The 45,976-nt window shown below is 62.1% G+C and carries 46 protein-coding genes and 1 pseudogene (1 of these 47 cut by a window edge); 19 read left to right on the top strand and 28 right to left on the bottom strand.

Annotated features, from left to right (window positions below):
• Positions 1–159 precede the first annotated feature (159 nt).
• The 7 genes from AC0L14_RS18630 (at position 160) to olsB (ending at position 7,646) form a co-directional block, all read left to right on the top strand.
• Positions 160–645 (top strand): DUF1772 domain-containing protein, encoded by a 486-nt coding sequence (locus AC0L14_RS18630; protein WP_473527323.1) that lies wholly within the window; start codon positions 160–162, stop codon positions 643–645.
• A gap of 89 nt (positions 646–734) precedes the next feature.
• Positions 735–1,781 (top strand): RsmD family RNA methyltransferase, encoded by a 1,047-nt coding sequence (locus tag AC0L14_RS18625; protein WP_473488046.1) that lies wholly within the window; start codon positions 735–737, stop codon positions 1,779–1,781.
• Positions 1,782–2,639 carry a TrmH family RNA methyltransferase gene (locus AC0L14_RS18620; protein ID WP_123151729.1) on the top strand — a complete coding sequence of 286 codons (858 nt, stop codon included), beginning with the start codon at positions 1,782–1,784 and terminating at the stop codon, positions 2,637–2,639.
• Positions 2,640–2,647: 8 nt separating this feature from the next.
• Positions 2,648–3,148, top strand: a complete 501-nt coding sequence (gene lspA / locus AC0L14_RS18615; RefSeq protein ID WP_095496863.1) for a signal peptidase II — start codon at positions 2,648–2,650, stop codon at positions 3,146–3,148.
• A 55-nt stretch (positions 3,149–3,203) separates the two neighbouring features.
• Positions 3,204–4,193 carry an acrylyl-CoA reductase (NADPH) gene (gene acuI / locus AC0L14_RS18610; RefSeq protein ID WP_473488047.1) on the top strand — a complete coding sequence of 330 codons (990 nt, stop codon included), beginning with the start codon at positions 3,204–3,206 and terminating at the stop codon, positions 4,191–4,193.
• A gap of 112 nt (positions 4,194–4,305) precedes the next feature.
• A complete protein-coding gene (locus AC0L14_RS18605) occupies positions 4,306–6,594 on the top strand; it encodes a hybrid sensor histidine kinase/response regulator (RefSeq protein WP_473750308.1) in 2,289 nt (762 codons plus the stop codon).
• A 176-nt stretch (positions 6,595–6,770) separates the two neighbouring features.
• Entirely contained in the window at positions 6,771–7,646 is an 876-nt protein-coding gene (gene olsB, locus AC0L14_RS18600; protein WP_165848842.1) for a l-ornithine N(alpha)-acyltransferase, read from the top strand.
• Between the two features lie 225 nt (positions 7,647–7,871).
• On the opposite strand, the gene grpE is transcribed toward olsB, so the two are convergent.
• Positions 7,872–8,507, bottom strand: a complete 636-nt coding sequence (grpE, locus tag AC0L14_RS18595) for a nucleotide exchange factor GrpE (RefSeq protein WP_473750306.1) — start codon at positions 8,505–8,507, stop codon at positions 7,872–7,874.
• Between the two features lie 238 nt (positions 8,508–8,745).
• On the opposite strand from grpE, the gene AC0L14_RS18590 reads away from it, so the two are divergent.
• Together AC0L14_RS18590 and AC0L14_RS18585 are read left to right on the top strand one after the other, a co-directional pair.
• On the top strand, positions 8,746–8,982 hold the full coding sequence (locus tag AC0L14_RS18590) for a hypothetical protein (protein ID WP_244603111.1): 237 nt from the start codon (positions 8,746–8,748) through the stop codon (positions 8,980–8,982).
• Positions 8,983–9,131: 149 nt separating this feature from the next.
• On the top strand, positions 9,132–10,154 hold the full coding sequence (locus AC0L14_RS18585; RefSeq protein ID WP_123151723.1) for a fatty acid desaturase: 1,023 nt from the start codon (positions 9,132–9,134) through the stop codon (positions 10,152–10,154).
• 44 nt (positions 10,155–10,198) lie between these two features.
• Here the strand turns inward: AC0L14_RS18585 and AC0L14_RS18580 are convergent, their stop codons facing one another.
• The 8 genes from AC0L14_RS18580 to AC0L14_RS18545 all read right to left on the bottom strand — a co-directional run bounded on the left by AC0L14_RS18580 (position 10,199) and on the right by AC0L14_RS18545 (position 16,646).
• Positions 10,199–10,819: a DJ-1/PfpI family protein gene (locus tag AC0L14_RS18580; RefSeq protein ID WP_123151722.1), complete on the bottom strand. Its 621-nt coding sequence runs from the start codon at positions 10,817–10,819 to the stop codon at positions 10,199–10,201.
• Between the two features lie 137 nt (positions 10,820–10,956).
• Positions 10,957–11,493 carry a DUF934 domain-containing protein gene (locus AC0L14_RS18575; protein ID WP_473487879.1) on the bottom strand — a complete coding sequence of 179 codons (537 nt, stop codon included), beginning with the start codon at positions 11,491–11,493 and terminating at the stop codon, positions 10,957–10,959.
• Positions 11,494–11,521: 28 nt separating this feature from the next.
• On the bottom strand, positions 11,522–12,286 hold the full coding sequence (locus AC0L14_RS18570) for a phosphoadenylyl-sulfate reductase (RefSeq protein ID WP_095496871.1): 765 nt from the start codon (positions 12,284–12,286) through the stop codon (positions 11,522–11,524).
• Positions 12,261–13,931 (bottom strand): nitrite/sulfite reductase, encoded by a 1,671-nt coding sequence (locus AC0L14_RS18565; RefSeq protein WP_473750304.1) that lies wholly within the window; start codon positions 13,929–13,931, stop codon positions 12,261–12,263. Before AC0L14_RS18565 ends, AC0L14_RS18570 begins: the two co-directional genes overlap by 26 nt.
• Before the next feature lie 46 nt (positions 13,932–13,977).
• Positions 13,978–14,283, bottom strand: coding sequence for a DUF2849 domain-containing protein (locus AC0L14_RS18560; RefSeq protein ID WP_473527327.1), 306 nt, complete (start codon positions 14,281–14,283; stop codon positions 13,978–13,980).
• Entirely contained in the window at positions 14,280–15,731 is a 1,452-nt protein-coding gene (gene cysG / locus AC0L14_RS18555) for a siroheme synthase CysG (RefSeq protein WP_473750303.1), read from the bottom strand. The genes AC0L14_RS18560 and cysG overlap by 4 nt, the downstream gene beginning before the upstream one ends.
• A gap of 278 nt (positions 15,732–16,009) precedes the next feature.
• Positions 16,010–16,483, bottom strand: a complete 474-nt coding sequence (locus AC0L14_RS18550; protein WP_123151718.1) for a cupredoxin domain-containing protein — start codon at positions 16,481–16,483, stop codon at positions 16,010–16,012.
• The gene (locus tag AC0L14_RS18545) at positions 16,476–16,646 is read right to left on the bottom strand and encodes a hypothetical protein (RefSeq protein ID WP_156768434.1); all 171 of its coding nucleotides are present in this window, start codon (positions 16,644–16,646) and stop codon (positions 16,476–16,478) included. The genes AC0L14_RS18550 and AC0L14_RS18545 overlap by 8 nt, the downstream gene beginning before the upstream one ends.
• A 317-nt stretch (positions 16,647–16,963) precedes the next feature.
• Here AC0L14_RS18545 and AC0L14_RS18540 point away from each other — a divergent pair, with 317 nt between their 5' ends.
• Together AC0L14_RS18540 and AC0L14_RS18535 are read left to right on the top strand one after the other, a co-directional pair.
• Entirely contained in the window at positions 16,964–17,413 is a 450-nt protein-coding gene (locus tag AC0L14_RS18540; protein WP_095488474.1) for a baeRF12 domain-containing protein, read from the top strand.
• A gap of 87 nt (positions 17,414–17,500) precedes the next feature.
• Positions 17,501–17,722: pseudogene (locus AC0L14_RS18535) on the top strand (NAD-binding protein); the annotation flags it as partial.
• Positions 17,723–17,743: 21 nt separating this feature from the next.
• Here AC0L14_RS18535 and AC0L14_RS18530 read toward each other — a convergent pair.
• The 8 genes from AC0L14_RS18530 to AC0L14_RS18495 form a co-directional block, all read right to left on the bottom strand.
• Positions 17,744–18,496: an SDR family NAD(P)-dependent oxidoreductase gene (locus AC0L14_RS18530; RefSeq protein WP_027153080.1), complete on the bottom strand. Its 753-nt coding sequence runs from the start codon at positions 18,494–18,496 to the stop codon at positions 17,744–17,746.
• 209 nt (positions 18,497–18,705) lie between these two features.
• Complete coding sequence (locus AC0L14_RS18525; RefSeq protein WP_473750302.1) at positions 18,706–20,961, bottom strand: transglycosylase domain-containing protein; 2,256 nt, start codon at positions 20,959–20,961, stop codon at positions 18,706–18,708.
• Between the two features lie 450 nt (positions 20,962–21,411).
• Positions 21,412–21,801, bottom strand: coding sequence for a hypothetical protein (locus AC0L14_RS18520; RefSeq protein ID WP_095496886.1), 390 nt, complete (start codon positions 21,799–21,801; stop codon positions 21,412–21,414).
• Between the two features lie 205 nt (positions 21,802–22,006).
• Complete coding sequence (locus AC0L14_RS18515) at positions 22,007–22,153, bottom strand: hypothetical protein (RefSeq protein WP_473487872.1); 147 nt, start codon at positions 22,151–22,153, stop codon at positions 22,007–22,009.
• A 26-nt stretch (positions 22,154–22,179) separates the two neighbouring features.
• A complete protein-coding gene (locus tag AC0L14_RS18510) occupies positions 22,180–22,434 on the bottom strand; it encodes a GlsB/YeaQ/YmgE family stress response membrane protein (RefSeq protein ID WP_123151714.1) in 255 nt (84 codons plus the stop codon).
• Positions 22,435–22,539: 105 nt separating this feature from the next.
• Positions 22,540–22,788: a hypothetical protein gene (locus tag AC0L14_RS18505; protein WP_473527330.1), complete on the bottom strand. Its 249-nt coding sequence runs from the start codon at positions 22,786–22,788 to the stop codon at positions 22,540–22,542.
• 51 nt (positions 22,789–22,839) lie between these two features.
• Positions 22,840–23,460: a ribonuclease D gene (locus AC0L14_RS18500; protein ID WP_095496889.1), complete on the bottom strand. Its 621-nt coding sequence runs from the start codon at positions 23,458–23,460 to the stop codon at positions 22,840–22,842.
• Between the two features lie 197 nt (positions 23,461–23,657).
• Positions 23,658–25,043, bottom strand: coding sequence for a M20/M25/M40 family metallo-hydrolase (locus AC0L14_RS18495; RefSeq protein ID WP_473527331.1), 1,386 nt, complete (start codon positions 25,041–25,043; stop codon positions 23,658–23,660).
• Positions 25,044–25,447: 404 nt separating this feature from the next.
• Between AC0L14_RS18495 and polA the strand changes: the two genes are divergently transcribed.
• The 3 genes from polA to AC0L14_RS18480 all read left to right on the top strand — a co-directional run bounded on the left by polA (position 25,448) and on the right by AC0L14_RS18480 (position 29,037).
• On the top strand, positions 25,448–28,414 hold the full coding sequence (polA, locus tag AC0L14_RS18490; protein ID WP_473750301.1) for a DNA polymerase I: 2,967 nt from the start codon (positions 25,448–25,450) through the stop codon (positions 28,412–28,414).
• A 99-nt stretch (positions 28,415–28,513) separates the two neighbouring features.
• Positions 28,514–28,762 (top strand): hypothetical protein, encoded by a 249-nt coding sequence (locus AC0L14_RS18485; protein ID WP_473750300.1) that lies wholly within the window; start codon positions 28,514–28,516, stop codon positions 28,760–28,762.
• Positions 28,759–29,037, top strand: coding sequence for a type II toxin-antitoxin system RelE/ParE family toxin (locus AC0L14_RS18480; RefSeq protein WP_292483446.1), 279 nt, complete (start codon positions 28,759–28,761; stop codon positions 29,035–29,037). The genes AC0L14_RS18485 and AC0L14_RS18480 overlap by 4 nt, the downstream gene beginning before the upstream one ends.
• 290 nt (positions 29,038–29,327) lie before the next feature.
• On the opposite strand, the gene AC0L14_RS18475 is transcribed toward AC0L14_RS18480, so the two are convergent.
• The 8 genes from AC0L14_RS18475 to AC0L14_RS18440 form a co-directional block, all read right to left on the bottom strand.
• Positions 29,328–29,732 (bottom strand): Fur family transcriptional regulator, encoded by a 405-nt coding sequence (locus tag AC0L14_RS18475; RefSeq protein WP_023797411.1) that lies wholly within the window; start codon positions 29,730–29,732, stop codon positions 29,328–29,330.
• 217 nt (positions 29,733–29,949) lie between these two features.
• Positions 29,950–30,996, bottom strand: coding sequence for an L-glyceraldehyde 3-phosphate reductase (gene mgrA / locus AC0L14_RS18470; protein WP_473750298.1), 1,047 nt, complete (start codon positions 30,994–30,996; stop codon positions 29,950–29,952).
• A 133-nt stretch (positions 30,997–31,129) separates the two neighbouring features.
• Entirely contained in the window at positions 31,130–32,293 is a 1,164-nt protein-coding gene (locus AC0L14_RS18465) for a Gfo/Idh/MocA family protein (protein ID WP_473750296.1), read from the bottom strand.
• A 12-nt stretch (positions 32,294–32,305) separates the two neighbouring features.
• Positions 32,306–33,052, bottom strand: a complete 747-nt coding sequence (locus AC0L14_RS18460) for a sugar phosphate isomerase/epimerase family protein (RefSeq protein WP_473750295.1) — start codon at positions 33,050–33,052, stop codon at positions 32,306–32,308.
• A gap of 51 nt (positions 33,053–33,103) precedes the next feature.
• Positions 33,104–34,201, bottom strand: coding sequence for an ABC transporter ATP-binding protein (locus tag AC0L14_RS18455; RefSeq protein ID WP_473750316.1), 1,098 nt, complete (start codon positions 34,199–34,201; stop codon positions 33,104–33,106).
• A 2-nt stretch (positions 34,202–34,203) separates the two neighbouring features.
• A complete protein-coding gene (locus tag AC0L14_RS18450; protein WP_287329336.1) occupies positions 34,204–35,139 on the bottom strand; it encodes a carbohydrate ABC transporter permease in 936 nt (311 codons plus the stop codon).
• Positions 35,132–36,025 carry a carbohydrate ABC transporter permease gene (locus AC0L14_RS18445; protein WP_023797405.1) on the bottom strand — a complete coding sequence of 298 codons (894 nt, stop codon included), beginning with the start codon at positions 36,023–36,025 and terminating at the stop codon, positions 35,132–35,134. The genes AC0L14_RS18450 and AC0L14_RS18445 overlap by 8 nt, the downstream gene beginning before the upstream one ends.
• 113 nt (positions 36,026–36,138) lie before the next feature.
• The gene (locus AC0L14_RS18440) at positions 36,139–37,371 is read right to left on the bottom strand and encodes an ABC transporter substrate-binding protein (RefSeq protein WP_473750294.1); all 1,233 of its coding nucleotides are present in this window, start codon (positions 37,369–37,371) and stop codon (positions 36,139–36,141) included.
• A 401-nt stretch (positions 37,372–37,772) separates the two neighbouring features.
• On the opposite strand from AC0L14_RS18440, the gene AC0L14_RS18435 reads away from it, so the two are divergent.
• Entirely contained in the window at positions 37,773–38,822 is a 1,050-nt protein-coding gene (locus tag AC0L14_RS18435) for a LacI family transcriptional regulator (protein ID WP_473750292.1), read from the top strand.
• A gap of 345 nt (positions 38,823–39,167) precedes the next feature.
• On the top strand, positions 39,168–42,290 hold the full coding sequence (locus tag AC0L14_RS18430; RefSeq protein WP_473750291.1) for an MFS transporter: 3,123 nt from the start codon (positions 39,168–39,170) through the stop codon (positions 42,288–42,290).
• A gap of 90 nt (positions 42,291–42,380) precedes the next feature.
• Here AC0L14_RS18430 and AC0L14_RS18425 read toward each other — a convergent pair whose 3' ends face one another.
• The 3 genes from AC0L14_RS18425 to AC0L14_RS18415 are packed head-to-tail and all read right to left on the bottom strand — an operon-like array spanning position 42,381 to position 43,554.
• A complete protein-coding gene (locus AC0L14_RS18425) occupies positions 42,381–42,788 on the bottom strand; it encodes a hypothetical protein (protein WP_287074210.1) in 408 nt (135 codons plus the stop codon).
• Positions 42,788–43,030, bottom strand: a complete 243-nt coding sequence (locus AC0L14_RS18420; RefSeq protein ID WP_473750290.1) for a hypothetical protein — start codon at positions 43,028–43,030, stop codon at positions 42,788–42,790. Before AC0L14_RS18420 ends, AC0L14_RS18425 begins: the two co-directional genes overlap by 1 nt.
• Positions 43,031–43,032: 2 nt before the next feature.
• On the bottom strand, positions 43,033–43,554 hold the full coding sequence (locus AC0L14_RS18415) for a recombinase family protein (protein WP_473750289.1): 522 nt from the start codon (positions 43,552–43,554) through the stop codon (positions 43,033–43,035).
• Positions 43,555–43,583: 29 nt separating this feature from the next.
• On the opposite strand from AC0L14_RS18415, the gene AC0L14_RS18410 reads away from it, so the two are divergent.
• The 3 genes from AC0L14_RS18410 to AC0L14_RS18400 all read left to right on the top strand — a co-directional run.
• Positions 43,584–43,943, top strand: a complete 360-nt coding sequence (locus AC0L14_RS18410; protein WP_473750288.1) for a cyclic nucleotide-binding domain-containing protein — start codon at positions 43,584–43,586, stop codon at positions 43,941–43,943.
• 136 nt (positions 43,944–44,079) lie between these two features.
• A complete protein-coding gene (locus AC0L14_RS18405; RefSeq protein WP_287057300.1) occupies positions 44,080–44,544 on the top strand; it encodes an SET domain-containing protein-lysine N-methyltransferase in 465 nt (154 codons plus the stop codon).
• 509 nt (positions 44,545–45,053) lie between these two features.
• On the top strand, positions 45,054–45,976 hold the 5' portion of the coding sequence (locus AC0L14_RS18400; RefSeq protein ID WP_473750287.1) for an adenylate/guanylate cyclase domain-containing protein. Its footprint extends 802 nt past the window's final position; the window shows 923 of its 1,725 coding nt (coding positions 1–923); the start codon lies at positions 45,054–45,056; the stop codon falls past the right edge of the window.

Raw genomic sequence — 45,976 nt, 5'->3', positions numbered from 1 at the left:
GAGTAGGGGAGTAGGGGAGTAGGGGAGCCGTACCAATCGTGCGGCTTCGTGCTAGTCATATTTCCCCTATTCACTTACTCACTTACTCCCTTACTCCCCTGCTTCTCTGTTCCCGTTCGGACGGGAACGTCTCCGGCGTCACGCCGTTGTTCGGGCGTTATGGAGATACGCGGGTTCCTGTTGTTCTGGTCCATCTTGGCCGCAGTCGTCGCGGCGCTCAGCCTTGGACCGTCCTTCGCCCATGTCCTGGAATCGGCTCCTCGGCTGACGAAGTGGTCGCCTTCGCTCTGGCGCGAGACGACTGTCTTCAACGCCCAGTTCCAGCTGTTTGCCGTCATTGGCGCGCCACTCGACGTGGCCGCGATCGGCTGCCCGGGACTTCTCGCATGGATGCTGCGCAATGAACGTCCGGCGTTCTGGTACGCGTTGGCCGCTGCCGTGCTCTATGCGGTGTCTCTTGCGATGTGGTTTGCTCTCGTCAAGCCGGCGAACGATATTCTGGCCACCTGGGTGCCTGGACCGATTCCGGAAAATTTCGAAGCGATCCGACGGCGCTGGGAAACCGGCCATATGATCGTCGCCGCCTTCAAGGCAGTCGGTTTCGTATCGCTGGTTGCCGCCCTGCTTTGGATCAGGCGCGGCTGACCGTTTCGGAAATGTCCAGCGACCGCGTTTGTTGCACCGGTGAATGTGCTGTGGCAGAAGCGGGCCAAGTCGCCCCGGAGATGCTCTTCTTGAAACCTTTTCGCGACAAACGCCGCGACAGCCGCTCGCATCAGCTCGCAAAGGGCGGGGCGGAACAGGCGCAGCGCGGGACCGGCACAGCATCGGGCAACCGCACCGAGCCGAAAGCCGCGCCGCGCGTCCTTTCCCGCCGCGACGGCGCCCTGCCCGCCGAACACCTGCCGCTGATCCTCGAAGTGGCGCCCAACGCCGACTATGCGCTGCTCGACAGCGGCGCCGGTCAAAAGCTCGAGCAGTACGGGCCCTATCGCATCGTCCGGCCCGAAGGCCAGGCGATCTGGCAAAAAGCGTTGCCGGCCAAAGACTGGGACCGCGCCGACGCCATTTTCACCGGCGACACCGACGAGGAAGGCATCGGCCGCTGGCGGTTCCCCAAGACGCCGCTAGGCGAGACCTGGCCGATGAAGCATGACGGAATCGACTATCTCGGCCGCTTCACCTCGTTTCGCCATGTCGGCGTCTTCCCAGAGCAGGCCTCGCACTGGGACCACATGGCCGGGCTGATCGCGGCGGCGAAGCGACCGGTCAAGGTGCTGAATCTGTTCGGCTATACCGGCCTTGCCTCACTGGTGGCGGCGCGCGCCGGCGCCGAGGTCACCCATGTCGATGCGTCCAAGAAGGCGATCGGCTGGGCCAGGGAGAACCAGGAGATGGCGGGCCTGTCGCAAAAGCCGATCCGCTGGATCATCGACGACGCCATGAAATTCGCCGAGCGCGAGGAGCGCCGCGGCAGCCGCTACGACATCATCCTGTTCGATCCGCCCGCCTATGGCCGTGGCCCCAAGGGCGAGGTCTGGCAATTGTTCGAGGACCTGCCTGATCTGACCGACCTCTGCCGCTCGATCCTGACGCCGAAGCCGCTTGCTGTCGTGCTGACCGCCTATTCGATCCGCGCCTCCTTCTTCGCCATCCATGCCTTGATGCGCGACACATTTGCCGGCATGGGCGGCACGGTCGAATCCGGCGAACTGATCATCCGCGAAAAATCCGCCGGCCGGGCGCTGTCTACGTCGCTGTTCTCACGCTGGGTGGCCTGAATGAGCGAGCGGCACGCCGGTGCGCCAGGGCAGGTGAAGGAAGTGACCAGCCTCGCCAATCCGTTGATCAAGGACATCAAGGCGCTCTCCCTGAAGAAATTCCGCGACCAGCAAAACGCCTTCATGGCCGAGGGGCTGAAGCTGGTCATCGACGCGCTCGACCTCGGCTGGTCGATCCGGACGCTGGTCTTCGCCAAGGCCGGACGCGGCAACGCTGCAGTCGAAAAGGTCGCGGCGCGCACGGTTGCCGCCGGCGGCACCGTGCTCGAAGTTTCGGAAAAAGTGCTCGTCGCCATCACCCGGCGCGATAACCCGCAAATGGTGGTCGGCGTCTTTTCGCAGAAATTCCTGCCGCTGAAGGACATCCGCGCTCGAGACGGCGACGTCTGGGTGGCGCTCGACCGCGTGCGCGACCCCGGCAATCTCGGCACTGTCATCCGCACCGTCGATGCCGTTGGTGCCAAGGGCATCATCCTGGTCGGCGAGACCACCGATCCTTTTTCCGTCGAGACCGTGCGCGCCACGATGGGCTCGATCTTCGCGGTGCCGGTCGCCAAGGCGACGCCGGAAACCTTCCTTGCGTGGCGAAAAGGCTTTCCTGGCCTCGTTGCCGGCACACATCTGAAGGGTGCGGTCGATTACCGCTCGGTCGACTTTTCCAAAGGCCCGGTGCTGCTGATGATGGGCAACGAGCAGCAGGGCCTGCCCGAAAGCATGGCCGAAAGCTGTGACAGATTGCTGCGGATTCCGCAGGCCGGCCGCGCCGATTCGCTCAATCTCGCGGTGGCCACCGGCATCATGCTGTTCGAGATCCGGCGCGGCGCGCTGAAACTTGCCCCGGAGGACGCCAAACCGTGACATCCCAAATGGTCAAATCCCCAACGGCAAAATCATGGTTCCCCTACGCCCTGCTGGTCGCCGCCGCGATAGCGCTCGACCAGTGGGTGAAATACCTGGTCGAGACCGGCCTCGCCTTCCAGGAAAAGGTCGATCTTGTGCCGTTCCTGGCGCTGTATCGCACCTACAACACCGGCATCGCCTTCTCGATGTTTTCGTCCTTCGGCGACACCGGCCTGGTGGTCATCGCCGCTTTCGTCGTCGCTTTCGTGCTCTATCTCGCGGCCCGCACCCCGCCCGGCCACGTGCTTACCCGCATCGGCTTTGCGCTTATCGTCGGCGGCGCGCTCGGCAATCTGTTCGACCGCGTTACCTATGGTCACGTGATCGACTACATCCTGTTCCACACCCCGGTATGGTCCTTTGCTATCTTCAACCTCGCCGACGCCTTCATCGCGGTCGGCGCGGTGGTGGTCGTCTTCGACGAACTCATCGGTTGGCGGCGCGAGGCCAAGCCCTCAAGCGATTGACCTGGCCTTCTGCCGCCATACAGTGGCCATTCGAGAAGCCCGAGGAGAAGAAGACATGTCCGAAACCTTCAAAGCCATCCTCGTTTCGCGCGACGCCGAGAAGAAACAGTCGGTCGCGGTGACTGACCTCACCGAGGCCGACCTGATGGAAGGCGATGTCACCGTCGCCGTCGAGGCGACGACGGTGAACTACAAGGACGGCCTCGCCATATCAGGCATGGCGCCGGTGATCCGCCGCTGGCCGCTGGTGCCGGGCATTGACTTCGCCGGCACCGTCGTCTCGTCTTCCCATGCCGACTGGCGCAAGGGGGACAAGGTCATATTGAACGGCTGGGGCGTCGGCGAGACGCATTTTGGCGCCTATGCCGAGCGTGCCCGTGTCAACGGCGACTGGCTGGTGCAGCTGCCTCAGGGCATGAGCCCGCATGATGCCATGGCGATCGGCACCGCCGGCTACACCGCCATGCTTTGCGTCATCGCGCTGGAACGGCACGGCATCGTGCCCGATCGCGGCCCGGTGGTGGTGACGGGCGCGGCCGGCGGCGTCGGCTCGGTCGCGGTCTCGATCCTGTCCAGCCTCGGCTATCATGTCATCGCCTCGACCGGCCGCAGCGCTGAAAGCCCCTATCTGATCGACCTGGGTGCTGCGGAAGTGATTTCGCGCGACGAGCTTGCCCAGCCTGCAAAGCCGCTCGCCAAGGAACGCTGGGCCGGCGGCGTCGATGCGGTCGGCAGTCACACGCTGGCCAACGTCCTTTCGATGACCTCCTATGGCGGCGCCGTCGCCGCCTGCGGCCTGGCAGGCGGCATGGATCTGCCGGCGAGCGTCGCCCCGTTCATCCTGCGCGGCGTTTGTCTGCTCGGCATCGATTCGGTGATGGCGCCAAAAGCGGTCCGCCTGGAGGCGTGGCGCCGCATCGGCACGGACCTCGATCTCCAGAAGCTCGCCAGCCTATCCACGACCATCGGCTTTGACGGCATCATCGACGCCGCGCACGACATCGTCGAGGGCAAGATCCGTGGCCGCGTGGTGGTGGATATGTGAGTTCTGTCGTCTGCCGTTTTGCGCGAAAGGAAGGCAAAAAAACCGCGCGACCGATAAAATTCGAACGATCGGCCGCAATTTTCCATAATCTCTGTCTGGCAAGGGTTTCCGCATGGTCACTGAATCCGGCATCAGAGAAACGGAGAGCGCCGAAAGCGTCGACGAGATCGGCCCGGAGGCGCCAAGACGGCAGCATATCGCAGCGCCGCCACTGGCGCCCGAGCTGCCCGCCGCCAATCGCGAAGGCCTGCCGTTCCTGACGCTCGTCGCCATAGTCGTGCTGGCAGGTCTGTCGCATCTGACCGGAGCGCCGGTCTTCATCACTTTCGGCCTTTTGGCGACTGGCATGGCCGGTCTCGCCGTGCATCTGCGTGCCAGGCGCAAGGAGCGTCGTACGGTTGCCCTCCTTGGCGAGACCGCAGCTCGCAGCCGCGCCGAGGTCGAGACCCTGGCCGACCGCATGTGGGAGATGCAGGAGAGCGAGGAACGCTTTCGCGGGCTGATCGACGCGCTTGGCGATCTCGTCGTCCACCGCGACCGTGACGGCCACATCGTCTATGCCAACAAGGTTTTCGCCGATCTTGTCGGAGCCGATCAGCGCGAACTTGCCGGCAGGACCCTTGCCGAACTCGGCATCGACGTCGGCATCGTTCCCGATGCCGCTTTTTCCGACCACGAATGCCTGAGTTCCACCGACGTCGCCATTCGCACGCCGGCTGGCCCGCGCTGGTTCTCATGGATCGAACTGTCCGTGCGCGACAAGGAGAACGGCGGCGCCTCGCATCGCGCCATCGCCCGCGACATCACCGCCCGTAAGCACGCCGAATCGTCGCTGATCACCGCCCGTGAGCGAGCCGAATATGCAAGCCAGGCCAAATCGCGCTTCCTCGCCACCGTCAGCCACGAGATCCGCACGCCGATGAACGGCATCATCGGCATGGCCAGGCTGCTGGCGGACACCAATCTCTCGCCCGAACAACGGACCTATGTCGGCGCCGTCTCGACCTCGGCCAGCGCACTGCTGGCGCTGATCGAGGATCTGCTCGACTATTCGAAGATCGAGGCCGGCCGCTTCGATCCCGAACCGCAGCCAATGTCGGTGCGCGAGATCGCCGACAACGTCGTCGAACTCTTGGCTGCGCGGGCCTTCGCCAAGAATATCGGCCTTGGCTGCCATGTCGAACCCGACGTGCCGCAGATGATATCAGCCGATCCGGGAAGGGTCCGGCAGGTGCTGCTCAACCTGATCGGCAACGCGATCAAGTTCACCGACAGCGGCGGCGTTTTGGTGAGCATCGCTCGTACCCGCACCGAAACCACCGACCGCATATGCTTCACCGTCGCCGACACCGGTCCCGGCCTGCACGAGGACGACATGGAGCGCATCTTCGAGGAATTCGAACAGGCTGATGGCACGTCGACCCGCGCGCATGGCGGCGCCGGGCTCGGTCTTGCCATCTCCAGGCGCCTCGTGATCGCCATGGGCGGCACGATTTCGGTATCGAGCCGGCTCAGCCAAGGCTCCGAGTTCGTCTTCGAAATCCCTGCAATATCGGCCACCGAGCCGCCGCAGACCCGCCTGAATGCGCTGTCAGGACGGCGCGCGGTGATCCTGTCGAAGAACGCCATCGAGGCCGACGCCATCGCCCGCACCATCCGTGCCAATGGCGGCATGGTCGATCTGGCCGCGACCGCCTCCCAGGCAGCGTCCTTCGCAGAAGGCTGCGACGTGCTTCTGGTCGATGCGGTCATGGAGGAGGGCGACGGCAGGTTGCTCAAACGCCTTCGCCAGAGCGGCTTTGCCGATTGCGAGGCGATCACGCTGATCGCGCCTACCGACCGCGGCATGCTGGGCGAGTTCCGCGCCAGCGGCTACGCCACCTTCCTGGCAAGGCCGGTGCGCGGCGAGACGTTGCTGCGCGTGCTTTTGACCAGCAGCGTGCCCGCCCTCACCCAGCCACAGCTGGAAAAGCCCGGCGCACCATCCGTCCGTGCCATTGGCGGCCGCAGGCAGGGGCTGTCCGTGCTGATCGCCGAGGATAACGACATCAACGCCATGCTTGCTCGTGCCACTCTGCTGAAGGCCGGGCATCGCGTGAAAGTGGTCGGCAACGGCAAGGCCGCCGTCGAGGCCGTCACTGGGACCGGTCACAAGCACCGCTTCGACGTGGTGCTGATGGACCTGCACATGCCTGTCATGGACGGGCTGGACGCCATCGCCGCCATCCGCCGGCACGAGGAGGAAACCGCCGTGCCGCCGGTTCCAATCATGGTGCTTTCGGCGGACAGCCAGGAAACGACGCGCCACGCGGTGCTTGCCCATGGCGCCAGCGGCTTCGTCACCAAGCCGCTCGACCCCGACGCGCTTGTCCATGCGATCGAGGGCCAGGTGGCCGCCTGATCCGCCGGCTGTCCTTCCTGGCTTCCCTGCGTAACATAGCCGGTTGAAGGATTACCCAGCCGACGAAGTATTGCCCGTAGCACCGTATCACGGTACTGTCACAATCCTGTTGCACCTACACCGTATCCCCGTGCCAAGAGGGATGGCTCGAAGGAGAATCACTCGTGCATACAGTTATGCCGGAACGTGACGCTCGGCCGAACGCCAGTGGTGCTTTGCTCACCGGGCGGAACGTCGATGCCGTCATAAAAGGCGAAGCGCTCGGCCGAATCGGCAATCTCGAAGTGCGGCTCGCCCGCAACGAGGCCGAGATCGCCGCCGCGCAGGAAGTGCGCTACCGGGTGTTCTATGACGAGCTTGGTGCCAGGAAGAACCTGTTCCAGGTGCAGGACCGCCGCGACGCCGACCATTTCGATCCGCTTTGTGATCATTTGCTCGTCTTCGACACCTCGCTGTCCGGTCCCGAGCATCGCCGCATTGTCGGTACCTACCGCCTGCTGCGGCAGGAAATCGCGGCAGCGGCCGGCGGCTTCTATTCCGAGGGCGAATTCGAACTGACCAATCTTATCGCCCGCCATCCCGGCCAGCGTTTCCTCGAGCTCGGCCGCTCCTGCGTCTTGCCGGAATACCGCTCGAAGCGCACCATTGAGGCGCTCTGGCAAGGTATTTGGGCCTATATCAACCATTACGGGATCGGCGTGATGACCGGTTGCGCTTCGTTCCACGGCACCGTGCCGGCGGCGCACGCCGAAGCGCTGACCTATCTCGCCCATCACTGCCGGACGAATTCGGCCTGGGACGTGCGTGCGGTCGCCGGGCGCTACTGTTCCATGGATTTGATGCCGATCGAGGCGGTCAATGCCAAGGCCGCGATCGCGGCGATGCCGCCGCTGGTCAAGGGCTATCTGCGCGTCGGCGCGCGCATCGGCGACGGCTGCGTCATTGACCGCGAATTCTCGACGGTCGACGTGTTCGTGGTGATGCCGGTCCAGGAGATCGGTGCCCGCTACGTCAATTATTATGGCGGGGAAGCCCAGCGTTTCGCCGCCTGAGTAGGGCAGTAGGGGAATAAGGCAGTAGGGGAGTAGGGGGAGCAGGCCAACGGCCGGAGTAGGCAATTGCTCTACTTTATCGTAGGTGGCGTTATTCCCTACTCCCGTACTGCCCTATTCCCCCTACTCCCCTAACTTACGCATCCTTCTCTTCCCTACTCCCCTAACTTACGCATCCTTCTCTTCCCTACTCCCGTACTGCCCTATTCCCCCTACTCCCCTAACTTACGCATCCTTCTCAGCTTGCTCATTCACCGGCCCTGGCTCGACCGGCGCTTCACCAGCCACATGCTTGGGACCGCCTTTGGCAACGCCGACCATGGCCGGCCGCAACACCCGCTCGCCGATCGAATAGCCTGGCTGCACGACCTGGACCACGGTGTTGGCCGGCACCTCCGGATTGGGCACCTCGAACATCGCCTGGTGGAAATTCGGGTCGAATTTCTCGCCTTCCGGCTCGAGCTTCTTCACCCCGTGCCGCTCCAGCGCCGATAGCATGGCGCGCTCGGTGATCTCGACGCCCTCGATCAGCGCCTTGAAGCCGGCATCGCCCGACGCCTTGGTTTCAGCCGGGATCGCATCCAGCGCGCGGCGCAGATTGTCCGATACCGACAGCATGTCACGGGCGAAATTGGCAACCGCATAGGCACGCGCGTCGTGCACGTCACGGGCGGTACGGCGGCGCAGATTCTCCATCTCGGCCGCGACACGGAGTGCGCGGTCCTTCAGCTCGTCGTTTTCCTTCAACAGCCGCACAAGCGCCTCATAGTCGCCGTCGACGCTGCCTTCCGAGCGCTCGGCGGCGGCCTCAGCCGCTTCGATATCCTCGGGCGCGCGTTCGTCTTTTGCCTGGTCGCTCATCGCCGTTTCCCGTCTTTTCGAATGATGTGGATTTTGTGCCCGATATCGAGGTTTGGCGGCCAAAAATCAAGGGGCAAGCGATACTGGAGCGGCCGCTCGCGCTTCGACGACGCACCATGAAGACCTTTCGATATTAATTCAAATTTTACTGTAAGCGCCGGCTTTGCTTGCCAAGATGCTGCGATGGGGGAACCATTCGTCTGCTGGAAGAGTTTCGAAGCCGACACAGGATTTTGAGATGATGACCCGCAACGATGGCGACTGTAACAAGAATGGCGCCCGCAACAATGACGAAAGACGTGAAAGGCTCGCGGCCGGCATCAGGCGCCAGTTCGGCACCGAGGCAACGATGCACTTTCTGCGCGCGTTGCCGGCGTTCCGGACGGAGAACGACATTCCCGATCGTTTCAAGGAATTGCTTGACCGCCTGGACGGCATCGAAAGCAGCGTAGCCGCCGGTGGCAGACGGCGATAGACCAACACATTCGCCTGTCGTTGCGTGCCGCCGGAGTCCAAGCATGCCCTTCGACATTGCAGCACCTAGAGCATCGCGCGACAATTACGCGCAGTAACTTCGCGTGATCCCTGCCTTGCGGCGACGGAATGGTCCGTCTATGCTTCCTGATGAACATGATTTCCCCCGAAGCTGTAGCGAACAGCAAACGCGCCTGGTTGAAAATCCTGGCGCGTTACAAGAAACCTGACAGGCGGCGCAGCGCCGTCGAACTTGCCATCACCCTCATCCCCTTTGCCACGCTGTGGGCACTGTCCTCGGCTGCCTATGCCCATGGTCATTGGTGGGGTCTGATCCTGATCCTTCCGGCCGCCGGCTTTCTGGTGCGGATCTTCATGATCCAGCACGATTGCGGCCACGGTTCTTTCTTCGCCAACCGCACCGCCGACGACTGGATCGGCCGCGGGCTGGGCATCCTGACCTTGACCCCTTACGATTGCTGGCGGCGTGCCCACGCTACCCATCACGCAAGCGCCGGCAACCTCGATGAACGCGGCACGGGCGACATCACGACGCTGACTGTCGCCGAATATCGGCAAATGTCCTGGCGGGGCCGCCTTGCCTATCGTCTCTATCGCCATCCGCTCGTCATGTTCGGCCTCGGCCCCATTTGGCTTTTCATCTTTGAGCAGAGACTGCCGGTCGGCATGATGCGAGGCGGCCTCACGCCCTGGGTGTCGTCAATGGCCACCAATGTGGCCATTGCGGTCGCCGCCGCTGCCCTCGTCTGGTTCGTCGGCCTCGAAGCGTTCCTGGTTGTCCATTTGCCCATCGTCGTTCTGGCCGGTTCCGCCGGCATCTGGCTGTTCTATGTCCAGCACCAGTTCGAAGAGACCGAGTGGGCAAAGGACTCCGAATGGGAGTTCCAGCATGCGGCCCTGCACGGCTCGTCCTATTATGACCTGCCGCCGGTACTGAACTGGTTCACCGGCAATATCGGCGTCCATCACGTGCACCACCTCTCCGCCAAGGTGCCGTGCTATCGTCTGCAGGAAGTCCTGAGGGACTATCCGGAACTGCGCGAAATCGGCCGCGTCACGCTTCTCGACAGCCTGCGCTGCGTCAAGCTGGCTCTGTGGGATGAGAGCCGCAGCAAGCTGGTGTCGTTTCGCGAAGCGCGGATGACTGCGTAAACGCACCGCCGCACCACAGGTGCGGCGGTTTTCCAAGATCTGGCTCAAGCCGCCTTGCGTTCGTCGCGCATCAGGATCTCGCCGTGGCGGATCTCGGTGCCGAGCACCTTCAGGCATTCGCGCATGAAGGCGGCGAGGCCCGGCCAACCCTTGGCCGATACCAGATTGCCGTCGACATGGGCGCCGGTCGGCGCGACATCGATGTAGGTGCCGCCGGCGAGCGTGACTTCCGGCTCGCAATACTGCAGCGCCGCGACTTCCCTGCCGCGCAGCACGCCGTCGACTGCCATCAGGATCTGCGCGCCATGGCAGATGGTGAAGATCGGCTTGCCGGTCTCATGGAAATGCCGCACCAGCGCCTGCACGCGCTTGTCGATACGGATATATTCCGGGCCGCGCCCGCCTGCCGCATAGACGGCGTCGTATTCGGCCGGATTCACCTCGGCAAAGCTCTTGTTGAGGATGTAGTCGTGGCCGAGCTTTTCCGTATAGGTCTGGTGACCCTCGAAGTCGTGAAGCGACGTCTTCAGGATATCGCCCGCCTTCTTGTCGGGACACACGACATGGACCGTGTGGCCGACCGCATGCATGGCCTGTTCAAAGACGAAAATCTCGTATTCCTCGCTGAACTCGCCAACGAGCATCAATATCTTCTTACCAGCCATTCCCGGTTCCTCCCTTGGTGGCGATATTTATTTCGGATCGCGAAATAATAGGCCCTATCTTAAGGTGCGGACGCCGAAAACAAAAGATTAAATGTGCAAAGTGGTCCGACCAGATGCGACCTGCTCCGTGGGGAAGATCAGCCGGCGCGCACCCGCCGCCAGGAATATTTGGGGCCTTTGGCCTCCGGCTTCACGGCCGGCTGGTAGGAGAGCGGCAGACCGCCGGTGCGGCCTTCCTCGAGCCGTTTCAGCAACACTGGATTTGATACTTCGAACTCGTCGAAGCCGAGGCGCAGCATATGCGGAAGCTGGTCGACCAGAACCTGTCCCGTGGCGCGGACCGCGCCCTCGAAACGGTAGCGGCTGCGCAGCAGTTCGCCCTTGGAGAAGGACCGGCCGTCACTGAAAGCCGGGAAGGCCAGCGCCACCAGCGATATCTGGTCGAGCAGGTCCGCGATCTTTTCGAGCTGATCGCCGGGCTGAAGCAGCACGCCGAGGCGCTCCTTCGCCGACCGGCGCACCGCCGGATCGAGGTCGAGAAATGCCTGCAGCGGCAGGATGAAGCGGCCATTGCCGGAGAGTGCGTCGGCACTCTCGGCATGGCTCCACTCGTCCTCGCTAAAACCAGTCGGGGTCCAGAGGCGGGTAACAGTCTCTGGCGTCAGTTCGGTCATCGAAAATTCCTAAAGCTCAAAAAAGATCCTAAAGCGATGCGTCGGTCAGCGACTTCTCCAGCCCCGACAAATGGATGCCGCACTCGGTCTTGGCGTGCCCTGCCCAGCGGCCGCTGCGCGCGTCATCGCCCGGCTGCACCGGCTGCGTGCACGGGAAGCAGCCTATCGACAGATAGCCATAGGCGACCAGCGGATTCTCACGCAGCGCATGCGCGCGCATATAGTTGGCCTGGTCGGCGGTCGTCCAATGCGCCAGCGGATTGATGCGGATGCGCGAGCCGACCGCCTCGAACACCGGAAGGGACGCCCGCGTCGTCGCCTGAAAACGCTTGCGGCCGGTGAACCAGGCGCGGAACGGCTCGACGCCGCGCGCCAATGGCTCAACCTTGCGAACACCGCAGCAGGCGTCGGTGTCGGTCTCGTTCAGATTGCCGGTCGGATCGATCCGTTCGAGTGCCGCTTCTTCGGGCGTGATCACCCGGATGTCGGTCAGCCCGAAATCGGCAACGAGCGCGTCGCGATAGCCGAGCGTCTCCTCGAAATGCTTGCCGGTGTCGAGGAAGATCACCGGCAGCGTCCGGTCGATCTTGGCGATCATGTGCAGCAGCACTGCCGAATCCGCGCCGAACGACGAAACCGCGGCGATTTCACCGTGAAAGAATTCCTGGGCCGACCGCTCGATGATCTCCAGCGGCTTCAGATGACCATAGAGCGCATCGAGCCCCGCCGCTTCGGCGGCGATACCGGCCTCGACGTCGACGATACGATCAAGCGGCCTTGGCTTCGCCAGCATAGAGCGCCTCCTTGAACGGCGCGGGACCGACACGGCGGTAGGCGTCGATGAATTTTTCGTTTCTGTCCAGTCGAAGCCCGAGATAGGTCTCGACGATCTGTTCGATGGCGTCGGTGATCTCTGCCGAGCTGAAGCCGCGGCCGATGATCTCACCGACCGAGGTGTTCTCGTCGGCCGAGCCGCCGAGCGTGACCTGATAGAGTTCGGCGCCCTTCTTTTCGACGCCGAGGATGCCGATATGGCCGACATGGTGATGGCCGCAGGCGTTGATGCAGCCGGAAATCTTCAGCTTCAATTCGCCGATCTCGCGCTGCCGCTCGAGCGAAGCGAAACGAAGCGAGATTTCCTGCGCCACCGGAATGGAACGCGCCGTGGCCAGCGCGCAATAATCGAGGCCAGGGCACGAGATGATGTCTGATATCAGGTTGGAGTTGGCCGTCGCCAGTCCGATGTCGACCAGTGCGTCATAGACCGCCTTGAGGTCGGCGCGCGCGACATGCGGCAGGATCAGGTTCTGCTCATGGCTGACGCGCAACTCGTCGAAGGCATATTTTTCGGCAAGGTCGGCGACCGCTTCCATCTGGCTGTCGGAGGCGTCGCCCGGCGCTTCGCCGATGCCCTTGAGCGAAATCGTCACGGCGGCATAATCGGGATGACGGTGGGTCACCACGTTCTGGTCGAGCCATTCCGAAAAGCTCTTCGAATCGAGGCGGGCAAGCTTGACCGCCTCGTCGCCTTCCGGCCGGTCGGTCAAAGCCGGCGGCGCGAAATAAGCATCGATGGCGCGGATATCGGCTTCCGGCAGCTTTAGATCCGCATCCTTCAGCTCCTGCCATTCGGCCTCGACCTGGCGGGTGATCTCCTCTACGCCGGTCTCGTGGACGAGGATCTTGATGCGCGCCTTGTATTTGTTGTCGCGGCGGCCGTAGAGGTTGTAAACGCGCAGGATCGCCGTGCAGTAGGACAGAAGGTCGGCCTCGGGCAGGAAGTCGCGGATCTTCTTGGCGATCATCGGCGTACGGCCCTGACCGCCGCCGACATAGACGGCGAAACCGAGTTCGCCGGCCGCGTTCTTCTTCAAATGCAGGCCGATGTCATGCGTCTGGATGGCGGCGCGGTCGCGCTCGGCGCCGGTCACCGCGATCTTGAATTTTCTCGGCAGGAACGAGAACTCCGGATGCACGGACGACCATTGGCGCAGGATTTCCGCATAGGGACGCGGATCGGCCACCTCGTCGGCGGCGGCACCGGCAAAGTGGTCGGCGGTGACGTTGCGGATGCAGTTGCCGCTGGTCTGGATGGCGTGCATCTCGACGCTCGCCAGATCGGCCAGGATCGCCGGAATGTCCGACAGCGCCGGCCAGTTGAACTGGATGTTCTGGCGGGTCGTGAAGTGGCCGTAGCCCTTGTCGTATTTGCGGGCGATGTGGCCGAGCATGCGCAGCTGCTTGCTGTTCAGCGTGCCGTAAGGCACCGCGATGCGCAGCATGTAGGCGTGCAACTGCAGGTAGACGCCGTTCATCAGCCGCAGCGGCCGGAACTGATCCTCGGTGATCTCGCCGGCAAGCCGCCGCGTGACCTGATCGCTGAACTCGGCAACGCGGGCCTGGACGAAATCGTAATCGAACTCATCGTAACGGTACATGTCTGGTCTTTCCGGGCGCGTCCGCCCGTTTCATCAAATTTGTCGTTTACGCCGCCCGGGCGGCTACCGGGCGGGCCTGCTTGCCCAGGTCGTTGCGGTTGGTCGGGCCGGCGGCGCGGATCTTTTCACGCAGCCGCACCGGCTCGACCACACCATTGGCGACGGCCACGTCGATCAGATTGACGTCGACCACTTCGTTGTTGGCGTAGGCCATGGCGCCGATTGCCTCTAGCCGGTCTTCAGCCACCTTGTCATGGGCGACGTCGGCATGGTCGATGGTCTCGGCCCAGCCGCCATTGGCGTACCAGACGGCTTCGCCGTTGGTCAGGCGGTTTGCGGTCAGAACTTTCATCGTTCAGCTCCTTCGGCGGCTGTTTGGGCCGCGCCTTCATGCCTGTGTGCCGCGAGCGGCTCGGAACGTTCAAAGTTGGCGCCGGCAACCGCATCGCCGATGATCGTCATGACCGGGCCGGTAAGGTCGGCGCGGACCTCCAGCGACGGCAGGTCGGCGAGCGTGCCGTGGAACCGGCGGCGGTTGGCAAGGCTGGCATTCTCGACCACGGCGACCGCCGTATCCGGTGATAGGCCGGCCTCGATCAGCCGGCCGGCAACTTCGGCCGCGACCGAGCGGCCCATATAGACGGCGACCGTGGCGCCGGAAATGGCGAGCTTGGCCCAGTCGGGCAGCGAATTTCCCTTGAGGTCGTGGCCGGTGGTGAACACCATCGACGACGACACGCCGCGCAGCGTCAGCGGCAGCTCGAAATCGGCGGCGGCGGCGAAGGCCGCGGTGACGCCCGGAACCACCTCATAGGCGACGCCGGCATCGCGCAGCGCTGCCATTTCCTCGCCCGCCCGCCCGAACACCAGCGGATCACCGGATTTCAGCCGCACGACGCGCTTGCCGTCATGGCCGAGCTCAATCAGCAGCGCGTTGATCTCGGCCTGGCTCTTGGTGTGGCAGCCCTTGCGTTTGCCCACCGGCAGACGCTCGGCGTCGCGACGGCCCATGGCGACGATCGCCTCCGGCACCAGCGCATCATGGACGATGACATCGGCTTCCATCAGCAGGCGGTGGGCGCGCAGCGTCAGCAGGTCTTCGGCGCCGGGACCCGCGCCAACCAGGGCAATGTGACCCGGTGCCGGCGCGTTCGAAAGCAACAGGTCGACGGCGGCGTCATGCGCCTGCGAAAGCTGGCCGGCGTCCATGGCACGGGCCGGTGCGCCGCCGAAAAAGTCGCTCCAGAAGCGCCGGCGGGCATTGCCTTTCGGCAGCAATCTCTCAGCGGTGCCGCGCAACGAGGCAGCAAGCGAAGCAAGCGGCCCGAGCGACGGCGACAGCATGCGGTCGATGCGGCTGCGCAGCATCTGGGCAAGCACCGGGCCCGCCCCTTCCGTGCCGATGGCGATGGCGACCGGCGCGCGGTTGACCAGCGCCGGAGTGAAGAAATCGCACAGCTCCGGCCGGTCGACGGCATTGACCGGAATGCCCAGCCGGCGCGCATCCTCGGCAACACGGCGGTCGAGCGCCTCATTGCCGCTGGCGGCAAACACCATCACCGCGCCTTCGAGATGCGCGGCATCATAGGGGGCAGCGATGTGGATGGCGCCGTTCGCGGCGATGAAGGCCAGCAACTCGGCCTCGGCGGCATCGGCTATGATGCGCAGCACGGCGCTCGACTGGCCGATCAGTCGCGCCTTGGCCAGAGCCTCCTCGCCGCCGCCGACGATGGCCACGGCTTCGCCCTCGACCCGCATGAAGACGGGAAAGGCGTTGAGCTTGGTTATGGCCTGCGGCATGGCGAGTGGAATCCTGAATACGCTGTCAGTTCTACGCGCGGGAGCGGAAAAGCAGAAGGAAAGCACTCGCGCATCGCTTCGTGCGAAGCAATCGCTTTTCCGCAAGCACCAAAGGCAGGAGAAAAAAATTCCACACCCACGAGTGGAGCGGATCCAAGCCGCTGTTGCGCGCCTTGATCTGCCGCCGTTCTAGCGGCAAGCGAGGTGTATCACAAAACACTTTCTTCTAAATTCTACCAATCTAGTAGATTAAAGTCACCAAGCGCCGAACACGCTTATCAACCGCCTGCCAGCACGATCAACTCGCCCACCATCGACGGCTGATGAGTCCCACACCGAAATTCAAACACACCCGTCTTATCGGCGGTGAAGGTTACGGTGGTGAGCTGGCCGCGCTTGACAGTGAAGCTGACATCGTAGCCGTCGATCACCCCCGGATGCTCCGCGCCATTGACACCCAGGATTTCGAGCGTGACTTCGTCGCCCTGGTTCACGATGATCTGATTGGGCTCCCAGCGGTAGGCCGATACCTCCCACCGACCCTCGGCGTTGGGCGCTTCGAGCTCGTAGCCCTTACCTTCTGGTAGGCCCGCGGTCGGGAACGGCTCCTTGTCGACGGTCGTCCCGCCCTTGGCCTCGACCGCGACCATGGTGATGGTGCGTTTCGCCGCCTGCGCGAGATCGGCCGACGCCGCCGCGCTCAGCGCCACACCTAACGAAAGCAGCGTCGCGGTTGTGCTAGACTTAAACATTTGGACCTCCCTTGATGTTGTTATCCACTGTGAAACGCGCGCTGCCACCGCCACCGGCCGAAAAGGCGGGAGCGATCACAAGGCGCGCATCGACAAGCAAGGACACCAGGCTGACGATCAATCGTGCTTGCATGGGGATCACCTCAAACGGGTGTATCGCCATATCAACGATTCCAAACGCCGGATTCTTCCAGCCTTAAGACGCAGCCCGTCAAGCAGGCTGCCCCTGTGGCGAGTGAGTGCTCCACTGCCACCGTCTCGGGCACGAAGACTGCTACATGATAGCCCGCTTCGATGTCGTGGCCGAACACCGTCATCCTTGGCTGGTTGGTTGGCTCGCTCGCTGTTCTTGTCGTCACCGGAACATTCCTGCCTCGGCGCGCGTTTGCCCCTGCGAATCCGAGCCTGGCTGCTCAGCTGCCGCAATGGCTCCAGAGACGGGCCTGAAAAACCATGAAAAACAGGAAAAAGGAGCGCTCCGTGAACAACCTCAAACTGAAACGCGGACTGTGGATCGTGGTGGCCGACGGCGAGAAGGCGCTGTTCCTCGAGAACCGTGGCGACACCCAATATCCCGACCTTCAGGTCGTGCAGGAGATGGAACAGGCAAATCCGGCGACGCGAGAGCAAGGTTCGGACCGCCCCGGCCGCTACAGCGACGGCCCTTCCGTCCACAGAAGCGCAGTCGAGGACACCGACTGGCACCGTCTCGGTAAGGAGCGTTTTGCCGACGAAATTGCCGAGCGGCTGTACAAGCTCGCGCATCGCGGCGCCTTCAAGGAGATGGTGCTGATCGCACCGCCGCAGGTGCTGGGCGACATGCGTCGAAAACTCCACAAGGAAGTCGCCGAGAAAATCACAGTGGAAATTCCGAAGACGTTGACCAACCACACCATCGTCGACATCGAAAACCTGCTGCAGGCGGCCTGATCGCGGGCATCAGGCGCACCAGCCGTTTCTCTTTTGCAGCAACCATTGCCAGCCCCGAGGCGGCTCGCCTTCTGTCATCCCTGTCGTCGGATCGTGCTGCGCGCCCGCGCCGCCAACCCGAAGATCAACGTCATTGCCCGCGCCCATTCCGATGCCGAGGTCGAGCATCTCAAGGGGCTCGGAGCCGACACCGTCATCATGGGTGAACGCGAGATCGCGCGGGGGATTGTGGAAGAGGTGATGGAAGGCAAGGCAGAGGGGGCAGAGGGGGCAGAGGGGGCCGAAGAGCCGAAAGCACCGATTACTTAGCCCTCGGTCGCCGGCGTTCGCTCACACGTGCTGGCCGCCATTGATGTGGATTTCCGAGCCCGTCACATAGGAGGCCTGCTGCGAGCACAGGAAGAAGATGATGTCGGCGACTTCGGCCGTGGTTCCCAGCCGCCGCAGCGGAATCGTCTCGACGATCTTTTCCGTGCCGGGCGACAGGATCGCCGTGTCGATCTCGCCGGGTGCGATGGCGTTGACGCGGATGCCGTGCGGGCCGAAATCATGCGCCATTTCGCGCGTCAGCGAGCCGAGCGCGGCTTTCGACGTCGCATAGGCGGTGCCGGCGAAGGGGTGCACCCGGGTGCCGGCGATCGAGGTGACGTTGACGATCGAGCCTTTGGCCGACGCCAACTCCCTAAACAATCCCCGCGCCAGCATGATCGGTGCGAAGAAATTGACCTGGAACACGTCGCGCCAGACATGCATCGGCGTGTCGATCGAATTCATGCGGCTGTTGCCGTCCTTGAGCTTCGGCGAGATGCCGGCATTGTTGACCAGCGCATGAAGCTGGCCGCCATGCGCTTCCAGCCGATGGCGGATTTCCGAGATCGCGATGCCGACATCCTCCTGGTCGGCCAGATCGACCTTGATGTGGTCTTCCGGACCGGCCGGCCACGGGCAGTCCTCGGCAAAGGCCTGGCGCGAGCAGGTGATAACGCGCCAGCCTTCGCGCGAAAAGCGCTTGACCGTGGCATGGCCGATGCCGCGGCTGGCGCCGGTCAGCACGATGGTCTTCCTGGTGTCGGTCTCGGCCATTCGCGATCTCTCTAATGCATGTCGCGCAAAAGTGTGCAGCGGTTTTGCGATAACGACATGCGTAAATCAACAACCTAAAGCGCGTCGCACGAGGCCGGTCAAACGCGACGCGATTTTAGGGCGACGTGCGTCCCTTTGGACGCACAAAGTACGCTTTAGCACTTTTAACCCGGAGATGTAGCGGAACACGGCAGCGATGACGAGGGGGGTCAGCCGCCGGTGAGGATGTCGAGGATCGAGGTCTGCCGCTTCTTGACCGGGCCGCCGACATCGCCGGGCGGCACCGGGCGCTTGACCGATGCGGTGGTGCCGCCACCGCCCGGCATGCCGAAGCCGCCAGCATCGACCGTTTCGGCTGGACGCACGGCGCGAGGCGATGACGCTTTTTGGGCGGACGGCGCGGATTGGCTGACCGAAGCGGACGGCACCGGCGCCGGTTGCGGCGTGTTGGACGGTATTTCGTCCTGCACGATCGTATCCGCAGGCGTCGACCTCCATGTTCCAGGCAGCGGCCGCACCGGCACGCCTTCATGCGCGGCGACCATGAATTCATGCCAGGCCTGCGCCGGCAGCGCGCCGCCGGTGACCTTCTTCATCGGACTGCCATCGTCATTGCCGAACCAGACGCCGGTGGTGAGATTGGCGGTATAGCCGATGAACCAGGCGTCGCGCGAATTCTGGCTGGTGCCGGTCTTGCCGGCGGCCGGCCAGGCAAAGGCCGCCTTCCTGGCAGTGCCGATTTCGACAGTGCCGGTCATCATCGAGTTCATCATACCGACGATCTCGGGCTTGACGACGCGCGGGGCGCCGCCGCCATTGTTGTCGTAGAGCACCTTGCCGCCGGCTGTCGTCACGCGGCGGATAAAATGGACGTCCGGCCGGTGGCCGCCATTGGCGAAGGGGACATAGGCCGACGTCAATTCAAGCGGCGTCACTTCAGAGGTGCCGAGCGCGATCGAGGTGTTGGCCGTGAGGTCGGACTGGATGCCCATGCGATGCGCCGCCTCGACGACGGCGTCAGGTCCGACTTCCATCGTCAGCTGGGCGGCCACCGAGTTCAGCGATTTAGCTAGCGCCGTCGCCAGCGTCACCTTGCCGAAATACTTGCCGCCGTAATTGGTTGGCGTCCATTTGCCTATTCTGATCGGCGCGTCATTGCGCACGCTGTCGGGCGTACGGCCGGCCTCCAGCGCCGCCATGTAAACGAACGGTTTAAACGCCGAGCCCGGCTGGCGGCGCGCCTCCGAGGCGCGGTCGAACTGGCTGGTCGAATAATCATAGCCGCCGACCATGGCACGTACCGCGCCGGAATTGTCTATCGACACCAGCACGCCCTGGCTGGCATTGAGCTTTTTGCCGCTCCCGTCGATCAGTCGGCGGATCGATTGTTCGGCGAGCTTCTGCAGCGTGAGGTCGACGGTGGTGTCGACGATGATGTCGCCGCGCACGTCGCCGATCAGGTCGGGCAGTTCTTCCACGATGGTGTCGGCGACATAGTTTTCCGAGCCCGTCCAGTAGGATGCCACCCGCGACGCCGGCGCGGTCATCGCCGTGGTCAGTTCCTTGGCGCTGATCTTGCCTTCGTCGCGCATGGCGGCGAGAACGAGCTGCGCGCGCTGCTCGGCCGCCTTCGGGTCACGCGCCGGAGACAGTCGCGACGGCGCCTTCAGCAGGCCAGCGAGGAGTGCGGCTTCGGGCAATGTGACATCACGCGCGCCCTTGCCGAAATAGCGGCGGGAGGCCGCTTCGACACCATAGGCGCCGGAGCCGAAATAGACCCGGTTGAGATACATTTCGAGGATCTGGTCCTTGGTGTGCTTGTGCTCGAGCCACAGCGCCAAAAGCACTTCCTGCACCTTGCGTTCCAGCGTGCGATCGGGTGTCAGGAACAGGTTTTTCGCCAATTGCTGGGTCAGCGTCGAGCCGCCCTGCGAAAAACGCCCGCCGAGAACGTTGGCCACCATGGCTCTGGACAGACCGATCGGGTCGATGCCCAAATGCGAATAGAAGCGGCGATCTTCGATGGCGATGACGGCCTCGGGAATATAGGCCGACATTTCATGCAGGCCGACGGCTTCGCCGCCGCTCATGCCGCGATTGGCAAGCAGCTTTCCGTCGACGGAGACGATCCTGATATTGGGTGCGCGGTCGGGAATGGCCCAGGTGGTGGCCGCCGGCATTTTCGCACCGTAATAGACAACGATGCCGGCGGTGGCGATGCCGCCCCAGATGGCCAGAACGAAGCACCAGTAGGCCAACCGGCCGAGCACGCCGAACAGGCCGCGCCGGCTTTTGCCGCGTCCTCGACGCGACGATTTTGTCTTGGCCGATTGGCGCTTTGCAGAGGTCTTGCGGTTGCTCGGCACGACGCGATCCTCCTCGCTCACCGAAAAACCGGCCGAGGATTTCGCCCGTGGCGGTCCCTCGAAGCTCGGTTCGATGCGGCTGTCTCTGCGGTTCGCCATGCGCTGTGCTGTCTGTCCCGATGCCTATCGCATCGGCCCGAAACTCGCAATTTTCGGGCCGATGCGAAGCTTCAAAGTCGTAGAGCGCACTCTGTGCGTCCGAACGGACGCACGTCGCTCCATGGCGTTCGGGGTGAAGAGTAGATGCGGCGATTTAAGGGCGGGTTAAATGGTTCAAAGTTAATTCAATGCGTTACGGCACGTCACCGCTCCGTTCCTTGCTCCTGGCGGTCGGCAACAATGGCGTCTATCGCGAGACGGCGGAGCGGTCTCGCATTTCGGCATCAACTGCCCAGCCGCAGTCGTTCGGCGCGGACCGCCCATGGCAAGGTAGCCGCAATCTATGCTCGTCATTAGAGCGCGATCGGTAAAGTGCGTTCGATCGCGCTCTAAACCATTGAATCTACGCATGACCTTGTCACCAAAGTTACGCGCCCTGGGGATCATGCGTTAGCCAATCGCAGCACGAACGGAAAGCGCTGCCCAGGATGATTGCATCGTCTCGCCCACATGGCAGTAGCAGACAATTTCGTGGAGCTCATTGTCGGTCAATTCGAAGAAACGCTTTGCTTCGCCATAAGTATCGTCTTTCAGCCCCTCATCGCGCAGGATCGAATCCTCGAAGGCAACCGATATTGGCGAGCCTTCGCCACGCATAATTTCGCGCTCGGGTGACGAACGATATTCGGTCCCGATAAGTGCGGTGAGGAGTCGGTTGGGCTGCCGTTCAAGAAGTTTTGACCAACGTTCGAGACGCTGGGTTCGGTCCATTGCAGGAGGTGTTGGGTCTCTGTGTACCTTTGCCACCGTATGCAGTTGGTCCAGTGTTTGGTGCCTCATGGCAACCTCCTAATAGTAGGTGGGTTGGCCCCAAACTCCCTGTACCAAGATCATACCGCGAATGTATCGATACGTCACTCTCATTCCATATCCAGCTTGGCTTCTCTCCGGGTGCATCGAAGGATGGAGCGGCCCCTGCCTTATCGTCGATTTTCGGCCTGATGGGATAGATCGTCGGCACCTTTGCCGCGCCAACCCGGCGCGCTCAGTTCTGCTGGATCGAAATGCCTTTTTCGTCGATCTTGAGTTCCACGCCCTTCGGCCTGGTTTGCTCGCGATAGACATAGACGCCGAGCGCGATGACCACCACGACGAGCGCGCCGATGATGAGATAGAGCATGTTCTGTTTCATGGCGCGCCCTTGATGTGCTTCGAGGATCAGGCCTGCTTCACCAGCTTGATCAGCACGAGCAGGATGACCGCGCCGATCGTGGCGTGGACGATGGAGGCAAATATGCCACCGCCTATGGCGAACCCCAGCGTTGGGAAGAGCCAGCCGGCGATGAAGGCACCGACAATGCCGACGGCGATATTGCCGACAAGGCCGAGGCCGAACCCCTTGACCATCAGGCCGGCGAGCCAACCGGCAATGGCGCCGATGATGATGAAGACAAGCAGGCTCTCAGTACCCATTGCATATCCCTCCTGAGCGAACGGCCGTGGAGCAGAAAGCTCCGAATCGACCTCCGATTGCAACAGGTCCAAACTATTGGAAAGGAGCCGGCGCCGCCAGCGGCGTCATTCGTCGTCGTCATCCCCGGATGCAGGCCGCCAGCTGATCGGTTCGATCTTCCTTTGCGTATGACCGTCGGTATAGGCCCACCAGCCGGTGTCGTTCTCGTCCCAGTCGCCGCCGGCCGCTTTCAGCCTCTCTAGCGACCGGTACTGCGCGATGGATTCGTTTATCACGCCGTCGCTGTCCTTCCAGTAGACGGTGACCTTGGAGCCATCCTTGGGCGCTGTGTCGATTGGTTTTCTGGCAGCCATTTCATCCACTCCATGACCGACAGAACATCGCGGTGAACACCTGGTTCCACCTTAGCTGTGGGCGAAGATGTCTGCCTCATCCCAGCCCATCAGGTCGAGTTTCGCACGCGTCGGCAGGAAGCGGAAGCAGGCCTCGGCCTCCTTGCTCCGGTTGTCGCGCGCCAGCCGCGCTGTCAGAACATCGCGCAGCTGGTGCAGATAGAGCACGTCTGAGGCGGCGTATTCGAGTTGTTCGGGCGACAGCGTTTCCGCCGCCCAGTCCGACGATTGCTGCGCCTTCGAAAGGCTGACGCCGAGAAGCTCAAAGCAGATGTCCTTCAGCCCGTGCCGGTCGGTGTAGGTTCGGGTAAGCCGCGAGGCGATCTTGGTGCAGAACACCGGCTCCGGCATGACGCCGAAGGCGTTGTAGAGCACGGCGAGATCGAAACGGCCGAAATGGAACAGCTTGGTTATGCTGCGGTTCTTGAGCAGGCTGACGAGGTTTGGCGCCTTCTTCTGGCCGGGCGCGATCTGGATGACGTCGGCGGAACCGTCGCCCGGCGAGATCTGCACCACGCAAAGCCGGTCGCGATGCGGATTGAGTCCCAGCGTCTCCGTGTCGATGGCGACCGCCCCGACGTCGTAGTGCAAGAGCCCCGGTAGGTCGTTCTTATGGAAGCGGATATCGCTCATCGTCTTCTCCGGTCGCGACTGGACGCACGTCGCTCTAATGCATGTCGCGCAAAAGTGTGCAGCGGTTTTGCGATAACGACATGCATAAAACAACAACCCTAAAGCGCGTCGCATCAGGCAGGTCAAACGCGACGCGCTTTAGCCCGTCCTTGCCGCGATCCGATGAAAAATCAACAGAAAGTTGAAATCTTGCCCTGTCAGCGTGTCAGCGCATCGAGAATGCGCGCCCAGGAGCGTTGTCCCTTGTGGAAGGAACTCATCTCGTATTTCTCGTTCGGCGAATGGATGCGGTCATCGTCGAGCCCGAAACCGACCAGCAACGATTCGATGCCGAGATAGGTCTGGAAATCGCCGACCACCGGAATCGAGCCGCCGCTTCCCGTCATCACCGCCGGTTTCGGCCATTCGTCGGACAGCGCGTCCTTGGCCTTGGCGAGAAACGGCGAGTCGTAGGAAAGCTGGATCGCCGGCGAGCCGCCATGCGGGTGGAAATCGACTGAGCAGTCGGCAGGGATGCGCTCCCTGACGAAGGCCTGGAAAGCGGCTCGGATCTTCTGGGGATTCTGCTTGTGGACGAGGCGGAAGGACACTTTTGCCGAGGCTTCCGCCGCGATCACCGTCTTGAACCCCTTGCCGGTATAGCCGCCGGTAATGCCGTTGAACTCGGCCGTCGGCCGCGCCCAGGTGAGTTCGAGCACTGAGCGGCCCTTTTCGCCGGATGGGATCGACAGGCCGACAGGTCCGAGGAACGTCTCGGCGGTTTCGCCGAGCGCCTCCCATGACTTCAGGATCTGCGAAGGCGTCTCCTCGACGCCGTCATAGAAACCGGGAATGGTGACGCGACCGTTCTGGTCGTGGATGTCGGCCAGTATCCCGGCCAGGATGCGGATTGGATTGGCGGCAGCACCGCCATAGAGACCGGAATGCAAGTCGCGGTCGGCGGCCTTCACCGTGATCTCCTCGCCGACCAGCCCGCGCAGCGCGACGCAGATGGACGGCGTATCGCGGTCCCACATGCCGGTGTCGCAGACAAGCGCAAAGTCGGCCTTGAGTTCGGCCGCATTTGCCTCGAGGAACGGCTTCAGCGATGGCGAGCCGGACTCCTCCTCGCCTTCGAACAGGATCGTGATGCGGCACGGCAGCCCGCCATGCACTTGCTTCCAGGCGCGGCAAGCCTCGACGAAGGTCATCAGTTGCCCCTTGTCGTCGGCCGAACCACGTCCCGTGATCACCTGATGGCTGGGCTCGATCTCCTTCACCGAAGGCGCGAACGGATCGCTTTCCCACAGCTCGATCGGGTCGACCGGCTGCACGTCGTAATGGCCATAGAACAGGACATGCGGTGCGCCCGCCGGCCCGTCATGGTGCGCCACCACCATCGGATGGCCTGGCGTGTCGCGCACGCTGGCGTCGAAGCCGATCAGTTTGAGCTCCGCCACCAGCCATTCCGCCGCCTTGCGGCAGTCTGCGGCATAGGTCGGGTCGGTCGAGATCGACTTGATCCTGAGCAGGCCGAACAGGCGCTCCAGGCTCTCGTCGAGGTTGTTGTCGAGGCGGTCGAGGACGGGAGAAATTCTGGACATTTTTATCAGGCCTTTCGATTCTGAGCGGCAACCCTAAAGCTGCGAGGCAGAAACGAAAAGCCGACGGTCGTTGGACCACGGGCTCCAAAGAGCAAAAAAATGCCGCCGTGGTGGAGGGGAAACCACGGCGGCCTTTACTCGAAACGATGCGGCAGCCCGGAGAGGGGGGATAGGCTGCCGCAAGTGTCCGGGATAGGCGGGGGACGGGCCTTGCTCCGGACCTCGGCGAAAAATGCCGATGGCGTTTATCTGTGTCTCCGAACGTGGCGATTCAAGGGCACGAAGATTACACTTTCGTAACATACCCGTGATCGGCTCGACTTGTCAGGGATGTTGCCGGAACCGGTGATTGAGACCGCCTTTGGCATGGACCACGACGCCCCGCCGCGCTATCCCTTCGTCCCATGAAAAAAGGCGATCATCTCTTCCTTGTCGACGGCTCCGGCTACATCTTCCGTGCCTATCACGCGCTACCGCCGCTAACCCGCAAATCCGACGGGCTGCCGACCAGTGCCGTGCTCGGCTTCTGCAACATGGTGTGGAAGCTGACGCAGGACGCCCGCAATACCGATGTCGGCATCGTGCCGACGCATTTCGCCGTCATCTTCGACTATTCGTCGAAAACCTTCCGCAACGATCTCTACCCCGAATACAAGGCCAACCGCTCGGCGCCGCCGGAAGATCTGATCCCGCAGTTCGGCCTGATCCGCCAGGCGACCAGGGCCTTCAACCTGCCCTGCCTCGAGACAGAAGGCTACGAGGCCGACGACCTGATCGCCACCTATTGCCGGCTTGCCTGCGAAGCCGGCGGCGACACCACCATCATTTCCTCCGACAAGGATCTGATGCAACTGGTCGGCCCTTCGGTCGCCATGTACGACCCGATGAAGGACCGCCAGATCGGCGTTCCCGAGGTGATCGAGAAATGGGGCGTGCCGCCGGAAAAAATGATCGACCTGCAGGCGCTGACCGGCGATTCGGTCGACAATGTGCCGGGCGTGCCCGGCATCGGGCCGAAGACCGCGGCGCAATTGCTGGAACAGTTCGGCGATCTCGATACGCTGCTCGCCCGCGCCGGCGAGATCAAGCAGGACAAACGGCGCGAATCGATCATTGCCAACGCCGACAAGGCGCGCATTTCGCGTGAACTGGTGACGCTGAAGAACGACGTGCCGGGGATCAGCGGACTCGACGATTTCGTATTGCATCCGCCCGACGGACCAAAGCTGATCGGCTTCCTCAAGACGATGGAATTCTCCTCGCTGACCCGCCGCGTGGCGGAAGCGACCGGAACGGAAGCGGCTGATGTCAAGGCCGTTCCCGTCATTATCGAGCGCGCCGACACCGCGCATGGTCCCGATGTCGGGTTTGGGGTGCCGGCAGCCGCCGAAAGAGCGGCAGGCACAGTGACAGACGAAGCCGGGGAAGCGGTGCCGGCCACCGTCAAGGTGGAACCCAAGGAAGGCGACACCCCTTCGCTGCTCTCGGCGCTTCGCTTCGAGGACGCCACCGCCAGCAAGATCGACACCAGCGCCTACGTCTGCATCCGCGACACAGCAGTGCTGAAGGCATGGGTGGCCGAGGCGATGGAGACCGGCATCGTCGCCTTCGACACCGAGACCACGTCAGCCGATCCGATGCGGGCCGAGCTGATCGGCCTGTCCATAGCCACCGCGCCCGGTCGCGCCGCCTATGTGCCGCTCGCTCATAAAAGCGGCAACGGCGACCTGCTCGGCGGCGGAATGGTCGAAAACCAGATCCCGATCCGTGAGGCGCTTGGCATCCTGAAGCCGTTGCTGGAGGACAAGTCGGTTCTCAAAATCGTGCAGGAGCTGAAATACGACCTCGTCGTCATGAGCCGCCACGGCATCGATGTCGCCCCCTTCGACGACACCATGCTGATTTCCTACGTGCTCGATGCAGGCACGTCCGGCGGCCACAGCATGGCGGCTCTGTCGGAAAAGTGGCTCGGCCACTCGACCATCACTCTCAAGGAGCTGGCCGGCTCTGGAAGAAGCTTCGTCGGCTTCGACCAGGTCGATATCGACAAGGCAACGGCTTATGCCGCGGAGCATGCCGATGTGACGCTCCGGCTCTGGCGGGTGCTGAAGCCACGGCTTGCCGCCAAGGGCCTGGTCTCGGTCTACGAGCGGCTGGAACGGCCGCTGGTGCCGGTTCTGGCAAGGATGGAGCAGCGCGGCATCTCCGTCGACCGGCAGATCCTGTCACGGCTCTCCGGCGAACTGGCACAGGGCGCCACGCGGCTGGAGGATGAAATCTATCAGCTTGTTGGCGAGCGCATCAATATCGGCTCGCCAAAACAGCTCGGCGACATCTTGTTCGGCAGGATGGGCCTGCCGGGGGGCTCCAAGACCAAGACCGGCCAATGGTCGACCTCGGCTCAGCTCCTCGAGGACCTCGCCGCCGAGGGCCACGAGCTGCCGCGCAAGATCGTCGACTGGCGCCAGCTGACCAAATTGAAATCGACTTATACCGATGCGCTGCCCGGTTTCGTCCATCCCGATACGAAGCGCGTCCACACCTCATACGCGCTTGCCGCGACGACTACGGGCCGGCTGTCGTCCTCCGATCCCAATTTGCAGAACATTCCGGTACGCACCGTCGAGGGGCGAAAGATCAGGACGGCTTTCATCGCCGACAAGGGCAACAAGCTGGTTTCCGCCGACTACAGCCAGATCGAGTTGCGCGTGCTCGCCCATGTCGCCGAGATCCCGCAGCTCAAGCAGGCGTTTGCCGACGGCGCCGACATCCACGCCATTACCGCGTCGGAGATGTTCAACGTGCCGGTCGAGGGCATGCCCGCGGAGATACGCCGCCGCGCCAAGGCGATCAATTTTGGCATCATTTACGGCATTTCCGCCTTTGGCCTGGCCAACCAGCTGTCGATCCCGCGCGAGGAGGCCGGCGCCTATATCAAGAAATATTTCGAGCGCTTCCCGGGCATCCGCGACTATATCGACGCGACCAAAGCCTATGCCCGCGAATACGGCTATGTCGAAACGATCTTCGGCCGCCGCATCCATTATCCGGAGATACGGTCGTCGAATCCTTCAGTCCGTGCCTTCAACGAGCGCGCCTCGATCAATGCCCGGCTGCAGGGCACCGCAGCCGACATAATCCGCCGCGCCATGATACGCATGGACGATGCGCTGGAAAAGGCGAAGCTCTCCGCCCGCATGCTGCTGCAAGTGCATGACGAACTGGTCTTCGAGACGGCCGAAGCGGAGGTCGAGGCGACGATCCCCGTCGTGCGCCATGTGATGGAGAACGCCGCGATGCCAGCGGTGTCGATGTCGGTGCCACTGCATGTCGACGCCCGCGCCGCCGACAATTGGGAAGAGGCGCATTAGTTCGGGGCCGCTATCGACTTCCCGTTTAGGAAGGCAGTATCTGGTGACTCCCTTCCCTCAGTGTGCCATTTTTCGGTTCAAGGTTCACGACAAGCAGCCGTGTGCTATATTGCCCCCATGATCACCAAGACACTTGAGAATCTGGTAAAGCACGCGGCAGCTTGGCCTCGCGAAGACCAGGAGGAGCTAGCCGACTATGCCCGCGTCATCGAGGCGCGCCGAACGGGTCTGTATGCCACGTCGGAAACAGAGCGCCGCGCCGTGACAGCAGGACTCGCAGAGGCCGATCACGGCACTTTCGTAGATGAGGATACGGTTCGAGCCGCCGACATTCGCCGCAGGCGATGAAGGTCCGATTCACGCGGCAAGCCTTTGCCGAACGCGAGGCGATTTTCAATTACCTCGAAGAGCGGTCACCTCAGGGCGCCTATTCAGTCATTTCCCGGATCCAGGCTGGGATTTCGCGACTTGCCGAATTTCCGGAAAGTGGCCACGCGACCGACATCCCTGACGTTCGCGTTCTCTTCATAGGTCACTATCCCTACAAGGTTTTCTACCGCGCCCGTGCCGATGCAATCGAGATCCTGCACATCCGGCATACCTCAAGAAGGCCCGTTTCCTAGGTGCCGTCATTGGCACCCCGAGGCTTCGAGGACCGATCCGCTACCTTGCCCTGTCTTAGAGCTTTGCCCTCAGGCTTTCCTGATCTAAGCCGCCTCGACGCCCGCGCACGCCGACAATTGGGAAGAGGCTCATTGATGCGCCCAAGCCAGGTGTGTTGAGATTCAGGTCAGGCCGAGTCGAAAATGGTGGGTTCCGAGAACCGGAGCGGAACGTACTTTTGGGTACGTAAGCACCGGAAGCGCAGGAAGCCACCATTTGCAGGCCGGCATCACCTGAATATCAATACACCTTAAGCCGCCTCGGCCAGGCATTTGGCACAGGTGCCGCGAAACTCGATCACCGCCTTCTTGGCGGCAAAGCCGGTCGAGCGCACCCATTCGTCGAGCCGGTGTCCGACATCATGGTCGGAAAATTCGGTCACCTGTCCGCATGTGTCGCAGATGGCAAAGGCGGTCATCGAATGACTGTGGTCGTGCGGCTCGGCGCAGGCGACAAAGGAATTGAGGCTTTCGAGCCTGTGCACGAAGCCGGACTTCACCAGCGTGTCGAGCGCGCGATAGACCTGCAGCGGTGCTCGAAAACCCCGATCGCGAAGCTGGTCGAGCAATGTATAGGCGCTGAGCGGCCCGCTGGCGGCCTCGAGTTTCTCAAGCACGCACAGCTGGTTTTTCGTCAGCACATCCCTTGCCGCCATGATCCTGTTTCCAACCCGTATTGCGCCGGTTGCACTGCAAGCGGCTCCAGTTCTCTCCAGATAGCTACGAACCGGCCTTTTTGCTACTGTTTCTGTGTCGGTATGGCCGAGAAGCCGGCCAACTCCGGGCAGGCCCAAATTTCGAAGTAGACATTGGCGGCCGAGTAAAAAACGGCGGGAGCAGTTCCGCCGTACCTGTTCGGCTACGCGCTGCCAATCACTTGCGAGGCGGACCCTCGCGCTCGGCGGAGGCGGCCCACAGATTGATGTCGGCTTCGCGCGCGTAGGTGTCGATCTCGGCGAGCTCGGCATCGCTGAAGTCGAGCGCCTTCAGCGCGCCGACGCAATCCTCGACCTGTTCCGGCCGGCTGGCGCCGATCAGCGCCGAGGTCACCCGGCCCTTGCGCAGCACCCAGGCCAGCGCCATCTGCGCCAGCGTCTGCCCGCGTCGGCCGGCAATCGCGTTCAGCGCCTTGATGTTGACGATGGTCTTGTCGTTGATGAAGGCCGGCCTCAGCGACTTGCCCTGGCTGGCGCGGCTGCCCTCAGGGATGCCGCCGAGATATTTGTCGGTCAGCATGCCTTGCGCCAGCGGCGTGAACACGATCGAGCCGACGCCGAGCCCCTCCAGCGTGTCGAGCAGACCATCGTCCTCGACCCAGCGGTTGAGCATCGAATAGCTCGGCTGATGGATGATGCATGGCGTGCCGAGCTGCTTCAATATGTCGGCGGCCTCGCGCGTGCGCTGCGAATTGTAGGAGGAGATGCCGGCGTAAAGCGCCTTGCCCGAGCGCACTGCGTGATCGAGCGCACCCATCGTTTCTTCCAGCGGCGTTTCTGGATCGAAACGGTGCGAATAGAAGATGTCGACATAGTCGAGCCCCATCCGCTTCAGGCTCTGGTCGAGGCTGGCCAGCACATATTTACGCCCGCCCCACTCGCCATAGGGGCCGGCCCACATTTCATAGCCGGCCTTGGTCGAGATGATCAGCTCGTCGCGATAGGAGGAGAAATCCGTCCGCAGGATTTCGCCAAAAGCCGTCTCCGCCGAACCGGGCGGCGGGCCGTAATTGTTGGCGAGGTCGAAATGCGTGATGCCGAGATCGAAGGCCTTGCGCGCGATCGCCTGCTTGGTTCGGTGCGGTGTGTCGTCACCGAAATTGTGCCAGAGCCCGAGCGAGATCGCCGGCAATTTCAGGCCGGATCGCCCGCAGCGATTGTAAACCATTTTCTCGTAGCGGTTTTCAGCGGACACATAGGGCATGGGAGATCCTCAAAGCAAAAGCGAGCCCGGCAGGGCCATCGCGAAAAGGTGAGTCGGCTCTGCCCTCACCCTTAGCCTCTCCCGGTTTCTATGGGGAGAGGGTTCGACGTGTCGCAACCACTGAAGCCCGCACCTATTTCTTCTTTGCCAAGAGCCCTTTCTTCTTCGCCAACAGCCCTTCCGCATCCTTGACGCCCAGTGCCGCAGGCCGTTCGCAGGTGGTCTGCATGGCAACGAACTTTCCGCTCGCGCCCGACCGCAACAGGCCGGTCATCACATCGACGGCATGCAGCGCCAGTTCCATCGAACAGCGATGCGGCCGGCCTTCTGCGATCGCCAGCGCCATGTCGGCGAGACCGGCGGTGCGATAGTTGGCCATCATGCCATGCGAATGCATCTGGTTGGCCACGCCGAACGGATGCTTCCATTTCGGCAACTTCTTGACCGGCTTGGCGGCATTGGTGAAGCGAACGTCGCCGCCGAAGAAATTCGGATCCGGCAAGAACACCGTGCCCAACTCGCCGTAGAGTTCCATCGGCGCATGGCCATGGCTCCACACGTCCCAACTGGTATTGAGCGTCACCACGGCGCCATTCTCGAACTCCATCACGCCGTGGATCGTCGTCGGCGTGGCGACCAGGACTTTTTCGCCGGCGCGAGGCTTGGACGAGATCATGCGCTCTGTCTTCGGGATCGAAGCGAAGGCCGCCACCTGCTTCACCGGCCCGATCAGCTGGATCAGGTTGGTGATATAGTAGGGTCCGATGTCGAGCACCGGGCCAGCGCCAGGCTGGAAGAAGAAGTCCGGATTGGGGTGCCAGTGCTCCATCCCATGGTTCATCACATGGCATGTGCCGCTGGTGATCTTGCCGAGCTTGCCACTGTCGATCAGGTTGCGGACAAGCTGGTGCGCGCCACCGAGGAAAGTGTCCGGCGCCGAGCCGATGCGCAGTCCGTCTCTCTCCGCCAGTTTCTTCAGGTCCAGCCCTTCCTTGACCGACAGCACGAACGGCTTTTCCGAATAGACGTGCTTGCCGGCGTCGAGGATCTGTTTCGACACCTCGTAGTGCACCGCCGGAACGGTGAGGTTGACGATGATGTCGATGTCGTCGGCCTTCAGCAGCCCTTCGACTGTCTCGGCGCGCAGCTTGAACTCCTTCGCCCGCGCCTTGGCCGCATCCATGTTGATATCCGCGCAGGCGCGCATCTCGATGCCGCGAAACAGCGGCGCAAACGAGAAATACGCCTTCGAAATGTTGCCGCAGCCGATGACGCCGATCCCAAGTTTTTTTGCCATGCTGGTTTGCTCCTAATAGGTCTTGGCGGCTGCGATCGAGCGGCGGGCGAAGCGCTCGATGTCGTTGGGGTTGTCCTGTTCCATGACGTAGTATTTGGCGGCGCTCTTGGCGCGCAGCGCCTTGATCAGACCGGCCCAGTCGATCGTGCCGTGGCCGACATCCGACCAGCCGTCCTCGTCGAGGCCCTCGCCGGGCTTGGCGATGTCCTTGACATGGACGGCGGCGATGCGTTTGCCATGCTTCTCGATCCAGGGCAGCGGATCTTCGCCGCCGCGCACCACCCAGGCAACGTCCATCTCCCAGCCGATGTCGGGCGCTGCCGCAAGGATATGGTCCTGCGGCACCGAACCGTCGGCAAGCTTTTTGAACTCGAAATCATGGTTGTGCCAGGCAAAGCCGTAGCCGGCTTTTTCAGCTGTCTCGCCGACCTTGGCCAGGCGTGCGCCGAAGCCGCGCCAGCCGGCCGTGTCGGTCGGCCTGCTCTCGGCGACCAGGTAGGGGCAGATGAGCAGAGTGATGCCGAGCGCGTCGGCGATTTTGCGCACGCCGTCGAAATCGTTCTCGAGCGCATCGATCGAGAAATGGCCGGTCGGCATGGCGAGCCCGTTCTTGTCGAGTTCGGCACGAAACGCCTTGGGATCGTCATAGACGCCGCCGAACCCTTCGACTTGCGCGTAGCCGAGCTCGCCCAGCAGCTTGAGCACCCCTTCCCAAGGTTGGAAATTGCGGGCGCTGTAAAGTTGGAATGACCAATTCATCGTCTCTGTCCGTTCTCTGGGGATGGGCTTGAGGGTGAAAATTTCGGGGAGTTACAGGCGGGTGCCGGTGGCAGCGTCGAACAGCGAAGCGCGCATCGGGTCAAAACCGATGCTCACCGTGTCGGCATTGTTTGGCGTGCGCTCGGATGTCACCCTAACGGTGAAATTCTGATTTGCGAGCTTCAGCCAGACCAGCGTGTCGGACCCCATGGGTTCGACGACGACGACATTTGCCGTGGCTGTGAACGGCCATCCGGAGCCGCTGTTGAAGGCGACATGCTCGGGCCGGATACCGAACACGGCCGCCCCTGGCACGGGCTCCTTTTCGAAAGCGTAGGTGGCAAGCGGAATCCGCGCATCCTCGGCGACGAAGTGCCAGTTGCCATCATTTTTCTCGAGCCGGCCGTCGAGGAAATTCATCGCCGGCGAGCCGAGGAAGCCGGCGACGAAACGGTTGACCGGGCGGTTGTAGATGGTCTGCGGGGCGTCGAGCTGCTGGATGACGCCGCCCTTCATCACCGCGATGCGGTCGGCCAGCGTCATCGCCTCGATCTGGTCGTGGGTGACATAGATCATGGTGTTCTGCAGCTTGCTGTGCAGCAGTTTGATTTCGACACGCAGCTCGGCGCGCAGCTTGGCGTCGAGATTGGAAAGCGGCTCATCGAACAGGAAGACGTCGACGTCGCGCACCAGCGCCCGCCCGATCGCCACACGCTGGCGCTGTCCGCCCGAAAGCGCCGACGGCTTGCGCTGCAGCAGCGGCTCGATCTGCAGGATCTCGGCGGCCCGCGCGATGCGCTTGGCGATCTCGTCCCTGGGAATACCGGCAACGCGCAGCCCGAAGGACAGGTTCTTCTCCACCGTCATCTGCGGGTAGAGCGCATAGGACTGGAACACCATGCCGATGCCACGGTCCTTGGGCTCCTCCCAGGTGACGTTCTTGCCCTTGATGAAGATGCGGCCGTCCGAAACGTCGAGCAGCCCGGCGATGCAGTTGAGCAAGGTCGACTTGCCGCAGCCGGACGGCCCGAGCAGCACGATGAACTCACCCTCGGCGACATCGATGTTGAGAGTTTCCAGCACCGAGATTGCGCCGAAATTCAGCGACAGGTCCTGGATCGAGACGCTGGGATTTTCGAGCCTTGTCATCATCATCCTTTCACCGCGCCGGCGGCGATGCCACGCACGAAAAGCTTGCCGGAAACGAAGTAGACGACGAGCGGTACCAGGCCGGTCAGGATGGTGGCGGCCATGTTGACGTTGTATTCCTTCACGCCTTGCACCGAGTTGACGATGTTGTTGAGCTGCACCGTCATCGGATAGGTGTCGGGGCGGGTGTAGACGACGCCGAACAGGAAGTCGTTCCAGATGCCGGTCACCTGCAGGATGATGGCGACGACGAAGATCGGCAGCGACATCGGCAGCATGATGCGGAAATAGATGCCCCAGAAGCCGGCGCCGTCGACGCGCGCCGCCCGGAACAGTTCCTCCGGCATCGAAGAGAAGTAATTTCGGAACAACAGCGTCAGGATCGGCATGCCGAAAATGGAATGGACGATCACCAGGCCGCTCAGGCTGCCGTAGAGGCCGATTTCGCGCAGGATGATGACGATCGGATAGATCATCACCTGATAGGGGATGAAGGCGCCGACGATCAGGATCACGAAGAAAGTGTCGGCGCCCTTGAAGCGCCAGTTGGCGAGCGCGTAGCCGTTCACCGAAGCGATGGCGATCGACAGGATGACCGACGGAACGGTGATGCGCACCGAGTTCCAGAAGCCGCGCGAGAGCCCGTCGCAGTTGAGGCCGGTGCAGGCGCTGGACCAGGCCTTCACCCAAGGCTCGAAGGTGATCTCGAGCGGCGGTGAGAAGATATTGCCGAGGCGTATCTCCGGCATGCCCTTGAGCGACGTCACCACCATCACATAGAGCGGCAGCAGATAATACAGCGCCACCACGATGAGCGTGCCGTAGAGGAAGATGTTGCGGCGCGAGAACACATGCCGCGGCTTGGGCCCTCGCGGCCCGGATGCCTCAAGCCCGATAGAGCCCGTACCGGCAGGCAGGGGAACGGCAAGGTCAGCCACGCTTCTTGCCTCCGAATTCGAGATAGGCCCAGGGAACGATGACGACCACCACCGACAGCAGCATCATGGTCGAGGCGGCGAAGCCCTGGCCGAGGTTCTGGGCGAAGAACATGTAGTCATAGACATATTTGGCCGGCACTTCGGAGGCGATGCCGGGACCGCCGCTGGTCTGGGCGACGACCAGGTCATAGACCTTGACGATACCGGCGGCGATGATGACCAGCGCGGTGATAAAGACCGGTCGCATCATCGGAATGATGATGAAGAGATAGGTTTTTAGGGTCGGTATCCCGTCCACCCGCGCGGCCTTCCAGATATCCTCGTCGATGCCGCGCAGGCCCGCCAGCATCAGGCACATGATCAGCCCGGTGCCTTGCCAGAGCGCGGCGATCAGGATGCCGTAGATGACGATGTCGGAATTGTAGAGCGGATCGAAGCTGAAGCTTTCCCAGCCGAGGCCGCGCACCACCCCCTGGATTCCGAACTCCGGGTTGAGCAGCCACTGCCAGACCAGACCGGTGACGATGAAGGACAGCGCGAAGGGGTAGAGGAAGATGGTGCGGAACGTGTCCTCGAAGCGGATCTTCTGGTCGAGCAGCGCCGCCAGTATGAAGCCGATGACCAGAGAGAACACCAGCGACAGCACACCGTAGACCAGGAGGTTCTCGATCGAGACCAGCCAACGCGGCGTCGACCACAGACGATAATACTGGTCGAGCCCGACGAAGTTCAGCCGCGGCAGCAGTTTTGAATTGGTGAAGGAATAGAGCACCGTCCAGGCGCTGCCGCCGACGAAGATCACCAGTGCGGTGAGGACCATCGGAATAGAGGCGACCTTGGCGTTAAGGTTGCGGAAGAGTTGGTTGGGGCGTTCGCTCTTGCTCATCTGCACAGCCGGGCTGGATCGGGTAAGGCCGAAGGGTCAGGGCGGAAGGGTCATGGCCTTGACCCTGAGCTCCCGGCCCCGCGGCGGGCCGGGAGCGAGCGGTTCGTCGATCGTCAGTCCGCTGAGGCGACGATGTCGGCGAAGCGCTTTTGCGCCTCTTCCACGGTCATGTCCGGCTTGGCGAAGAACTCGGAGAAAAGGTCCTCCTTCTGCTTTTGGGTGTCCTGCGACAGCAGCTGGTCGGTCCAGGGCATGACTCTGCCCTTGGCCAGGATGTCGAGCCCTTTCTTCATGCAGTCGTTCGCCGCCTTGAGGTCGATATCGCCGCGCACCGGCAGTGAACCCTTCTTGAGGTTGAAGGCGACCTGCGTCTTGGGATCGAGCAGCGTTTCGGCCAGCGCTTCCTGCGCCTTGGACTTTTCAGCGTCCTGCAGCAGCGGGAAGTAGAAGGCGTCGCCGCCGGTGGCGATGACCTCGTTCAGGCCAAGGCCGGGAAGGCACGTGTAGTCCTTGCCGGCGGTCTGGCCGGCAACCTGGAACTCGCCCTGCGCCCAGTCGCCCATGATCTGGCCGCCGGCCTTGCCGGAGATGACGAGATTGGTGGCCTGGTTCCAGTCCTGCACATTGGTGTTCTTCGCCATCTTGCGGGCATCGTCCGCAGCCTTGAACACCTTGGCGACTTCGGGCCCGGCGGCGAATTCCGCATCCTTGTCGCGATAGACCTTCAAGAAAGCGTCCGTACCGCCAACCGCCGTAAGCAGCACGTCGAAGGCGCCCGAGGATTGCCAGGGCTGCCCGCCGACCGCCAGCGGTATGATGCCTGCCTTCTCCAGCGCAGGGGCGGCCGCGACATATTCATTCCAATTCTTCGGCACCGGCACACCGGCCTTTTCGAAGGCCGCGTTCGACAGCCATAGCCACTGCCAGGAGTGGATGTTGACCGGCACGCAATAGATCTTGCCGTCGAGGGTGCAGCCGTCGAGCAGGCTCTTCGGCTGTACGATTTCCGCCCACTTGTCCCTGGTGGCGAGCTCGGTCAAATCGCGCATCAGACCGGCCTGCACCAATTCTTCCGCTTGCCTACCGTGGTTGAACTGGGTGGCGCCCATAGGGTCGCCGCCAGTGATGCGGCTGATCATGATCGGCCGCGCCGTGCCGCCGGAGCCGGCGATGGCGCCGTCGACCCAATGATTGCCTGTCGCGTCGAACGCCTTGGCGAATTCGGCGACCGCCGCCGCCTCGCCGCCCGAAGTCCACCAATGGGTGACTTCCAGATCCGTCGCTGCCGCCGGGCCGGCTAATGGCAGCGCCACCGCCAACGCAGCGGTCATGATTTGGTATCGCATTTCGGCTCCTCCCAGAATCTGAAACGTTACAGATTTTCGATACGGCAATTGTTGGAGGCGCGCAACCCCCGAAGTGGAGCAGCTCGGCGTTTTTTTCGAGCCGCGAACAAACTCGCCGCGCAATGTCCGCCACCTTCACCGCAGCAAGGCAGGCTGTACTGCAAAAATGATGCTGCAATGCGTGAAATACGGCAAACCCTTGCTCTGCGGGCAAGTCCTTGCCGACGCACCCCGACTTTGCGTCGAACGGAGCGCCGCTCATCCAAGTTAGCTTTTACTGGCCGTTGCGCGATGGCAAGTGACAATCTGTAACGTTTCAGTATATAGGGTGTTCATCAGGCGGGCGAGCCGCCGATTGCCGACCTGCACGGCAACTGCTATGCGCCTGACGGGCGGGATGAATGGACAGAGATCAGACGGAAAAGGACGACGAGGCGTCGGGACTGGGCCGGCCGACATTGAAGACGCTTGCCTTCATGACCGGGCTGGGCGTCACCACCGTGTCGCGGGCCCTGAAGGACGCGCCCGAGATCGGCGCCGAAACCAGGCGACGCGTCCAGCTCGTCGCCAGGCAGATCGGTTACCGCCCCAACCGTGCCGGTGTGCGCCTGCGGACCGGCAAGACCAACGTCATCAGCCTCGTGCTCAACACCGAGCGCGAGATCATGAGCTTTGTCTCGGACATCATCTACGGCGTCTCGGAAGTCATCGCCGACACACCCTACCACCTGATCGTCACGCCCTATTCACGTTCTCAGGATCCCCTGGACCCGATACGTTATCTGGTGGAAACCGGCTCCGCCGACGGCGTCATCATTTCGCGCGCCCAGCCGAATGACCCCAGGGCCCGTTACATGCTCGAGCGCGGCATCCCCTTCGCCACGCATGGCCGCACCGATATGGGGCTGATCCACCCCTATCATGATTTCGACAACTACGCGTTCGCGACCGAGGCTGTGCGCCACCTGGCCGGCATCGGCCGCCGCAGGCTGGCTCTGCTGGCGCCTCCAGTCGAGCTGACCTACCACAGTCATACGCTGAACGGCTTCACAGATGCGCTGAGCGAGGTCGGCGCCAGCGAGATCCCGTTCAACACCGTTTCGGTCGACCATTCGATCGAGCAGATCAGGATGAGGACCGCGCAGCTGATGCGCCGCGACGTCAGGCCGGACGGTTTCGTCAGCAGTGCCGCTGCCGCGACACTCGCCATCGTCGCCGGCATCGAGGACGCCGGCCTCAAGCTCGGCCGGGACGTCGACGTGGTGTCCAAGCAGTCGTCCGACCTGCTGCACCTGTTCCGCAGGGAGTTGCTGGTCGTCAATGAGAACTTTCGGCTGGCCGGCGCCGAACTCGCCCGCTCGGTGCTGGGCTGGATCGGCGGCGAAACACCGGGCTCCTTGCAGAGCCTGAGCAAGCCTGGCGAGGTTGTGGCCTATCGCCGTTCCGACTAGAGCGGGATACGTTCAAATTGAACTGGCATCCCGCTCCATCTATTTGTCTTAGTCGCATTTCTGCGGCGCCAAGTGATTCCACTGGCTGCAAAATGCGCGCTGCTGACTGGCAGCCTTGGGCCCGGAAGCAGTAGGTCCGCTTGTGGTGTAGGAAGGCTGATAGCGGACGTTCAACTCCCAAGTTCCGATGTCGTGAGTGACCCAAAGGTGACATTTGCCGGTCACCGGTTCCCGTCGTGCGTTCTGGGAGCGCTTCTACCGCAAGGCACTATCCTTCGCGCCAATGAAATGGTCTGGTTCCAAGAGACCCTATTGGCGCAACTTAGCTATTCGTGAATGCGACGTTTGACCAAGGCGGAAAAGATTTCGAGTGGCCAACCCATGAGTGCCCCCTCGGGAATTGAAATGCTCCTTCGCTGGCTTCGCAGGCTGCCGATTCCCAACGATCGCATCGGGCATCTCGTACTGAGCGCCTTCCTGCTCGCGACCGCAAACACCTTCGGTTCCTCCTTGGCGGCTGCCCGGTTTCTATCGACCCAAGGCGGCGAGGGGATCGCGATTTACTACATGGTGTTCGCTCTCGTCTCGATTCCCGCGTGGGTTGTCTATGCCCGGATGATCGACCGCGGCAGCCGTGTTGTCCTGCTGCAGCGGTTCATGGTCGCCGTCATTGTGATGACAGCATTGTTGATCCTCGCCAGCGGGTTTGGCGGTACGGCAGCGGACTATGCGCTCTACGCAGGAATCAGCGTGTTGGAGTCGCTGCTCTACAGCGTCTTCCAAGTGGTGTTGATCGATTATCTGACTGCGCGCGAAATGACGCGCTATTCGACGCGTGTCGCTGTCGCCTTGTCCGCAGGGGGCATGGTGGGTGGCAGCCTCGCCGGCTTGCTTGCAGGTTTCGTATCGCCCTTCTGGCTGCTCTTCGGCATGCCGCTGATACTGTGCCTCTGCCTCGCGCATCTGGCCTGGCTGTCTCTCCGCTGGAAGCCGGCGGGCGAAAGGGAGGAGCAGGGAGAGTCCGGAATACTTGAAAACCTTCGCAGCATAGGCAGCATGATGCGGGGATTTTTAATAGCAATTCTGCTTTCAACCGCACTTTTCCTGAATATTGTTACGCAATGCATCGCTGAGTATATGGTTTTCAACATCTACACCGACAGTTTTCCGGACGAACAGTCGCTTGCCAAGTTCTTCGGACTGATGAGCGGCGCCCTGAATTTTGTTGGCATGGCGATCGGGTTGTGGCTGACCAGCCCGCTGATGCAACGGCTCGGCATCGCGCGCATGAACCTTGTTTTCCCAGCCGCGTGCGGAGTGAGCTTCATCGCCATGCTTGCCAGTCCGGCGCTGCCGGTCGCGATGTTTGCGCACGTCGTCTATGATGGTCTTTCCAAGAATATCGATGCGCCGGTCACGGCAATCAACTACAACGCAGTTCCAGGGCGGTTTGCAAGCCGGCTGCGCGCCTTCAACGACAGCCTGATCTATCCGATGGCATTGGCCGTATCCGGGCTGCTGGTCTGGGTGGTGGCGCAATTCGCAGGTCTTTTCGGTGTCGGCGTGCTCGGCGTTGTTCTTAGCCTCTGCTTCCTCGCATGCGGATGGAGTATCGGCTGGCGCTATGTCAGCGGGCTTGTAGGGATACTGCGAGAGGGGGCTGTCGATCTCGATCGCGACGAGTTCCTGATACGCGAAGCATCGGCCGTCGCCGCGAGCAACAGTGCGGACCTCGTCGTGATGCTAAGTGGACAGGACAGAACTGCGACCGAACTTGCTCTGCGTATTGTTGCCCATACCTCGATAGGACCATTCCTCGAACCAATCACCGAGAAACTCACGACATCGGGCGACGAAACGGTCATCGCCCTGGCTCGTGGAGGCGACCGGCATGCAGCAGATCTGCTGACACTCTGGCCCAATGCGGAACCGGTGCTCCGCGTCCGCATCGCCCAGTACCTTGTGGCAGTGGGGCGATCCCTGCCCGAGGATCGGGATCAGGCACCGGTGATGATCGCGCTCGATTTGGCTGCACGCCTCGGCAAATCGCCGGAAGCGGCGCAAGCGCTCGTAACGATGGCCCAGTCTCAATTGGAGGTAGCCACGGCACTGCTGCCGATCGCCGCCGCGCGGTGCGACGACGCGTTCACGCCGATGCTCGTCAGCATCATTCGCAATCATGCTTCGCTTGAAGAGGTCATAGTCAAGACGATCGCTGCCCTGCCTTATTCCAAGCCCGGGAGTACTGGTCTGCCCCAGGACCTGCTCGAGGAAGCCGTCCGTTCCAACGACACGGGACGACGAGTGATTGGTTATCAACTGGCGGTGCGAGGAGGCTGGCCGGCGAAGCGTATCGCTGTCGGGCTGACGGATCGGGATGAATCGGTACGCCGCGTCGCAATCGCGGCATTGGTCGCCCGCAAGGATTCCGTGGCAGCGGTATTGCCTATGCTGCGAGACGAGAATCCATCCGTCCGCCTCGCCGTCATCGAGGTGCTCGGCCACGTAGGCGCCACCGAAGCCCTGTTCAGCTATCTGCAGAAAGATGCCTTCCCCCGTATTGACAGGTATCGCCAATGGCGTCAGGCAGTGCCCGACAGCAACCTCGCCTGGGCTGCGATCGCCAGAATTGCAATGGCAGAGGCCAATCAGGCCGCGATCGACGAGGTCCTGGTGACGCTTGCTGCCCTGGGCCACAAACAGACGGTCAGCTATATCCGGCGCTTCCTGAGCGCCCGCGACGAGCGTATGCGTGCTCGCGCGGCAGAGGCAATTACCGCCGTCGACCAGCGGCGGTTGGTGACGCCGCTCATCCCACTGCTTGACGGTGATACGGCCAAGCGTGGCAAGACCCTGCCTATCAAAACCGTGCTCGATGCCATGAGCACCTCCTCGTTGCCCTGGCTACGCCGGGCCGCTGTGGCTGCACGATCATTGGAGTCCGATATGCCGAATGCCGAACACGGTTTGCTCGACCGCCTGCTTTTCCTGCGCAATGTGCCAATTTTCGAAAGCTGCTCGCTCGACGATCTGTATGCGGTGCAACAGGTCATGAAGCGCACCGACTACCTATCCGACGAGGTTATCGTCAAGCAGGGCGCGCATGGCGAGGAGCTTTTTGTCCTCCTTGAAGGCGAAGTCAAAGTGAGACAGCGCGGTCCTTCGGGCTTCACCGACTTTGCAACGCTGAAACCCGGCTCGATGTTCGGAGAAATGGCGCTGTTCGGCGAAGGTGAGCGCTCGGCGGATATAGTTGCGGTCGGGTACGCAAGCTGCCTTGTGCTGGAGCGTTCGCATTTCGAGGACCTTGCCCGGCAGCGGCCGGGTATTCTGCTGCAGATCTGCCGGGTGTTGGGTGGAAGACTGCGTGCCGCGAACCAGAAACTCCATGACCTGCAAACAGCGAAGTCAGCAAGGAGTGGGTTGCTGGAATCCAGTTCTACAGCCCAATCGCGCGGATTGCAGTGATTTTCAGGTAATCGGAATGTCCGTTACGCGGCGCAAAGCTGCCTACCGTCTTGTCGCCAGCGCAAGTCAGATATGGGTCAAAACGGACGTTCAGTAGCGTACGTTACTGCACCTCTGCCGCTTCCAATCCACCGTCAGCCCGCGCATCAGCGGCTGAAGCTCCATTGTGCGCGGCTGCTTGCCATCAAGTATTGCCTCGATCAGATCCGGCGCGAGTAGCGTCAGCCTGAGCATATGAGACACGAACGACCTGTCGAGGGTCTCCCCTTCTGCCAGTTCGCTGATCGTCGCGAACTGGCCTGATTCCAGTTGCTGCTTCCAGCGGAACGCCTGCACGACAGCTCGAAGCAGCGTGTTGTCGATGCGTGGGCGTGACGGCACCCATGGCTCGGCGCCGGCTGGTGAGACGATGACCTTGCGGCCGCCGCGCTTGCGGATGGCGAGCGGGATAGAGACGGTCAGGGTGGTGCCGTCGCGATTGATCTCGTGATTTATCATCAGGCCGCCTTCCGCAGGTTCGGCCGAAGCTCGGCAATGATGCTGGTGATCCCTTCGGTTCGAAGACGAATGGAGATGCCTTCGACATCGACGTCGATGCGCTCGACCAGAAGCTGGACGATGCGGGCCTGCTCGGTCGGGAACAGTTCGTCCCAGAGCGCATCGAACTGGATTAGTGCGTTACGCACCTCGGTCTCGCTGATGTCGCTGTCTTGTTCGCACACCACGGTCCAAGTCTTCACGATCATCTCGGGCGATCGGAGCAGAGCGCGAAGCTGGTCGATGACGGCTGACTCGATCTCGCCTGCTGGCAATGCCCTGCCCGCTTGCGCGGTGTCTCGGCAATGATCGAACGAACCTTGTCCCAGAGGTCTCGCGATATGATCGCCTGGTGCTCGCCGGGATAGCTCGTGCCCTTGTGGACGGCTTCGCCGATGTACACCCGGTTGCTGAGCAGCTTGTAGAGATAGCCCTTGTCGACTGGCCTGCCACCGCGGCTTGTGACGCCGTCGGCATTCAGGGTGCGTGCCAGAATGGTTGCCGATCCGATCGACAGGAACCGCTCGAAGATCATGCGGACCGTTGCGGCATCTTCCTCCTGGATGACCAGTTTGCGATTTTCGACGCGATAGCCGAGCGGGACGTTGCCGCCCATCCACATGCCCTTCCGCCGCGACGCCGCGAACTTGTCGCGGATGCGTTCGCCAATCACCTCGCGTTCGAACTGCGCGAACGACAGCAGGATATTGAGCGTCAGCCGTCCCATCGAGGTCGTCGTGCTTTGCTGAAACCGTCATGCCGATCATCGGGTCATTGCAGAGAGCGGGCATCACCAGCCTCCGCGGCATTGCAATGGCCGAAGGTACGCCTGAACAAACACGGATTGCCCTGCTCAGGGACGGCGACTATTTTGGCGAGATTGCACTGCTTAAAAATGTCACTCGCACCGCGAGTGTGAAAACGCTCACCCCATGCACCTTTCTATCGCTGCAGCGCGAACAGTTTTCATATCTGCTCGAACGTGCACCGCACCTACGGGCGCGGCTGGAACAGGTGCTGACCTCAAGAGAGGCAGAAGGTGAAGCGGAGCGGCCTTTGACAAAGGGCTCTGCACATGATCCTCTGACCCGAGGCGTCGGTTTATCGACGGCATGATCCCGACCGAAGCGACTATACAGTAATGATGCATCACACAAGCCCTCCCTTCGGAGCAAGATGCTAATTACGATAGTAGAGCCGCATCGTCGATTTCCCGAGTCCAACGAACTATCCGTTACGCAGGAGTTTGCTGATGCAAAACGAAATTGTTTTTGCCCATAATCCTTTTAGCGAGCTGACGGAAGTTCGCGCTAGCGCCTTGCATGGTTGGGGTGTGTTCGCGAGACGACTCATCCCTAAGGGGACAGTTTGGTGGCAGGCGCGTTCGCAAGATGTGCTGGTGATAGAGCGAGATCAATACGAAGCTATTGACTCCTTGCCCCGTACCGTTCTTGTCAATGGGCTTCTGGACGCCATTTTGCATTATAGCTACTACCCGAGTGGTCTTAACCGGCTTATTTTGATCCTGGATGGAGCACAATTCACCAACCATTCATTCACCCCCAACTCCGTCGACGACCCAACCAAACTTCAAAGCTTAGCGCTTCATGATATCGGACCGGGAGCCGAAATCCTGGAAGACTATTCCCACTATGGAAAATGTCCGTGGGCCCCTCTGTATGGCGAATTCGCGAAAGCGATTTGGGCACGGAATTGATGCTGCTGTCACGTTTTTCCGTTGATCTCATTACCAAAACTTGCTGATCAGAACCATGGCCCCATTTTCGCATTCCGGCCCGCGCGCAGTGTCGGCCATGTCGCTCAGGGGGCTTTCCGGAGCCCGGAACGCGACCATTTCTCGGATTGCCTCTTGCTCGGCCTCGTGCGGGAGGTGTTCGCCATCGCCTCCGAACGTCCGAAAGGGGCCGGCAGCGGACCGGCAGCTTTTGGCGTCCGAAGAACGATAGCGGACGTTCAGCCCAGTGGGACCAAGGTCTGAAGCTGACCCTTTCGAGACCTTCCGGAGTCGAATTCTCTTCTTGAAAGCCGACATTGGCCGGAACCAGCACTCGTGACCCGAAGCAGTCATTGACTGTTGAAGGCTCAATGTCCCGAAAGGGGTAGGAGACCATCATTCCACCCAGGTAGCCGTTCTCGTTGCTGGCCACGATGGACTCCTCCGTGCGGCGCAAATACAATCGATCCAACCAGTGAGGCGATCACTTAATGGCTGATGAACGCGTCAAGCGCCGTCTTGCCGCCATCGCTGTGGCCGACGTGGTCGGCTACAGCCGAATGATGGAGGCGGATGAGGCGGGTACGCTGGCGGCACTGAAGGAGCGGCGCAAGGCGATCCTGGAGCCGATCGTTCGCGATCGCGGCGGGCGGATCGTCAAGCTTATGGGCGACGGCGTGCTGATGGAGTTCACCAGCGCGGTGAACGCGGTCGAGGCTGCAGTCGAACTACAGGCCAAAATGGCGGAGGCCAACCAATCCGTCACCGAGCACCGCCGCATATTGCTGCGTATCGGCATCAATCTGGGCGACGTGATCGGTGAGGGCTCGGACATCTATGGCGACGGTGTGAACGTTGCGGCTCGCCTCGAAGCCTTGGCAGAGCCAGGCGGGGTCTGCGTCTCGGCCAAGGTTCATGAGGAATTGCGAGGCAAAGGCAACGCTGCCTTCGAGGACATGGGCGAGGTGGCGCTCAAGAATATCGTCAGACCGGTGCGGGTTTACCGTGTGGAAACGAGGACTGGTCAAGTGGGCGGGCGGGCCGCAACGACGTCTGCTGCCAGGCCCTCCATTGCCGTTTTGCCATTCGACAATCTGAGCGGCGATCCCAGTCAACAATACCTTTCGGACGGCATCACGGAGGACATCACCACCGAGTTGTCGCGGTTCAGAAATCTTACCGTCGCGGCGCGTCACGCTTCGTTCCATCTTGCCAGGATGGGCATCAACCCAATGCAGGCCGCCCGCGATCTGGGCGCGAACTACGTCATCGAAGGTAGTGTGCGGAAGGCGGGCGAGCGGATTCGCATTACTGCACAGTTGATCGACGCAAGGACAGGCAACCACGTCTGGGCGGAGCGGTATGATCGCGAATGCGACGACATTTTTGCTGTGCAGGACGAAGTCGTGGCAGC

The sequence above is a fragment of the Mesorhizobium sp. WSM4841 genome (genome assembly GCF_055811515.1).
Note: the sequence above shows the minus strand (reverse complement) of the source record. Positions and strands in the feature narration are given on the sequence as shown.

Excerpts from the sequence above, each read along its gene's own strand:
- AC0L14_RS18630 (WP_473527323.1), top strand. The coding sequence starts at position 160 with ATGGAGATACGCGGGTTCCTGTTGTTCTGGTCCATCTTGGCCGCAGTC.
- AC0L14_RS18620 (WP_123151729.1), top strand. The coding sequence starts at position 1,782 with ATGAGCGAGCGGCACGCCGGTGCGCCAGGGCAGGTGAAGGAAGTGACC.
- lspA (WP_095496863.1), top strand. The coding sequence starts at position 2,648 with ATGGTCAAATCCCCAACGGCAAAATCATGGTTCCCCTACGCCCTGCTG.
- acuI (WP_473488047.1), top strand. The coding sequence starts at position 3,204 with ATGTCCGAAACCTTCAAAGCCATCCTCGTTTCGCGCGACGCCGAGAAG.
- AC0L14_RS18605 (WP_473750308.1), top strand. The coding sequence starts at position 4,306 with ATGGTCACTGAATCCGGCATCAGAGAAACGGAGAGCGCCGAAAGCGTC.
- olsB (WP_165848842.1), top strand. The coding sequence starts at position 6,771 with ATGCCGGAACGTGACGCTCGGCCGAACGCCAGTGGTGCTTTGCTCACC.
- grpE (WP_473750306.1), bottom strand. The coding sequence starts at position 8,507 with ATGAGCGACCAGGCAAAAGACGAACGCGCGCCCGAGGATATCGAAGCG.
- AC0L14_RS18590 (WP_244603111.1), top strand. The coding sequence starts at position 8,746 with ATGATGACCCGCAACGATGGCGACTGTAACAAGAATGGCGCCCGCAAC.
- AC0L14_RS18585 (WP_123151723.1), top strand. The coding sequence starts at position 9,132 with ATGAACATGATTTCCCCCGAAGCTGTAGCGAACAGCAAACGCGCCTGG.
- AC0L14_RS18580 (WP_123151722.1), bottom strand. The coding sequence starts at position 10,819 with ATGGCTGGTAAGAAGATATTGATGCTCGTTGGCGAGTTCAGCGAGGAA.
- AC0L14_RS18575 (WP_473487879.1), bottom strand. The coding sequence starts at position 11,493 with ATGACCGAACTGACGCCAGAGACTGTTACCCGCCTCTGGACCCCGACT.
- AC0L14_RS18570 (WP_095496871.1), bottom strand. The coding sequence starts at position 12,286 with ATGCTGGCGAAGCCAAGGCCGCTTGATCGTATCGTCGACGTCGAGGCC.
- AC0L14_RS18565 (WP_473750304.1), bottom strand. The coding sequence starts at position 13,931 with ATGTACCGTTACGATGAGTTCGATTACGATTTCGTCCAGGCCCGCGTT.
- AC0L14_RS18560 (WP_473527327.1), bottom strand. The coding sequence starts at position 14,283 with ATGAAAGTTCTGACCGCAAACCGCCTGACCAACGGCGAAGCCGTCTGG.
- cysG (WP_473750303.1), bottom strand. The coding sequence starts at position 15,731 with ATGCCGCAGGCCATAACCAAGCTCAACGCCTTTCCCGTCTTCATGCGG.
- AC0L14_RS18550 (WP_123151718.1), bottom strand. The coding sequence starts at position 16,483 with ATGTTTAAGTCTAGCACAACCGCGACGCTGCTTTCGTTAGGTGTGGCG.
- AC0L14_RS18545 (WP_156768434.1), bottom strand. The coding sequence starts at position 16,646 with ATGGCGATACACCCGTTTGAGGTGATCCCCATGCAAGCACGATTGATC.
- AC0L14_RS18530 (WP_027153080.1), bottom strand. The coding sequence starts at position 18,496 with ATGGCCGAGACCGACACCAGGAAGACCATCGTGCTGACCGGCGCCAGC.
- AC0L14_RS18525 (WP_473750302.1), bottom strand. The coding sequence starts at position 20,961 with ATGGCGAACCGCAGAGACAGCCGCATCGAACCGAGCTTCGAGGGACCG.
- AC0L14_RS18520 (WP_095496886.1), bottom strand. The coding sequence starts at position 21,801 with ATGAGGCACCAAACACTGGACCAACTGCATACGGTGGCAAAGGTACAC.
- AC0L14_RS18515 (WP_473487872.1), bottom strand. The coding sequence starts at position 22,153 with ATGAAACAGAACATGCTCTATCTCATCATCGGCGCGCTCGTCGTGGTG.
- AC0L14_RS18510 (WP_123151714.1), bottom strand. The coding sequence starts at position 22,434 with ATGGGTACTGAGAGCCTGCTTGTCTTCATCATCATCGGCGCCATTGCC.
- AC0L14_RS18505 (WP_473527330.1), bottom strand. The coding sequence starts at position 22,788 with ATGGCTGCCAGAAAACCAATCGACACAGCGCCCAAGGATGGCTCCAAG.
- AC0L14_RS18500 (WP_095496889.1), bottom strand. The coding sequence starts at position 23,460 with ATGAGCGATATCCGCTTCCATAAGAACGACCTACCGGGGCTCTTGCAC.
- AC0L14_RS18495 (WP_473527331.1), bottom strand. The coding sequence starts at position 25,043 with ATGTCCAGAATTTCTCCCGTCCTCGACCGCCTCGACAACAACCTCGAC.
- polA (WP_473750301.1), top strand. The coding sequence starts at position 25,448 with ATGAAAAAAGGCGATCATCTCTTCCTTGTCGACGGCTCCGGCTACATC.
- AC0L14_RS18480 (WP_292483446.1), top strand. The coding sequence starts at position 28,759 with ATGAAGGTCCGATTCACGCGGCAAGCCTTTGCCGAACGCGAGGCGATT.
- AC0L14_RS18475 (WP_023797411.1), bottom strand. The coding sequence starts at position 29,732 with ATGGCGGCAAGGGATGTGCTGACGAAAAACCAGCTGTGCGTGCTTGAG.
- mgrA (WP_473750298.1), bottom strand. The coding sequence starts at position 30,996 with ATGCCCTATGTGTCCGCTGAAAACCGCTACGAGAAAATGGTTTACAAT.
- AC0L14_RS18465 (WP_473750296.1), bottom strand. The coding sequence starts at position 32,293 with ATGGCAAAAAAACTTGGGATCGGCGTCATCGGCTGCGGCAACATTTCG.
- AC0L14_RS18460 (WP_473750295.1), bottom strand. The coding sequence starts at position 33,052 with ATGAATTGGTCATTCCAACTTTACAGCGCCCGCAATTTCCAACCTTGG.
- AC0L14_RS18455 (WP_473750316.1), bottom strand. The coding sequence starts at position 34,201 with ATGACAAGGCTCGAAAATCCCAGCGTCTCGATCCAGGACCTGTCGCTG.
- AC0L14_RS18445 (WP_023797405.1), bottom strand. The coding sequence starts at position 36,025 with ATGAGCAAGAGCGAACGCCCCAACCAACTCTTCCGCAACCTTAACGCC.
- AC0L14_RS18440 (WP_473750294.1), bottom strand. The coding sequence starts at position 37,371 with ATGCGATACCAAATCATGACCGCTGCGTTGGCGGTGGCGCTGCCATTA.
- AC0L14_RS18435 (WP_473750292.1), top strand. The coding sequence starts at position 37,773 with ATGGACAGAGATCAGACGGAAAAGGACGACGAGGCGTCGGGACTGGGC.
- AC0L14_RS18425 (WP_287074210.1), bottom strand. The coding sequence starts at position 42,788 with ATGATAAATCACGAGATCAATCGCGACGGCACCACCCTGACCGTCTCT.
- AC0L14_RS18415 (WP_473750289.1), bottom strand. The coding sequence starts at position 43,554 with ATGGGACGGCTGACGCTCAATATCCTGCTGTCGTTCGCGCAGTTCGAA.
- AC0L14_RS18410 (WP_473750288.1), top strand. The coding sequence starts at position 43,584 with ATGCCGATCATCGGGTCATTGCAGAGAGCGGGCATCACCAGCCTCCGC.
- AC0L14_RS18405 (WP_287057300.1), top strand. The coding sequence starts at position 44,080 with ATGCAAAACGAAATTGTTTTTGCCCATAATCCTTTTAGCGAGCTGACG.